General features: G+C 65.6%; 59 protein-coding genes and 2 pseudogenes (1 of these 61 running past the window's edge). 29 read left to right on the forward strand and 32 right to left on the reverse strand.

Annotated features, from left to right (window positions below; genetic code table 11):
- The 14 genes and pseudogenes from IM25_RS22790 to IM25_RS22845 all read right to left on the reverse strand — a co-directional run.
- Positions 1–912: pseudogene (locus IM25_RS22790) on the reverse strand (ATP/GTP-binding protein); the annotation flags it as partial.
- The gene (locus IM25_RS27085; RefSeq protein WP_232333479.1) at positions 909–1,178 is read right to left on the reverse strand and encodes a hypothetical protein; all 270 of its coding nucleotides are present in this window, start codon (positions 1,176–1,178) and stop codon (positions 909–911) included. The pseudogene IM25_RS22790 and the gene IM25_RS27085, both read right to left, overlap by 4 nt.
- Before the next feature lie 247 nt (positions 1,179–1,425).
- Positions 1,426–2,202 (reverse strand): hypothetical protein, encoded by a 777-nt coding sequence (locus tag IM25_RS27090; RefSeq protein WP_232333480.1) that lies wholly within the window; start codon positions 2,200–2,202, stop codon positions 1,426–1,428.
- 65 nt (positions 2,203–2,267) lie between these two features.
- Entirely contained in the window at positions 2,268–3,017 is a 750-nt protein-coding gene (locus tag IM25_RS27095; protein ID WP_232333481.1) for a hypothetical protein, read from the reverse strand.
- Positions 3,018–3,108: 91 nt separating this feature from the next.
- Positions 3,109–5,142 carry a hypothetical protein gene (locus tag IM25_RS22800; protein WP_232333482.1) on the reverse strand — a complete coding sequence of 678 codons (2,034 nt, stop codon included), beginning with the start codon at positions 5,140–5,142 and terminating at the stop codon, positions 3,109–3,111.
- A gap of 2 nt (positions 5,143–5,144) precedes the next feature.
- Positions 5,145–5,897: a hypothetical protein gene (locus IM25_RS22805; protein ID WP_033098663.1), complete on the reverse strand. Its 753-nt coding sequence runs from the start codon at positions 5,895–5,897 to the stop codon at positions 5,145–5,147.
- A 33-nt stretch (positions 5,898–5,930) separates the two neighbouring features.
- Positions 5,931–6,248: a hypothetical protein gene (locus IM25_RS22810; protein WP_225623901.1), complete on the reverse strand. Its 318-nt coding sequence runs from the start codon at positions 6,246–6,248 to the stop codon at positions 5,931–5,933.
- 106 nt (positions 6,249–6,354) lie between these two features.
- Positions 6,355–7,869, reverse strand: a complete 1,515-nt coding sequence (locus IM25_RS27415) for a MinD/ParA family ATP-binding protein (protein WP_033098677.1) — start codon at positions 7,867–7,869, stop codon at positions 6,355–6,357.
- A gap of 10 nt (positions 7,870–7,879) precedes the next feature.
- Positions 7,880–8,479, reverse strand: coding sequence for a hypothetical protein (locus IM25_RS22820; protein WP_033098662.1), 600 nt, complete (start codon positions 8,477–8,479; stop codon positions 7,880–7,882).
- On the reverse strand, positions 8,476–9,120 hold the full coding sequence (locus IM25_RS22825; protein ID WP_033098661.1) for a hypothetical protein: 645 nt from the start codon (positions 9,118–9,120) through the stop codon (positions 8,476–8,478). Before IM25_RS22825 ends, IM25_RS22820 begins: the two co-directional genes overlap by 4 nt.
- Positions 9,121–9,186: 66 nt before the next feature.
- A complete protein-coding gene (locus tag IM25_RS22830) occupies positions 9,187–10,791 on the reverse strand; it encodes a peptidoglycan DD-metalloendopeptidase family protein (protein ID WP_232333483.1) in 1,605 nt (534 codons plus the stop codon).
- Between the two features lie 154 nt (positions 10,792–10,945).
- A complete protein-coding gene (locus IM25_RS22835; protein WP_232333484.1) occupies positions 10,946–12,889 on the reverse strand; it encodes a cutinase family protein in 1,944 nt (647 codons plus the stop codon).
- A 32-nt stretch (positions 12,890–12,921) separates the two neighbouring features.
- Positions 12,922–13,455 carry a hypothetical protein gene (locus tag IM25_RS22840; RefSeq protein WP_232333485.1) on the reverse strand — a complete coding sequence of 178 codons (534 nt, stop codon included), beginning with the start codon at positions 13,453–13,455 and terminating at the stop codon, positions 12,922–12,924.
- A gap of 233 nt (positions 13,456–13,688) precedes the next feature.
- Entirely contained in the window at positions 13,689–14,963 is a 1,275-nt protein-coding gene (locus IM25_RS22845) for a hypothetical protein (protein WP_033098658.1), read from the reverse strand.
- Positions 14,964–15,502: 539 nt separating this feature from the next.
- On the opposite strand from IM25_RS22845, the gene IM25_RS27510 reads away from it, so the two are divergent.
- The gene (locus IM25_RS27510) at positions 15,503–15,763 is read left to right on the forward strand and encodes a helix-turn-helix domain-containing protein (protein ID WP_335739994.1); all 261 of its coding nucleotides are present in this window, start codon (positions 15,503–15,505) and stop codon (positions 15,761–15,763) included.
- A 17-nt stretch (positions 15,764–15,780) separates the two neighbouring features.
- On the forward strand, positions 15,781–15,948 hold the full coding sequence (locus IM25_RS27515; RefSeq protein WP_335739997.1) for a helix-turn-helix domain-containing protein: 168 nt from the start codon (positions 15,781–15,783) through the stop codon (positions 15,946–15,948).
- Between the two features lie 217 nt (positions 15,949–16,165).
- Here the strand turns inward: IM25_RS27515 and IM25_RS22855 are convergent, their stop codons facing one another.
- Complete coding sequence (locus IM25_RS22855; protein WP_232333486.1) at positions 16,166–17,218, reverse strand: GAF domain-containing protein; 1,053 nt, start codon at positions 17,216–17,218, stop codon at positions 16,166–16,168.
- Between the two features lie 318 nt (positions 17,219–17,536).
- On the opposite strand from IM25_RS22855, the gene IM25_RS22860 reads away from it, so the two are divergent.
- Complete coding sequence (locus IM25_RS22860; RefSeq protein WP_033098656.1) at positions 17,537–17,722, forward strand: toxin-antitoxin system HicB family antitoxin; 186 nt, start codon at positions 17,537–17,539, stop codon at positions 17,720–17,722.
- 372 nt (positions 17,723–18,094) lie between these two features.
- Complete coding sequence (locus IM25_RS22865; RefSeq protein WP_232333487.1) at positions 18,095–19,102, forward strand: replication protein; 1,008 nt, start codon at positions 18,095–18,097, stop codon at positions 19,100–19,102.
- Between the two features lie 69 nt (positions 19,103–19,171).
- On the opposite strand, the gene IM25_RS22870 is transcribed toward IM25_RS22865, so the two are convergent.
- Both IM25_RS22870 and IM25_RS22875 read right to left on the reverse strand, forming a co-directional pair.
- The gene (locus tag IM25_RS22870; RefSeq protein ID WP_033098655.1) at positions 19,172–19,435 is read right to left on the reverse strand and encodes a sigma factor-like helix-turn-helix DNA-binding protein; all 264 of its coding nucleotides are present in this window, start codon (positions 19,433–19,435) and stop codon (positions 19,172–19,174) included.
- Positions 19,432–20,268, reverse strand: a complete 837-nt coding sequence (locus IM25_RS22875; protein ID WP_033098654.1) for a replication initiation protein — start codon at positions 20,266–20,268, stop codon at positions 19,432–19,434. Before IM25_RS22875 ends, IM25_RS22870 begins: the two co-directional genes overlap by 4 nt.
- 237 nt (positions 20,269–20,505) lie before the next feature.
- Here IM25_RS22875 and IM25_RS22880 point away from each other — a divergent pair, with 237 nt between their 5' ends.
- Together IM25_RS22880 and IM25_RS22885 are read left to right on the forward strand one after the other, a co-directional pair.
- A complete protein-coding gene (locus tag IM25_RS22880) occupies positions 20,506–20,778 on the forward strand; it encodes a ParB family protein (RefSeq protein WP_033098653.1) in 273 nt (90 codons plus the stop codon).
- Positions 20,775–21,032, forward strand: a complete 258-nt coding sequence (locus IM25_RS22885; RefSeq protein ID WP_033098652.1) for a ParB family protein — start codon at positions 20,775–20,777, stop codon at positions 21,030–21,032. Before IM25_RS22880 ends, IM25_RS22885 begins: the two co-directional genes overlap by 4 nt.
- Before the next feature lie 86 nt (positions 21,033–21,118).
- Here IM25_RS22885 and IM25_RS22890 read toward each other — a convergent pair whose 3' ends face one another.
- A complete protein-coding gene (locus tag IM25_RS22890) occupies positions 21,119–21,799 on the reverse strand; it encodes a hypothetical protein (protein ID WP_033098651.1) in 681 nt (226 codons plus the stop codon).
- Positions 21,800–22,326: 527 nt separating this feature from the next.
- Between IM25_RS22890 and IM25_RS22895 the strand changes: the two genes are divergently transcribed.
- From IM25_RS22895 to IM25_RS27400, 13 genes are all read left to right on the forward strand, one after another.
- Positions 22,327–23,103 carry a DUF2637 domain-containing protein gene (locus IM25_RS22895; RefSeq protein ID WP_232333488.1) on the forward strand — a complete coding sequence of 259 codons (777 nt, stop codon included), beginning with the start codon at positions 22,327–22,329 and terminating at the stop codon, positions 23,101–23,103.
- 710 nt (positions 23,104–23,813) lie between these two features.
- A complete protein-coding gene (locus IM25_RS22900) occupies positions 23,814–24,005 on the forward strand; it encodes a hypothetical protein (RefSeq protein WP_033098861.1) in 192 nt (63 codons plus the stop codon).
- A gap of 24 nt (positions 24,006–24,029) precedes the next feature.
- Complete coding sequence (locus IM25_RS22905; protein ID WP_033098862.1) at positions 24,030–24,245, forward strand: hypothetical protein; 216 nt, start codon at positions 24,030–24,032, stop codon at positions 24,243–24,245.
- Between the two features lie 77 nt (positions 24,246–24,322).
- Entirely contained in the window at positions 24,323–25,264 is a 942-nt protein-coding gene (locus IM25_RS22910) for a DUF3560 domain-containing protein (protein WP_033098863.1), read from the forward strand.
- A 61-nt stretch (positions 25,265–25,325) separates the two neighbouring features.
- Entirely contained in the window at positions 25,326–25,721 is a 396-nt protein-coding gene (locus IM25_RS22915; RefSeq protein WP_033098864.1) for a hypothetical protein, read from the forward strand.
- A 480-nt stretch (positions 25,722–26,201) separates the two neighbouring features.
- Complete coding sequence (locus IM25_RS22920; RefSeq protein ID WP_033098865.1) at positions 26,202–27,002, forward strand: ParA family protein; 801 nt, start codon at positions 26,202–26,204, stop codon at positions 27,000–27,002.
- Positions 26,999–27,340 (forward strand): hypothetical protein, encoded by a 342-nt coding sequence (locus IM25_RS22925; RefSeq protein ID WP_033098866.1) that lies wholly within the window; start codon positions 26,999–27,001, stop codon positions 27,338–27,340. The genes IM25_RS22920 and IM25_RS22925 overlap by 4 nt, the downstream gene beginning before the upstream one ends.
- Before the next feature lie 451 nt (positions 27,341–27,791).
- Positions 27,792–28,259, forward strand: coding sequence for a hypothetical protein (locus tag IM25_RS22930; RefSeq protein WP_033098848.1), 468 nt, complete (start codon positions 27,792–27,794; stop codon positions 28,257–28,259).
- Between the two features lie 149 nt (positions 28,260–28,408).
- Positions 28,409–29,878, forward strand: a complete 1,470-nt coding sequence (locus IM25_RS22935) for a ParB/RepB/Spo0J family partition protein (RefSeq protein ID WP_065996571.1) — start codon at positions 28,409–28,411, stop codon at positions 29,876–29,878.
- Positions 29,879–30,143: 265 nt separating this feature from the next.
- Complete coding sequence (locus IM25_RS22940; protein ID WP_033098846.1) at positions 30,144–30,416, forward strand: hypothetical protein; 273 nt, start codon at positions 30,144–30,146, stop codon at positions 30,414–30,416.
- Positions 30,413–30,970: a DnaB-like helicase N-terminal domain-containing protein gene (locus IM25_RS22945; RefSeq protein WP_033098845.1), complete on the forward strand. Its 558-nt coding sequence runs from the start codon at positions 30,413–30,415 to the stop codon at positions 30,968–30,970. Before IM25_RS22940 ends, IM25_RS22945 begins: the two co-directional genes overlap by 4 nt.
- A 65-nt stretch (positions 30,971–31,035) precedes the next feature.
- A complete protein-coding gene (locus tag IM25_RS22950) occupies positions 31,036–31,260 on the forward strand; it encodes a hypothetical protein (RefSeq protein WP_006947241.1) in 225 nt (74 codons plus the stop codon).
- Positions 31,257–33,164 carry a Fic/DOC family protein gene (locus IM25_RS27400; protein ID WP_033098844.1) on the forward strand — a complete coding sequence of 636 codons (1,908 nt, stop codon included), beginning with the start codon at positions 31,257–31,259 and terminating at the stop codon, positions 33,162–33,164. The genes IM25_RS22950 and IM25_RS27400 overlap by 4 nt, the downstream gene beginning before the upstream one ends.
- Before the next feature lie 146 nt (positions 33,165–33,310).
- On the opposite strand, the gene IM25_RS22960 is transcribed toward IM25_RS27400, so the two are convergent.
- Both IM25_RS22960 and IM25_RS22965 read right to left on the reverse strand, forming a co-directional pair.
- Positions 33,311–33,499: a hypothetical protein gene (locus IM25_RS22960; protein WP_033098843.1), complete on the reverse strand. Its 189-nt coding sequence runs from the start codon at positions 33,497–33,499 to the stop codon at positions 33,311–33,313.
- 221 nt (positions 33,500–33,720) lie between these two features.
- Positions 33,721–33,912 carry a hypothetical protein gene (locus IM25_RS22965; RefSeq protein WP_052040240.1) on the reverse strand — a complete coding sequence of 64 codons (192 nt, stop codon included), beginning with the start codon at positions 33,910–33,912 and terminating at the stop codon, positions 33,721–33,723.
- Between the two features lie 773 nt (positions 33,913–34,685).
- Here IM25_RS22965 and IM25_RS22970 point away from each other — a divergent pair.
- From IM25_RS22970 to IM25_RS22980, 3 genes are all read left to right on the forward strand, one after another.
- A complete protein-coding gene (locus tag IM25_RS22970; protein WP_065996572.1) occupies positions 34,686–35,507 on the forward strand; it encodes a hypothetical protein in 822 nt (273 codons plus the stop codon).
- A gap of 446 nt (positions 35,508–35,953) precedes the next feature.
- Positions 35,954–36,289, forward strand: coding sequence for a hypothetical protein (locus IM25_RS22975; protein ID WP_065996573.1), 336 nt, complete (start codon positions 35,954–35,956; stop codon positions 36,287–36,289).
- Positions 36,286–36,954, forward strand: a complete 669-nt coding sequence (locus IM25_RS22980) for a DUF6308 family protein (protein WP_065996574.1) — start codon at positions 36,286–36,288, stop codon at positions 36,952–36,954. The genes IM25_RS22975 and IM25_RS22980 overlap by 4 nt, the downstream gene beginning before the upstream one ends.
- Before the next feature lie 114 nt (positions 36,955–37,068).
- On the opposite strand, the gene IM25_RS22985 is transcribed toward IM25_RS22980, so the two are convergent.
- The 3 genes from IM25_RS22985 to IM25_RS23000 all read right to left on the reverse strand — a co-directional run bounded on the left by IM25_RS22985 (position 37,069) and on the right by IM25_RS23000 (position 41,495).
- On the reverse strand, positions 37,069–39,069 hold the full coding sequence (locus IM25_RS22985; protein WP_084295138.1) for an ATP-dependent helicase: 2,001 nt from the start codon (positions 39,067–39,069) through the stop codon (positions 37,069–37,071).
- A protein-coding gene (locus IM25_RS22990; RefSeq protein ID WP_157126995.1) for an IS3 family transposase occupies positions 38,990–40,257 on the reverse strand; the annotation gives its coding sequence in 2 pieces (ribosomal slippage) (positions 38,990–39,954 and positions 39,954–40,257; 1,269 coding nt in all). The genes IM25_RS22985 and IM25_RS22990 overlap by 80 nt, the downstream gene beginning before the upstream one ends.
- Positions 40,258–40,739: 482 nt before the next feature.
- On the reverse strand, positions 40,740–41,495 hold the full coding sequence (locus IM25_RS23000) for an IclR family transcriptional regulator (RefSeq protein WP_065996575.1): 756 nt from the start codon (positions 41,493–41,495) through the stop codon (positions 40,740–40,742).
- Positions 41,496–41,563: 68 nt separating this feature from the next.
- Between IM25_RS23000 and pcaH the strand changes: the two genes are divergently transcribed.
- The 4 genes from pcaH to pcaDC are packed head-to-tail and all read left to right on the forward strand — an operon-like array spanning position 41,564 to position 45,337.
- Positions 41,564–42,325: a protocatechuate 3,4-dioxygenase subunit beta gene (pcaH, locus tag IM25_RS23005; protein ID WP_033098502.1), complete on the forward strand. Its 762-nt coding sequence runs from the start codon at positions 41,564–41,566 to the stop codon at positions 42,323–42,325.
- Positions 42,322–42,891, forward strand: a complete 570-nt coding sequence (gene pcaG, locus IM25_RS23010) for a protocatechuate 3,4-dioxygenase subunit alpha (RefSeq protein ID WP_033098503.1) — start codon at positions 42,322–42,324, stop codon at positions 42,889–42,891. The genes pcaH and pcaG overlap by 4 nt, the downstream gene beginning before the upstream one ends.
- Before the next feature lie 5 nt (positions 42,892–42,896).
- Positions 42,897–44,141: a lyase family protein gene (locus IM25_RS23015; RefSeq protein ID WP_033098504.1), complete on the forward strand. Its 1,245-nt coding sequence runs from the start codon at positions 42,897–42,899 to the stop codon at positions 44,139–44,141.
- Positions 44,138–45,337 (forward strand): bifunctional 3-oxoadipate enol-lactonase/4-carboxymuconolactone decarboxylase PcaDC, encoded by a 1,200-nt coding sequence (gene pcaDC, locus IM25_RS23020; RefSeq protein ID WP_033098505.1) that lies wholly within the window; start codon positions 44,138–44,140, stop codon positions 45,335–45,337. Before IM25_RS23015 ends, pcaDC begins: the two co-directional genes overlap by 4 nt.
- Positions 45,338–45,541: 204 nt before the next feature.
- Here the strand turns inward: pcaDC and IM25_RS23025 are convergent.
- From IM25_RS23025 to IM25_RS23065, 9 genes and pseudogenes are all read right to left on the reverse strand, one after another.
- Positions 45,542–45,835: pseudogene (locus tag IM25_RS23025) on the reverse strand (recombinase family protein); the annotation flags it as partial.
- A 194-nt stretch (positions 45,836–46,029) separates the two neighbouring features.
- Positions 46,030–46,626: a recombinase family protein gene (locus IM25_RS23030; protein WP_033098547.1), complete on the reverse strand. Its 597-nt coding sequence runs from the start codon at positions 46,624–46,626 to the stop codon at positions 46,030–46,032.
- Between the two features lie 346 nt (positions 46,627–46,972).
- The gene (locus IM25_RS23035) at positions 46,973–47,839 is read right to left on the reverse strand and encodes an NAD(P)H-binding protein (protein ID WP_033098507.1); all 867 of its coding nucleotides are present in this window, start codon (positions 47,837–47,839) and stop codon (positions 46,973–46,975) included.
- A gap of 105 nt (positions 47,840–47,944) precedes the next feature.
- Positions 47,945–48,457, reverse strand: a complete 513-nt coding sequence (locus IM25_RS23040) for a luciferase domain-containing protein (RefSeq protein ID WP_052040169.1) — start codon at positions 48,455–48,457, stop codon at positions 47,945–47,947.
- A complete protein-coding gene (locus tag IM25_RS23045; RefSeq protein WP_052040170.1) occupies positions 48,454–48,921 on the reverse strand; it encodes a MarR family winged helix-turn-helix transcriptional regulator in 468 nt (155 codons plus the stop codon). The genes IM25_RS23040 and IM25_RS23045 overlap by 4 nt, the downstream gene beginning before the upstream one ends.
- A gap of 326 nt (positions 48,922–49,247) precedes the next feature.
- Entirely contained in the window at positions 49,248–49,850 is a 603-nt protein-coding gene (locus IM25_RS23050) for a recombinase family protein (RefSeq protein WP_084117945.1), read from the reverse strand.
- 140 nt (positions 49,851–49,990) lie between these two features.
- On the reverse strand, positions 49,991–51,160 hold the full coding sequence (locus IM25_RS23055) for a TniQ family protein (protein WP_033098509.1): 1,170 nt from the start codon (positions 51,158–51,160) through the stop codon (positions 49,991–49,993).
- Positions 51,157–52,074: a TniB family NTP-binding protein gene (locus IM25_RS23060; RefSeq protein WP_033098510.1), complete on the reverse strand. Its 918-nt coding sequence runs from the start codon at positions 52,072–52,074 to the stop codon at positions 51,157–51,159. The genes IM25_RS23055 and IM25_RS23060 overlap by 4 nt, the downstream gene beginning before the upstream one ends.
- Positions 52,068–53,747, reverse strand: a complete 1,680-nt coding sequence (locus IM25_RS23065; RefSeq protein ID WP_033098511.1) for a Mu transposase C-terminal domain-containing protein — start codon at positions 53,745–53,747, stop codon at positions 52,068–52,070. The genes IM25_RS23060 and IM25_RS23065 overlap by 7 nt, the downstream gene beginning before the upstream one ends.
- Before the next feature lie 252 nt (positions 53,748–53,999).
- Between IM25_RS23065 and cmtR the strand changes: the two genes are divergently transcribed.
- The 3 genes from cmtR to IM25_RS23085 all read left to right on the forward strand — a co-directional run.
- Positions 54,000–54,359, forward strand: a complete 360-nt coding sequence (gene cmtR / locus IM25_RS23070; RefSeq protein WP_033098512.1) for a Cd(II)/Pb(II)-sensing metalloregulatory transcriptional regulator CmtR — start codon at positions 54,000–54,002, stop codon at positions 54,357–54,359.
- A complete protein-coding gene (locus tag IM25_RS23075; RefSeq protein WP_033098513.1) occupies positions 54,356–54,952 on the forward strand; it encodes a cadmium resistance transporter in 597 nt (198 codons plus the stop codon). Before cmtR ends, IM25_RS23075 begins: the two co-directional genes overlap by 4 nt.
- Before the next feature lie 484 nt (positions 54,953–55,436).
- Positions 55,437–57,110, forward strand: the 5' portion of a protein-coding gene (locus IM25_RS23085) for a hypothetical protein (RefSeq protein WP_157126996.1). Its footprint extends 897 nt past the window's final position; only the first 1,674 of its 2,571 coding nucleotides appear in the window; the start codon lies at positions 55,437–55,439; its stop codon lies off the right edge, out of view.

The following is a 57,110-nucleotide window of genomic DNA, read 5'->3' on the forward strand; positions in this document are numbered from 1 at the left end:
CAGCGTGCTCGCCTCCCCCCGAATGACCTCATCAGTGTCGGTGAGGGTGATCTCGAGCGGGGACCGCTCGTGCTTCATCAGCACCGGATCGGACTTGCCCATCACCACGAGACACTGCCCCTTGTGCATCGACATCAGCAGATCGACGCAGTATTCGGGCAGGTGGTACATGCGAACCGTCTGCTCGGCATCGTCCACCCGATCCTGTCCATACAGGAACACGATCCCAGCTTCCTGCATCAACGCCCTGGCCGGAGAATCCGCAGGTAGATCGGCGATATGGTGGAACGCCGAGACCGTGGACAGGCCCAGGCCGCGAGAGAGCTTCATATTGTCGCGGAAAACCCGCCCGGTCGAGCCTTCCGCGATGTGCCAGCCTTCCTCGACGATGAGAATGGTCTGCTTGTGCTCGGATGCGCGAGCGGCGAGAACATTCGACAGCCACGTATTGATGACCGTCATCACCACCCGCAGCGCCGGTCCCTTGTTGGGCAGTTCGGAGACGTCGAAGTGCACGAGCGGATGGTCGAGCGCATGACGGACATCGGCCGAGGTCGGCTGATCGACCAACCCTCGCAGATCTCCTTCGCAGAGCTGCCGCAGCGCCAAGCCCGGATCACGACCCCACCGGCACGCTTCCTTCTCCCACACCTCGCCGAAGGTGACTGTCGCTTCCTCCGGCGTGGATAGCAGCAGATCGGCGACATCACGCAGGATCGGCTCGGTGCCCTCGCTGCGGGCACGTTCGTTGACCAGTCTCAGCGCCAGGTTCAGCGCCGCGATCTCCGTCTGCACCAACGTCCGCTGCATGGTGTCCTCGAGTACCGCGGCAATCAGCACTTCTTGACCGGCCGGCACGATGCCACCAGAAGTGGTCACCGACGACGAAATCGCCGGGTCCATGATGTTCAACCGCGCACCGTCACCGCCGGTCTTGAACCTGATCGACGGCACCCCAGCGACTTGGCGAGCTCGGTGTACTCACCACCGCGATCACCCTGACGCTTCTTGTCGATCACCACGACCTGACGGCCGGCCGCGATCTGCCGCAGTCCCAGGGTGGTCTTGATCAGTGAGGACTTCGCCTTGCCGATGTCACCGACCACCGCGACGTTGATGTTCTCGATCTCACTTCCGTACAACGCGAACGGATCGGTGATGACCAGCGCATTCGACATCAGGTTCCGCCCGACACGAGTCCTTCGTGCCGCACGTTCTTGCGGGTGGTCGCCAGATTCAGTGCTTCGGCCTGGCGAGTCGTCGACCACACTCCTTCCGGGCGCGGTTCGTACCATCCCCACCGGTCGAGCCACTTGTTGCGCTTCGGTGGACGCCGACGAGGAACCACCGGCGTGTCCGCCTGATCTACCTCCGGAGCGGTCGGCGCAGGCGCAGCGTCCTTTTTGCAGTTCAGTAGTGACGGCATCAGACCCCCTTGGCCCGGGTGTACTTGGTGGCCGCGAGTCCGCGGCCGAGCGGCAGAGTGAGGAATTGCGCGACATCGTGGCTGTCGTCGAACCAGGTGAACTCTTTGATGGCGGCTTGGTCGGCGGCCTGCTCGAGCCGCGCACACGCTCGCATCACCGCATCCTCATCCGGTGCGGTGACCGACACTGCCATCGACCAGATCACCCCGTGGTGTCCCGATCCCGGCTTGAGGTCTTCGCGGCGACGCAGTGATGCCGACGCCATGACCTCCGATGCACCGTCGGTGACCTGGCCCTTCTTTCGCTCTTTGTACTGGCGTGCTGCATCCTCGGTCGCGTCCTTGCGTGCCACCTGGCGCGCTTTGACTGCATCGACGAAATCCATCCGCACCTTCACCGTGCGGATTGTTGGCTGGGCCGGAATCCCCTCAACAGGATCGCCGGGGTCCGGGTCGACGCCGGTCAACAGCGGCGAGAGCCATTCAGCGTGCAGCGGGATCGGTTCGATCGAACCGGGCCGGATCAACCCGACTCGGGTATCCCATCGGTCGGACACCCGTGTCGACAGGTCTCCGCCGACATACGACGGCCAGCAGTTGCCCCAGTTCGCGCCACGATGGGCATCGAGCGCATAGGACGGATCGAGCATCGAGCGGAACACCGCACAGGCACGCTGTTGGCCGAGCACTTGCACCTGCCCGAGACGAGCCGAGGTCAGCGCCCCGACCGCCCGCATGGTCTCCTCGACGATGACCTGGCCGATACCGGCCCTCACCTCTACGCCCTTACGCTTGGCGACCGCTCCGGCCGCCGACAGCAACTCGACCGACTTCGGGAAGATCAGCGTGGCGCAGCAACGATGCTCTTCCGACTCCGGGCCAGACCGTCGATGAGCTGGCCGTAGGACTCGACCGCAGGCATCACCCGGTGTGCATGAGGATTCGCACGCACCACCGATTCCATCCACGCCACGTGCGGAGTCAGATCGGCCGGCACCGAGCGATGCACCATCTCCAGCCCTCGAAGCAGCGAGGATCGGCGCGCGAATGAAGCCAGCGTGCGCGAGAACGCCTGCGAGGTCACCGCCCATTCCTCCGCACCGCGCAGTCCTTCGGCGAGCCCTTGAATCGACAGCACCACCGAGTAGTAGTTGTTGTCACCAGGCGTCCGGTGCTCGAGGATGAACATGTCATCGAGACCTGTATCGGTCAGATCCAGCGGAGCGACATCCCCGAGCGGCACCGGGAACTCCCAGCCCGGATCGGCTCCGAGCACCCCGTACAACTCATCACCGGGTGCCCGATAGACGTGTTCACCGTGCTTTCGCCGCCGCCGATCCCGGATCCGGTGTAGCTTCTCCCCCGCCCAAGACCGGCGACCGTTGATGTCGGTCGTCGCCCACAGCGTGCCGCCCACCACCGCGAGGACACCGGCGAGTGTCCAGATCGTCGATCCGAAGAAGACGAACAGGAACATCGAGACCATTAGCGCCGCTGAATAGGCGAACAGCACCGGTTCGGGAACGGGTATCAGTCCTCGGCGAGCGATTTCCGAGCCGAGGATCGAGGTGCGCTGCTCACTGTCACTCATCACTGATCTCCCATGTTGTCGGCTCGCTCGGGAGCGCTCTGCGCTGCCTGCGCCGCCTTGTTCAGTGCTGCACCGCCGACCGTTCCGGCTACTACCACCGCACCAACCCCGGCCGAGGCGGCCGTGCCGGAGACGCCCTTGGCTGCCCCCATGAGTTTGCGAGTGCTCGCCCCACCGTGCCCACCACCGCTATGACCTGCGGTAACACCCGAATGCTGGTGGGCGGTCGACCCGGCGGAACTATGGGACGTCGACCCGTTCGAGGTGGAAGCCACTCCCCCACCAACGCCCCCGCCGACAGGATGGGCGTGTGCCGCCCCTGCGGAGCGGGCCGCAGCGACCTCACCCCGCCACCACCGCCGCGGGCCATCATCGCCATCTGCGCGGTCTGCAAAGTGCCGCCAAGCCCTTGTCCGGTCGCCGATCCGGTATCTCCGAAGCCTTCCGAATCTTCACTGGACGGCATGAACGGGGCGTACTTGAGCAGCGACCACGGAGCGAGCCCGACCAGTCCGATGCACACCGCCGACATCGCCAAGGCACCAAGCGATGCGAGGTCACCGTCGACGTAAGCCCTGGCGCTGCTGTCGATCAGCACCGTGGCCAAGAACCCCAGACCGAGGAAGATCACCGGCTTGGAAAACACGATCGAGATGAATACGAAGATCGGGCGCATCGCCTTCTTCCGCAGGTTCGGATGCACCCACAATCCGAACGCGACACCTGTCAGGCCGGCGAGGATCGGCAAGGCAGCGGCGTGCATCAACATGCCGAAGAACAACGCCAGCGACCCGAGAAACAACAACCCGAAGAACACGATGCCGGTCAGAGAGCCACCGACGACGGTGTCGCTCGTGATGCCTCCGAGCATTGCCGATACCGACACCACCGCCTGCTCCAAGTCCTGCTTGAGCAGTCCGGACAGGGAGGTGGTCAGTGCGTGCGAGAGCTGGACCAGCATTTCGGCGGCGGCCGGGGCGAACATCATCGACAGCACACCCAACGGGGCGTATCCGATCAGGCTGTGCGCCAGTTCCATTCGTGTCGATTTCTGTGCGGAGGTTCGGTAGATCGTGAACAGTGCGGTGATCGACATGACGAACACCCCGATTCCGCAACTGACCGCGTACCACCGCAGGAAACTTTCATCCCGCGGGTTGAACTCGTGGATGTTCGCCAAGCCCTCAAGGACCGAGGTGGTCAGCGATACCGCGCTTTCCTTGGTGCTGTTGGCCCAGTCGTCGATTACGCTGCCCGGATCCGCGATGAACGCGACTACATCACTGGCCTTGTCGACGGCCGCCATACCGAGGCCGACGCCGAGCTGGATCTGAAGGGGCGTGGCGGCCTTGAGGACCACACCGCCGACTCTGGCGAGATCGAGGAACCGGTCGGCGAAGTCCGTGTTCTGCTCTTTCCAGTTCCAGACGCCGCCGAACATCGCCCCCACTCGCGTGTTCCAGGCGCGGCACTGTACGAGTTCATCCGGCCCTGAAGTCTTGTCGCAGTCGAGGAAATAGGCCCTGTTGCAAAGCATCTCGTGATCGCTACACGGATTCTCGAAGATGTCGTCCGGCAGGTTGTCGACCCACTTTTGTTGCTTCATCACTGCGATCGAACCGGCGTCGGGTGCTGCCGCCCAGGTAAAGCCCCAGTGGTTCCCGCCCGGTTCGGACCACTTCGCCAGATCCGCAGCGCACACCTTGGCCGAGGGCGAGAACTCCGGATCGCCACCGGGGAAGGATGCCGGCCAGGTGGTCGGAGCCTTGCCATCGAGCACCGCTTGCTTCGCTTCGTCCTCTGAAACACCCATCAGTTCGGCGTACTGCGCGATGCGCTGCGTCACAGGGGACGCCCAGTAGAGAATTTGCTGGTCGAAGCGGAGGTACTGCGCGAGGTACTGCCCGAAGTCGCCACCCTTGTCCGCACACGCCGGATCGGTCGACCACCCGGCCGCCTCGAACTCCGGGTGACCGGGAAAGAACTCCTTGAGCTCGTCTGGCATCCCAGCAGGCCACCCTTCGGCAGCGCCACTGAGCGGCTGCGCCCACGCGGGAATCGCACTCGAGGCCAACGCGAGCACCGCCAGCAGCACCACAAGAAAAGTACGGACAAGGGATCGCATGATTACTCCACGAAGAAGGTGTAGAGGCCGTTCGCGCCGAACTCGGCGAGAGTGGAATCCCCTTCGGGGAACGAGACCTCTTCGGGCTCGGGACCGGACCGGAACGCCCAATCGACGGCCTTCCAATCCCCGTTCTCCCACTCCAAGGTCACCGTGGTCGTGGACCAAACCGTGAGGACGCTGACCTTGCCCGTGCCACTCAGATCGCTCTGGCTCGCCGAGACTGCCCACACCGACACCACCGCACGGTCATCCGAGTAGTCCGTGACGTTGACCAGGACCGGGATGTTGTTCATCACGGTGTTTTCGGAGTGCGAGACGTTGTCCTCGACAATGGCAATCAAAGCATCGCTAGCGCCGTCCCCGACAAGGTTGTTTTTCAGGTCGGCGGCGGTCACCCGGCCGAGGGCGATCTGGCTCACTGCCTGCACGAAGTTGGCGGCCGCGGTCTGTGCTCCGGCCTCGGTGTGGTCGTAGCCATGCGGAACACCGTTGGTGATCGAGGTGGGACCGTGCCCGGTCCGCACCGTGTCGGACTCCGAGCTACCGCCGCTCAACCCCGCGAGAATGCTCCCGAGGATCGTCACCACGAGCAGGATCACCAGGCCGTACTTGAACCATGTGGGCAGTCTGCCGAACGCTGCCTTCCATCCTTTGGTCTCTGCCGTCTTCGCCGAGGATGTCGGCGTCGGTGCTGCTGTTGCCGAGGGCGATTGCTGGGAGCCCGGCTTGATCGAGCTGAAATCTGGTGCCATCTGATTCTCCTAACAGTGCTGGTAGATCGGCTATCAGCCGTTGACGACGAACAAGATGGCGCCGACGATGATCCCGGCTCCGGCCACGCAACCGAACGCCACACCAGCGGTCTTGGCCGAATCCATCGAATCGCTCAATTCGCTCTGGTAGCCCCCGGCGCGAGCCTTACGGATCTTGTAGAGCGAAATGATCAGGTTGACTGCGGATACCGCCAGGACCGCACCCCAGATACCGCCCGCAATCCGCGACCAGGTGCTCTGGAACGTAGGACCGAACACCCCCAGGTCAGGGGAGATTCCGTCGAGTGGATTGTCGGTCTGAGCCGAGGCGGTACCGGCGGTGAGCAACACCGTGCCGATCGTGGCCGACAGCAGGGACGCAGCACGGGCCACGCTACGAGGTAGCGACCGCATCGAGGTATTGCGAGACATCACAGGGGTCCTTTCACACAGAAGGTCAGGCGTAGGGATCGAAGCTCGACGGCTTCGGTGGTTGCGGCCGTCGGGCCGGGGCCGGCGGTTGGTGCACCTCAGCAGCGGATTCGCTTGAGGAGTCCGGTTCGGGGGCCGCTTCCGCCGCCTCGGCGGTGGGCCGGTAGTCCAGGGGCAGGTCCCTGGCCGGGTCCGTCTCAGGCACCCGGACAGCAGGAGCGGCAGCGGGTTCCACTACCGGGGCCGGGGGCGGCTCAACTGCGGGAACCGACTCGGGAGCCGGGGCCGGCTGGCGCGCTACGAAGCTCGGAACGTCCGCCGCGAACGTCGGCGGAGCCGGTTCCGGGGCGACCGCCGGAGCCGGTACCCCCTGCTGCCGGAGTCCGGCCTGCCGCTCGACGATGGCCTCGGCCAGCGCATCGGTCACCATCGCCGCGACATTCGTCCACGCGATGATCGAACTCTGCGACAACGCCTCGAGCGTGATCCGCTCACCGGTGGCGAAGACCGGCTCGAACGGGACCCGAACGTAGGTCTGCACACCGAGAGAGTCGAACTCGTCGACAATCGCAGTTTCGAGGTTCGGATCGGACCCCGGCGTCGCGCACAGCAGCACGATCGCAGAGCGCACCAGATGCTCGAACCCCCGCTTACGGAGGCCGTCGAGCATCGCGTAGGCGTGCTGCGCCATGTCCCGGCGCATCGGCAGCGGCACCACCAGCACGTCGGCGTGGCGCACCGCCCACTGCCATGCCCCGGCCTGCGGAGTGGTGGCTGTGTCGATAATCAATAGGTCGCGATGGCGACGAAGCACCGCGCCCAACGCCGCGCACTCGTCCTCGCCGAGCATGTCGTCGTAGGAAGAATCGGTGTCCCCGGCCAGGATCTCGTCGTGGGTGGGCTGGAGCCGCAGATACGCCGCCAGCTCCCCCGCCTCGACGTCGGCCGACATCAGCCGCGATGCGTTGTCAAGGACATCCCACACCGTGCGTTCGATGGGTGCGGTGCGCGCTGCGCGAATGCCGAGGGTGCCGCCGGCCTCGCTCATATCCACCGCCACAACCCCGCGGCCGCGATGCTTACCGAGCATCGCTGCCAGCGCAATCGACGTCGGAGTTTTGCCGGCTCCGCCCTTGGTGTTGACCACAGCGACCGTGCCCGAACCCGGCAGCGTTCGCTGGATCGCTTCGACCGCCGCCCGGTGGCCGGTCTCTGCCGAGGCCGCCTTCGGGGCCAGTTTCGTTCCCAGAGCTGCATTGATCCGACCCCGCCAACCCCACTGAGCAGGCTGAGAAAGTGCCGGTGAGGCGGCCTCGTCGAACAGTGCGCCGTGCCCGGTGGACGGCATTGCTGTCGGCGCGATCGGCTCGTTGACGGCCGCGAGAGCATCTACTCCGACCCCGTACGGATCGGCGATGTCCTCGGTTACAGGCTCAGGAGCCGGGGCCGGTTCGGGTTCGACAGCGGGACGGTTCGGGCGTAGCCGCAGCCGACGCGGGTCGATGGTCGGTTCGTGGTTGTAGTCAGCAATGTCAGCCATCACGCTCACCTCACAGGGTGGTGACGGACGAAACGCGCCATCCGTCGCCGTTGTCGGTCAGCACCACGGCGACGTACTGCACGTCTGTGCCGATCTCGGTGCCGCTGGAATCGGTGACCGTGCTGGTCACCTCGTACATGCCGTGATACTTCGTCGCGGTATTGGCCTGTCCCTGGTTGGGGACCTCCACCGCCACGGCGGTGACCGTCGCGCCCTGCGACGCCCACTGTGCCCACTCACCGCTGGCCTTGACCGGGATCTGGACATCGGCGCGGACCTGCGCGTCGAGTTCGCCGGTCAGCACGCCCAGATCGGCGGCCCGCACCGGCGCGTCGTTGCGATTGGTGTCGGTACGGGTGTCATAGGAGAACCAGGTCTCGACGACCGTGCGGCCGAGCTCGCCCGGATCGGAGGTGTCCACACTCGGTGCCGTCGGAGCGGGGGTGGACTGCTCGGTGGGTGCAGCCGGTACGGTGGGAGGCCATGCCTCCGTCGACGACGGCTGTGCCGACGAGTTCGTAGTGCTCTGGTCCTGGTCGGTCTCGGAGCTGCATCCGGCCACCGTTAGGGCTCCGGCGAGGACACCGATCAGTGCCAGTCGGCGGATCATTCGGCCACCACCAGATCCGACAGGCGGATCGCCCGCCATTCGCCGTAGCCCGGTTCGAGGCACCACTGCTCGGCCGGATTCCCGGTCGGCGTCACCTCAAGATCGAGGATGACCTGCTTTTTTGCCGCGAGATCGGCCAGTTTTACCCCGTCGATGCGTTCACTGCTCACCCGCAGACGCAACCGAACCGCCTCGACCTCAAGGTGGTCGCGGACTTTCGCAGCGAGGAACACGGCTTTACCGGCGCTGGCTTCATCCGCCGAGTCCTGATCGCCGGGCCGGAAGATCCGATCGTCCTTGTGGAACGATCCGTACCAGGCGACATCGCTGGTGTCGGCATCGCCGACGACGGCGAACGAGCCACGTTCGTCGCCGGCCGAGGCCAAGGACACCACCGGAGCCGATGCGGCGGCCGCGGCCAGCTTTTCGGCCCGTTCACGCTGCTCGCGTTCTCGCAGGGCGTCGTAGTCCACATCGAACTGCTTGTAGAGCTCGCGCTTGATCTTCGGCCACTGGGTGCGCGTCATCAGGTTGTTCTCCGCAGCCCAAGCCCGCAGGTCCGAGGCCGTCATCGCCCGGACTGTCCGGGTCGATCCGAGGGTGCGGACGGCCGATTCCGCCTTGTCCCACTCTTCGCTCACGGTGTGGTGTTTCCTTCCTGGTGTGTCATCGTTTCCGATGTTCTGGCGTATGAAATCCGTTGTGCATCAGGTGAATCTGATGGCTCTGACATGTTTCGGGGGCGTCCATTCGGTGATCCGGACTTTCTCTCCGGACTGGGGTGCTTCGACAACTTTGTTGTCCCCCATCCAGATCCACACGTGGCCGGGGTAGGGCTGCACGATGTCTCCGGGTTGCAAGTCCGTCGCCTCGGTTACAGGCGTCCCTCGAGGATCGTTGACCTGAGCGGAGTCCTGGTGTGGCAGAACGATTCTTCCGTCCGTCGCCTGCGCCACCGCGTACACGACCAGGCCCGAGCAGTCGAAGCCGACCTTGTTGTGGTCGCCGTGCTCATCAGCGACACCGCCATCGGCGATGCCGCGAGTCGGTCCGGTGGCATCCCCGCCGCCCCAGGCGTAATCGGTGCCCAGCCATCCAAGTGCTGCATCGACCACCCGCGAACCACTCACCGACGGCGGCCGAGGCTGGTCGACACCGGCGAAGTCAGCGCGGCCGGCCAGGATATTGCGGACGTAGCTCGTGGTCTCCGCGTTGCCGCACACCCCGCCGGAAGCGAGTGTGTTGCCCGGCCCGCAGTTGTAGGCCGAGAGCATCAACTCGGTGCCGTCACCTGAGACTTTTCCCTCGCGGAGCCACTGCTGCGTCTGCTCCCACATCTGGCAGTCGTAGGCGGCCATCGCCATCACCGAGTCACCGATGGAATTCACGTCGGCCACGCCGTCACCGTCGTAGTCCTGGCCGATCGAGGCCCAGGTTGCGGGCATGAACTGCCCCGGTCCGCGTGCCCCCGCCGGAGACACCGGCGAGGAGGGACCGTAGCGGAACTGGTTCTCGGCGTAGAGCTGGGAGGCCAGCAAAGGAGCGTCGATCGCCTCGCAGGTCTGAGCCGCCTTGACGATCCACTCCCGGAACTCCTCGGGGACCGATCCCGGCGCGAGGGAGCGTCCGCCGGGGCGCGTCAGGCCGGTGCAACCGGCACCGAGCGGAGTCTCGGCCGCGACCAGCTGCACATTCGGCGAGGTCGGACGCTGTTGCGGGGCGTCGAGTTCAGCCGCATCGGCCAGCCACGGCATCGGGTCGATCGCAGATCCACCGTCGAGTCGGCCCCCGGGCCAGACCTCGAAATGCAGGTGCGGTCCGGTCGAACCTCCGGCGTTGCCGACCAGACCGATCAGATCCCCGGCGCGCACCTCGTCACCGACGGAGACGAGAACACCGTCCGGGAACATGTGCCCGTAGACCGTCGAAATGGTCGACCCGTCCGCGGTGGCCGAGTCGACGATGATCCAGTTGTCGAAACCGTTCTCATCGCTCGCGCCGGAATCTCCTGCTGCAACAACGATTCCGTCGATCGGTGCAGAGAAGGGTGTACCGATCGGCGCCGCCAGGTCGATGCCGTTGTGCGAGGTACCCCAGCGCGGGCCGAAACCGGAGGTGAACGTGTAGGTGCCGGTGACCATCGGCTGCACCTTCTTGCCGGTGGCAGCACGCAGACTGTTCGGTGACCGGGACACACCCTGCGTCGGCAGGCAGTTGTCCGGATCGGGATTGTCGCTGCCGCACATCACCAGCGCACCCATCAGGGCCACGACGCTGGCTGCCAGCGTAATTTTCGTCGTCGAAGAAGCCACGTTCTCACCCCCTTTGCATGAGTGCTTGTCGCTAGCCCGCCCAGGCCATGCACGTGAGTGACTTCGCATCCGCCCGCCCGAGGTCGGATGCCGCGTTAGTGGAAGGCTCCCGGTCCTGGCAGCGGCACCACCCGCTGACCAGGACCGCCCGGCCTCAGCCGATCGCCTTGGCGAAAACCTTCACCATCGTGTCGATCGCGTTGTCCCTCCCATCCGGGGACCAGCTCGGATACGCAATGTGCGAATTCGAGGCGTAGAAACTCGCCGCGGTGAATCCTTCGGCCACCAGCTGCCCCAGCTCGGCCGCACTGTCACTGCTCGCCAGCGTCATCACCGACTGGCCCAGGCCGGCCAGATCACTGTCCTGTGCCTGCACCGCCATCAGCGAGCCGATCGGATCGCCCGGATCGTGCAGTTGATCGGGACTCATCTTCTGGCCCGGGGTGAGCACGCCGAGAGCCACCTGCGCCAGCTCCACCGCCACCGGCATCAGCCGAGACAGCTCGAGCACGTTCCCGCTTTCGGCCACCGACCAGGCGATTTCCTGAATCTCACCGACATTGCGGGCCAAGCGGATCACATCGACGTTGCCGAGCAGATCAAGCACCAACGCGGCGATTGCGGCCGTGCCGGACGGGTCCGGAACCATCGCCACCAGCCGTGAGAGTGTCTTGAAATCCACCCCGGCAGCCATCTTCACCAGCGGGGAGAGCTGATTGTTCAGATCGCCCGCGACCGCGTGCGCCCCGTGCACATCGCCGGTGGCAATCTTGATCGGAAGCTGCTGCAACCCGGCCGCCACCGCCGGATAGTCGACCGAGGTCACGCCGGAGACGACGCCCAGCAGTTGATTGATGATCGTCGTCGGCTTGGCCACCGAAAGCACCTGCGTTGCCGTCCGCAACTCCACCGGACCCGAGGCCGCCAACGGCGACAGACCCGCGACCAGCGCATCTGCCGACCCTGCCAGCGTCGACACATCGACCGACTCACCCGAGGCCCGGGACTTGAGCAAGGCCGTGCTCACCCCGGTCACCGCTTCGGCGGCCGACAACACTGCCGGGACATCGACCTGCTCGAGCATGTCGAGCACGCCCGCCGTCGTCGCCTCCGGCGATCCCTCGGGAGCCGAGGTGAACGTCTCACGCGCGCCCGGATTGCTGTCGATCCACTCTCGCGCCTGGTCGACCGGCGTCAAAGTCTCCGACACCAGCCGCGCCTGCTGCGTCATGCGGGCGATGTTCGCCGCCGAGGTGATCGACGTCGGACCAGCGGCATCGAGCGACGACACCGACTGGGCCAGTTGCGAGGCTGCCCCGAACACCGCCGACAGATCCGCGTTGCGCCAGGTCCCCGGCGAGGACAGCTCATCGACCAAGGAGGATTGCGCCACTGTCGACGTGCCGGTGATCGTCGGAGTCTGGGGTGATGCAGTCGAGGCGAGTTCGGCAGAGACATCGACCGCTCCCGGCGGATTGGCGATGATCCGGCCCAGAGACGCCAGGAACGGCGTCGACTGACCATCGGTGTTGCAGTACGCATCGTCCGGGTGGCAGATGTCGAACACCTTGCCCGCGAGCTTGCCGAACCCTTCTGGGGCCGGCCCAGCGATGCCCTGACCGCTCAGGGGCGGGCCGATCAACGTTGCACCCTCGGTGCCCCGCTTCGGATTGGCGAGCAGAATCACCGCCTTGACCTGCTGCGGAGTGACGGGGCCGAGACCGTGGCCGATGTTGACGGCCAGATCGTTGCCGATCTGCGCGCCCTGGCTGTACCCGGCGATGAGGTACGTCGACGACGGGCACCGCTCCATCAACTCCGCTGCCGCTTTGTCGCCCCGCGACTTCGATTCGGCATAGGACGTGCCGTTGAAGAACGCCTCGCCCGGATACGGCACGTACACCACGTCGAGGTTCTTGCCGAACCGTTGCTCGAGTGCGTCACCGACCGCCGCGAGCATGCCCGTCGGCACGGTCGGATCAGCATGAGCGGACGTTTCCGTCGTGCCGGGAATCATCAGCGCGATCGTGCGCGCACACCCGTTCGTTTCCGCTGCATGAGCAACCGTCGGTGTGCTTACCGCGGCCGCGGTGGTCACTGCTGCCGCTGCCAGAGCGAGACTTGCTTTCCTCATGACCCGACCTCTTCGATGGAGCGGATCATCACTCGGCCGTCCTCTGCCGTGGTCGTTGTGATGCGCTGTTTGAACTCGTTGCGCCGATCCGGGCGGACCTCGGTGATCTGCGCGCTGTAGGTGTTCGGCCCGATGGCCGTGACTTCGAGGCAGTGCGTGGTCCCCAGCGGCACGGTGTCGATGCCCTGCTGGATCATTGCCGCGTCGGGCAACGGCGCATCAGGGGCCATCAACTCACGCACCGACTCACCCGAACGCAGCAGGTAATAGCGGTGTTCGAGCGCCGCGATCACCCCTTCGCCGGAGAGTTGGTCACCCTCGCCCGGTGAGCACGGGTCATCTGCCGCTGCCGCTGCCGCTGTCGGCGCCGCGGTTGCGGTGTCCGGGACCAGGCCACCGAAGTCCGTGTCGTCGTCACCGCCGCCGACGAGAGCGGTGATGCCCCAGCCGGCCAGTCCCACGACGCCCACGGCCACGAGACCGAGACCGGCGTAGGTCAGTCCCTTCCCGACAGGGCGACGCGTGCTCACCTGCGTGGTCGGGTGAGTGGCGCGGCGACCGGCATCGGCCGCCGCGACCACTCGAGACGCCGACTCACGGGCGGACGCGGTTCTCCCGGAGGAAAAGCGCTCTTCGGCCGCCGGTACCGACACCGGCACCGACTCCCGAACCATGCGGGTGCGAGGTGCGGTCGCATCGAGCACCCGAGGTGAGCCCGTTCGGTCGTTCCGCTTCATCGGTTCGTCTCCCTCTTCGACTGGACTCAGGCGTCGACTGCCGGAGCGGGCGCGCCGAGACCCAGACCGACCGCCTCGCTGACCAGGCGCGATGCCAGTCCCGGCGTCGCGTCGGTGAAGAACGAGTCGAGTGCCTGGTCGACCTGCTCGATGACCTGCTCACCGCCGGGCTGTGCCTGAACGAAGTTGCGGACCTGCTCATCGATCGCAGGTGCGGTCTCGGTGGCGAAGGTCTGCACAGCGTCGACCGCAGCCGCACCGATGGGATCCTCCGACCACTGCGCGAGCGTGGTGTCGACCTGTTCGGTGACCTGTTCGGCCTCGATGTCGGGCACCTCGGTTTCGATCGGCGTGGCATCCTCGCCCGCGCCGTAAGCCGTGCCGACCCCGTACCCGGCCAGACCGCCGCCGAGTGCGCCCAATCCACCACCGACCGCGCATCCGAGTCCGAATCCGGCCGCCGCACCAGCGGCGGTAGCGGCAACGCCCGAGGTCACGGGAGCAACCCCCGGAATCGGCAGAGGCACCATCGTGCCTGCTCCAGCCCCGACGATGCCCGCGACCGTGCTCACTGCCAGTGCGGTCGGGACACCAGCCGCGAGGCAGCCGGTGCCGAAGCCGGTCGCTGCACCTACGGCCGTGCCTGCGACCTGGGCCGAGGCGATCTTTTCGGCCTCTTCGGTCTCCATGCCGGTCGACCGGTGGTAGTCGGTGACCATCGCCTCGACCACTGCGGTCGTGCGGTTGGTCTTGTCGGCATCGACGTCCGAGACCCAGTTCGGCTGGTCGAAGATCACCCGGCCGAAACGCATCTTGTTGACCGGAGCCTCGATCGGCAGGGTCGGGCCTTCCACCACGACCGGCGCCTGCGGAGCAGGAACGCTGTAACCGGAGTAGCCGGAGTTGTCGCCGCCCGAATAGCCGTTGTACTGCGCCATCGACACACCGCCGCCGGTCTGCGGGTTGTAGGCGCGGGTGCCGCGGTTGTACTCGGCCGGAGGCGCTACCCAGAAGTTCTCGGCGGGCTGCGGATCAGGAGTCGAGGGTGCAGGAGCAGAAGTCGAGGGTGGCGTGGAGGTGATGCCCGCCTGCCCCCCACCGGACTGCGGCGGGGACGTGATCCCTGCCTGCCCGCCGCCGGAGTCGCCGGTCGGCGCTGCTGCTGCCGTCGGCGCAAAGGCAATGAGCAACCCGGCTGCCGCCGGTGCCAGAGTCGCGGTGCTGAGCACCGCACTGGTCGTTCGGCGGCGCCGGTGTCTGCCGGTGCCGGAAACCAGCTGATCTTCGTTGGATACGGACATGTGCCTCGCCTTTCCTGCGAATGAATCGAGTCCCGAATGCGTGAAGGACCTGAGCGAGACAGGGATCCGTCAGGGCCGAGAAGATCGGGTGGTCACCACAGGGAGGTAGTCCGCTTGTGCACGTGTCGGCAGCGCCGGCTAGGTGCGGGAACGCTGCCGTTGGCGCGCACAGTCGAGTAACGCCAGAACAGCAGCGCCCGACAAGGAAGTGGGCTCTCGTCCGCAGTGACCTGGTGCCCGAGCTTGCGTAGTCAGCCCGGACGGGTTGGTACGTAGGTGGTTCAACCCCGGATACGTGACACCGACGCCAATCACTGACACGTGTCCGGGGTTTCCCCTTTTTGCCGGTGGCTTCACCGTTTGCTCGCGCTGGTTGCCGGCCAGACGCTTCCCCTCGGCTCAGCCGATCGCTACCCCCTTCGCCACAAGATCCGTCGATGAAACTCTATTCCAGAAGACTACATCAAAATCTATTCCAGTGGAAGATGACGCAAGCCATTCTGTAGGGCACTGTTATGCCTCGTGGAAAGGTTTCGGGCATGACGAGACGGCCTCTTCGGGGATTCGACCGGGAGAGGCTGATCGAGCTGCGGACGAAGAAGGGTTACACCCGTGGCGACCTGGCGAGGTTCGCCGAAGTGAGCGTGGCCGCCGTGCGCGCCTGGGAATCCGGGCAAGCCACCCCGCAGGTGGACCGTCTGGCCCGTGTCACTGCCGCCCTCGACGTTCCGATGTCCGAGCTGGTGCGCATCCCCCGCACGAGCGGTACCTGGGCGATCTGCGCGTCCAGGCCGGCCTGACCCAGCCCCAGCTGGCGCTGCAAGTCGGCATCTCCACGGCCTCGCTCAGCAGCCTCGAGCTGGGGGAAACATCGCTGCGCGAGCCGGTAGCCGACGGGCTCGCTCGAGCACTGGGAGTGGACACAGCAGAGATCCGTGCCGCCTACGAACGGACCCGAACCCGACCGCCGGGCGCACCCGTCTGACACGCGCCACACACCTTGTGCCGACGCACGACAAATACGGATCACCACGTCTGAACTCCCCCCGCGGAGATAGCAGCCCACCTCACGCAGGCCATGCGGAAGCGGCCGAAACCGGCTGTGCTACATCCGAGGCCGAGTGAACAGGCCCCGGGAAATCCCCACGGGCGGGGACGCGGAAGACAAATTACCAGATCACGCCCACGAGCCCGGGACCAACCTACCCGCCCGACGACCCCTGATCGGAGCCCTGAAAATTCTCTGTGAGCAAATCGAATTCGTCCGGAATCATTGAAACTCGAACGAGTACGAGACGGTCACTGAGTGGACCGGGATACGGGCTGATCGACAAATGCGCTGCTTGCCAACCTGATTCCGAACGCAGACGGGCGCGGACGCACCGAGAAGCGGTATTTCCCGAGCGGAACGTTGCCAGCGCGTCGGCCAGTACATGCCGGTCGTCGGGATGCACGATCTCGTTTCCGCTCTTGATATTTCGCCAGGACACCCATGGCGGAGCATCCGGTAGCCACATCGTCAGAACCGCGAGGTCGGCGACAAAGACACCGGTGTAGACCCCCGCAGACCGCAGCATCTCCTGCATTCCCAGCTCGCTCAGTGTCGGCAACTCCGGTGACGTCGTATCGGAGACGTCGTGCCACAGCAGCCGCAATCCCACGTTGCCCGGATCAGTGCGACCCTTGCCCCAGCAGTACCAACGCATCACCCGACCGTCAGCGTGCAGAACCGATACGGGAGCCGCCCACCGACGACCATGCACCGGGTCGATGCCCAGCTCGAACAACGACGCCGAATCATCGAATTTCACCGCCTTGGCGATGTACTCCGCAGGAGTTCGCTCCGGAACGTGCTCTTCAGGCAGCACCCCAGACATCATCGATGCTTCGACCGTCTGGCCGATCACCATCCGCTCGAGACTCCACGCAATCCCCGCTGCGATCCGAGGCGGGCCGGGGACCCGGCCGGGCTCCCCCACCCACACCTGGACACCGTGCGCCTCCCCACTCGGGCCGAGAACGGGCAGCGCTTTGATGTGAAACGCCTTCTGCGCTCCCTTACGTGAGCACAGATCGATCGTGACCGGACGACGAGTGCGAACCACTTCGTCGACGATCGGCGTGACCGGAAGGTCTGGAGCCGGCTGAACATGCCGGGTCACCGACGCCCAATCCTTGACTACGCCACCGCAGCTGACCACGGACACCTCGCCGTCGACCAACGTCTCGACCAGATGCCACTCGTTGAGAATCACGATTAACTTATAACCTCCCGAGCCGTAGGCACAGTGCAGCTGCCCCAGGGAACATACCTGCCAGCTACGCCTTTCTTCGACGCGAGAGCCTGACCTCTCAACCCGTGGCTCGCCCCAATAACCCGGACGGAGCGCCCACGCCGCAGCGTCCACCATCCGCAGTACACAACGCAGCGGGGGCCCCGGCTCAGGCTTGTGCTGTCGCCCCACGAGTCGACACGCGCCACGCCGATGTACGGGGGTAACTGACATCCGCGCTCGCAGCCGCTAACCTGAGTCAGATTCAACGGGCCGATCTTGAAGAACGGGGGTTTACGCATGGCACAGCCGCATAAAGGCGACCGCGCCGCGATGACTCTACGCATCCCCGCTGAGCTGCACGAACAGCTCCGCAACGATGCCAAAGACGCCAAGGTCGCGCTATCCCAATATGTCGCCGACCTGCTCGCACTGCAAGCCGGTCGACCGGACCTTGCCCGCGAGATCAAGGCGGTAACCGTGTAAACGCCACCAGCGAGGGCCTCTAGTCGCCAACTAGCCCGCCCTCAGATGCAGAAGCCCCCCCGCCTGCCAAGCGAGGGGTCTTCCAAACCGAATATGTGACCGAGCCAGTCGCCAAACTCTCTCGGGCCACTCGAACTTTCTCACCAGAAAGTCTTCGTTATGCATATTAGCGAGCGCTGCTCGTTTGGGCCAACTTCCGTCTTAAATCACACTCCCGCGTGTCGCCCTCAACGGAGCGCACATACCGCCCGGGACAACCGTCGAGGTCCCGGCCGCGCCGCTCCCCAGACCCGCCGTGGTCGCCGTCGCGGCAGCTACAACCTGCATGTTTCCGATGGTGCCTACTCCCCCATCCCCGTCTGGGACTCCCGCATGGGGTGGATGCGCCAGATCATCACCTTCGCCCGCAGCGAGACCGGCATCAAGATCTGCCACGAGCACCGCATCGCCCCGGACAAGTTCATCGCCGCCGCCAACGCTCACGCCGCTTACGCCGACGAATCCACCGGCCGCAGCCTCACCGCCGCCCGCGACACCCTCGCCGAGTACGCCGGCATCAGCACCGACGTCCTCGATCGTGCCCGCCAGATCCTTCGCCGCATCGGAGCCGCCGTCGAGCTCGTCCGCGGCCGCTACCTCACCATCGCCGAACGCATCGAAGCCAGCCTCACCCACGGTGGAAAGCAACTTCGTGCAGCTTCCGTGTGGGCCTTGACCAGCAAGTTCACTGCCAACTCTTCTGTTTATCCCCAGTTTCCGAATCATGCGGATCTACCGGAGAACCCTTTGGGTTCTACAGGTATCTCTCGTTCTCAAGTAATCACCAACGCGCGCGCTACGCGCCGCGCCCGGGCTTCGACGACAGCCGAGGGCGAACCACGACCCCTGCACGCTCAGATCGCCGCAGCGCGCCTGGCCGACCGACTCGGTCCCACAATGCCCAAATACCGCGGCGTGGATCGGAATGGCCACTACGTCCCCGGAACCACCCATCACCACGTCGGAGCGATCGCCGATGCCCTGACCGCCGCAGGCATCGACACCACCCGATGGACCGGCGACGACGTAGCCGACCAGATCACCGAGTTCCGCCGCGACCGCAGCCTCCCACACCTAGCGTCCCCGACCGCTTTCCTGCGCTGGCAGCTCCGTGCCCTCGCCGATGTGTGGTCAGGGCCTACCCCCACAGAACGCCGCACTGAGATCCAGGACCGCCGCGCCGCCGAACGTCGCGCCGAACTCGACCGGCGTGCTGCTCATCCTCCGGCCAGCGACGACACCCGTGCCACCGCTCTCGCCGAGATCCGGCAGATACTGTTCCAGCGCTCGGGCATGCGCACCCGGACCCGCGGGGACCGCTTCGACCGGCACCGCTACTGAACGAGATTCTCGCTCCGGTCAGAACCACAGCGGCGAGGGGAATCGAATCGTTTCACGCGGAAGCCGCTCCTACCCCTCGAGCTTGCGGGCATCATGCAGTATCCGACCCACCGCTCCGGTCGACATCTCCAGTTTCTCGGCGATCTCGCGGTACTTCATCCCCTGCTGGCGCAGTTCGACCACCTGCTTGCGTCGGCGTTCTGCGCGTTCGAGGAATTGGCCTCGGGGTTCGGCAATCAGGCGACGTGCAGTGCGCTCCGACGAGCCGAGCCGGCGTGCCAGTTCCTTTGCAGTGATGGACCGACGTTGCTGTGCCTGCGCACTGCCGCTCATTGCGCGAACTCCAATGCTGTCGCCAAATCAAACTTGGTGGCCCGCTTCCTGTTTGCTTCCCGTTTTGCAGAGCTCATGACCTTGCCGCCCTTGCTGCCACGGGCTGCCTGACGAGCCCGGAACGTCCCCTCATCGAAGTTACGCCAGATCCACTTACCGATGGAGTACGCGGTGGCACGGACCTCGATGAAAGGGAGCGGGTCGGCAAACTCGCTGTTGATGCCATGACAACGCTGAAGAACCAGCTGAAGCCACTGGTCGACAGTGCCATGACGATGGTGCCACCACTGTGGGTACGCCCACTTGCGGGCAGTGTCGAACATCGTCACATTGCGACCCAGACCCACGGAGCGGTCGGGCCGGCGCGGGGCCTGACGAGGTGTGTAAATCGTCGCCAGATCTCGCAACGAGTACGGATCCCCTGGACCGTAAATGGTTTCCCACTCAGGGTGGATCGGGTTCTTGGTCAGCTGCCCACCGTAGGAGAAGTCCCCACCGACGGAGATACACAGACCTCGCTCGATGCGATGGGCATAGCGCAGCGGAGTCAACCGCGCCGAGTCGGTACGGCAGACTCGATGGTCGCCCAGCCACCAACCCAGGTGCGCCCGCCCGGAGGGAGACTGCGCGACCCAGCTCGGCGTCGGATGATCCGACGGTTTCTCGAACGCCCGCATCGCCGCATCGGGGTGGTCACAGTCGATGACGATCGATCCGAGCAACGCGTGTGGAGAGTGCTGGATGTAGCGCATCATCAATGCCTGGTCACGGCTCATTCGGTACTGACCGTGCTCGAGTTGGTTCGTCGCGAACGGCCGATGCGGCAGGAGCACCTCGTTTCCCCACTGCTCGTCCGTGAGAAGGCCCCCCCCCCGCCGTTTCCATGCCGAGTACTGTGCACTACCAAGATCGACTATTCGGATAGGACACGCCGAGCCATATACGGAAATTATTCGGGTAGGTCATGCCAAGCCATATCAGGTATCCGCCCCGGCAGCTCCCCTCTGCACCTCGAACCTCTCCCTCGTGGGAGAGTCGACGACACACCTACCGAAGTTACGATGAGAACCATGACCGGGAAGAAGCGCATGGCCTTCGACATCAGCGAAGCCGACGCCGACCGGATTCGCGCCGCCTACGTCGGCACCCGCGCCATCCTGCCCCCGGCCACCCTCAGCGAGTTCATCACCGACCTGCTGGTTGAGGCCACCGAACGCCTCGAAGCCGAACACAACGACGGCCGGCCCTGGCGCACCCCCAGCCGCAGCGAACTCAAATCCCTCTCCCAGACCGGCGTCGGACGCAACGCCCCCGGCCGCCCAGGAGAACAGGACCAGCAATGACCGAGGCGTCACGCACACCGCGGCCCAAACTGGGGTTCCACACCGACCAGGCCGAACGCATTCGCGCCGCCTATCTCGGCACCCGCGCCGTCCTCTCCCCGAGTACCTTCAGCGAATTCCTCGAAGCAGCTGTCCTTGAGGCGATCGAACGCCTAGAAACCGAATACCACAACGGCCGCCCCTGGGACGTCCCGTCCGCCGGAGAGATTAAATCCACTTCCCAGACCGGCGTCGGTCGATGGAGCCGTACCTGACCGAGACGGGACCGTAGTCTCCTGAATTTCAAGAGCTGCCCGTCAACGCAACGGAACGCAATTGATGCGTTGAACTGGGCCATGTTTCACCCCCAGGGGGTTCTGACACTGAATGCCCAGATGAGAAGGGTCACGGTCGCCAAGCAGCACATTGCAACAATCACGTACCCCCACCGGTCCGAAGCCTCGATACGGCCGTACCAGGTTGGCCTGGTGGTTTCGACCTCGGTTTTCCGCATCGATGTCTCCTGCACCGAAGGTCCCCGTACTTGCGTGGTCTGTGCCGAGGAGCCGAATGCCTCGGCGATCTGCGGGAGCAAACACAAGATAAGTCCCAGTAGCAACGCAACCGATCCAATGCACACCAGCCACAGGCCCCACCCAATCGAGGCAAACACGTCGCCGGTCTCGGCGAACATGGCGTTACCTCTGAACAAGTCGGTGAATCCGACCAGCGCGCATAAAGCTCCAGCGAGAAGCGCCATGATCAGTGGCACCGACGAGTTCCACGATGCACGCACCAGCAAGCCCGTACCAGCAATTCCCGCAGCGATGAGGGTGAGCTTTCCGTCCGAGCCGTCAGTACCACTGAAAGTGGCCGAGGCCAGCGGATTCTGCAATATCCCCCACGGCCCGAGACTTCCGACGATCACGGCGATGCTCGCCATTCCGGCCACGACATATGCGGGCGTGTTCAACGTGGACATCGGGGTTGGGGGCGATGCTGATTCAGTCATGTAATCCTCCGGTCGCTCTGCGGTGATCATCGCGCTTCCTTTGAATACCGTCTTCCGATTGCCGAGTGTTTCCGCCGCGACAAGACCTACCCACCGTCTTGCGGGACTACCTGACGTGAGACCAATCGGGCCACCCACCTAACCGACCCGTCGACATCAAAGAACGCCACATCGGTATCCGCGACGCATACCGATCGCTGTACGGACGGCACATCGGCCCCAAGCAGATCAACACCGACCGGCACACCCACCGCCGGACCCGGGACCCTCGCCACCATCGTGACGCAAGAGACAGGCCATCAGAGAAGGCCAGACCTGCTCGCTGTGTGAGTCTCGACTTGCTCCAATCGTGGCGGCCGCAATCAGTCATCTCAGCCCGCAATTCTCAAGACAAGAAATCACCGTGACCTGCAACTCTCACATGAGAAACCACTTCTCATTTCATAGTTCCCATTGTTATTATGGACACTATGATAGCGACGAAGCGCCATAAGAACGAGAAGAGCTCGGAGCCCGCCAACGCAACAGCCGTCAGCGGATCCATGTGGTTCGCAGGCGTGACCATCACCGTAGGAATCGGGGCGGCCGCGTTCATTCTCAGCTTCCTCGCACTGCGAGACCTGTGTATCCAGGCCGGCCAACCGAAAGAGATCGCCTTCCTGTTCCCCGTCATCGTCGACGGAACGATCCTGCAAGCAACGATGGGAGTCGTCTCCCGACGTCACGACCACCGGGCACGACGATTCTTCTGGAAGATTCTCATCGGAGCCGCCACCGTCTCGATCGCAGGAAACGCGATCCACGCCGTTCTCACCACGACCCCCGGCTTCAACTCCGTTCTCGCCGCCGTGATCGCCACACTCCCGCCGATCTCACTGCTCGCCTCCACCCACGCGCTGACCGTTCTCGGCCGTCGCACCGCCGCCCCCACCGAGAACCCCGCCGAGACTCACATTGAATCCGCGCCCGCGACACAGCCGCGCCGTGAGACCGCACACGAGAACGCGACCGCACCCAAGACTCACGTCACGACCATCACCGAGAACCGTGCCGCCGCCGAGACCGCGAGCGAGACTCCGGTCGCGCAGTCGACTCGCACCGCGACCGCTGACGCTCTCGCCCGACAGCTCGAGGTACCACTGCCCCACCTGCCCGGCACCCACCTCGACACCAACGCCATCCCGACCTTCCACTCCCACGAGGAACGTCGCGAATGGGCACTCGCCCGACGCCAGGCCGGAGTGGAGGTGCCCGTCATCGCCCAAGAAGTCGACCGCTCCGTCGCCACCGTCTACCGCTGGCTCTCCGAGGCCGACACCTCCGTCACCATCTGATCATCACAACGACATCGAAAAAGCAACTTTTCAGATTCAAATCTGAATCAATAAAAAATCAGACCGACATCAAAAAACGTCCACGTCTGATACCTGCCAGTCTCACCTCGGCGCATCGAACTCGGGAATCGTCCCCCGATTCGGTGCGCCGAGTCGCGCTAGCGGCGTTGACCAGAGGCGATTTGCCCCCGGACCCCCTTCGGGTCGTGTCGGGTGTCGACGTGCAGTGTGTTCGAGGGTCGGTTGTGGCAGTCGGATTTTTGCCTCGTTGGTCTCGGGCCGGCAAACGTAGGCTCCCGCGGCCGGCGGACGGTGCCCCCTCGCCCTGGCCAGGAGTGTGCCCCGGCTCGTCTGCCGTGTGTCGGCTCTACCGATCCCCGGGGGCTCCGCCCCCGGACCCCTGTCCCTCCCTCCCAAGGTTCCCGCTGCTCCGCGTGCACCGCGCCCGGTCGCCACACACGGCCCTACCGGACCCGCCGACCACCGGGCAAGGGAAAACCCGCCCTTGCCCGGCAGTCACCGCGCCCGGTTCACCAGGGCAGCACCGACCGACCGAGGTACCCGCTCCACCACCGCCACCGAACCACCCCGATACACCCGCAAAACCGCAGGTCAAAGCCTAAAAACGTGTGACCAGCATCACCAGAAAAGCACCGAAAAAGCATCAACGAAACATCGAAAAAGCATCAAAACAGATGTAAACTAGAGGCATGAACAAGGAAGAGATCACCGCGAAGCTCCACAACCTCGGCCGCGACATCGATGCCCTGCTCGAGAACATCTCGACCGGCAAGGACATCTCCGTAGTCCTGGCCGAGTCCTGCGACACCAAGGCCGCCGCCCGTGCCGCAGGCATGAACGAGGACGAAATCAGCGCCGCAATCGAATCCGGCCTCAGCTGACCGACCCCCGGAAGGAAAGACGCGATGACCACTCCCGCCCCCGTCCAGACACTCGAGCTTCTCGACCAGTGGTGCGACTACAACGGCTGCACCACCGAAGCCACCCACACCGACGGCGAGTGGGTCATGTGCCCCCACCACGAGGAACGCGCCTACCGGACCACCACCTACTGGCGGCCGATCCTCCGCTGGACCACCCGCCCAGACCCCCACTGGCCGGTCTTCATCGCCGAGTACTGATCCACCCTCCGCGCCGGTGGGAAGTCACCGCGACTCCCCACCGGCGCGCACTACCGACCCGAACAGGAAACGCGCACATGCTCACCATCACGCACACCCCCACAGAGGGCACGATCATCGACGGCACCAGCAAAGGCGACGGCACCGCCCCGATCCTCAAAACCTCAGGTTGGAAATGGGGACGCAGCATCACCGCCTGGTGCATCCCGCACAGCCGCGACCGCGCCCCCCACCTCGCCCGCATCGAACACACCGCCACCGCCCTACGCGCCGCCGGATACGACGTCGAAACCGACATCGACACCACCCTCCGCGACGGCACCGACGCCCACCACGACCGCAACGAGCGTCTGACCGACCGCGCCGCCGCCCTCGCAGCCATAGCCGAACGCAAGGCCACTGCCGCCGACGCCGCCCACGCACGCCACGACCACGCCTGTACCGCACTGCCCGAAGGCGGAGAACCCATCAAGGTGGGACATCACAGCGAACGACGCCACCGCCGCGCCCTCGACCGCGCCCACACCACCGCCCGCGCCGCGATCGAAGCCGACGCCGCCGCCCGCTCAGCCGCCGAATCTGCCCGCATCGCCGCCCGCAGCACCGATCACCGCTACACCCCCGCAGTGATCCACCGCCGCATCGAACGACAGAGCGCCGAACTACGCAGCATCGAACGCCATCTCACCAAGTACCGCGCTGCCGGACATACCGCCGAGACCAGCAACCACATGCACCAGCTCGAACTCAACAAAGCCGAACTCGAGCGCGACATCGAGTACTGGACCGCAGTACGCGCCGAACAGGACGCCACCGACGGCCCCAAGCTCTACAGCCGCGCCGACCTACGCCCCGGATGCTTCGTCAACTGCTCCGGCACCTGGCACAAGGTGATCCGAGTCAACGCAAAGTCGGTCACCGTCGCCACCGCCTACAGCTGGACCGACCGACTGCCCTACGACAAGATCACCGACGCCCGCGCCGAGGACGCCCACACCCCCATCCGCCCAGGTCAGTAACCCGCAATCCGGCGGCCGCGACCCCCTCGCGGCCGCCGGTCCCACTCGCCGCGAGGACGCCATGACCGCCGAATCCCTGTTCGCCGAGTGCATCATCCCCGGATGCACACAGCCCGTCACTGACGAACTCACCCCCTGCCAGACCTGCCGCACGATCTTCGGACCCATGCTGCAAGAAGCCGACCGACCCCCGAGCTACACCGCCGCCGACCTCGCAGAACGAGACGCGGGCACCGCCGCCGCCTACCGCATGATGCGCGTACTACCCACCGCGGCCCTGCACAGCGACCTGGGCACCGAGCGAGAACACCGCACAGCCGCACACGAAAAAGCCGCAGCGCAGGAACGCGGCGAAGCCGAAAAAGCCAACCAGACCTGCTGGCTCTGCGAAGAACGACGAACCTGCCTTCTCCGCCCTCAAGGGTGGGAATGCCGACAGTGCCGCGAGATCCGCTGACCACGGCCCGAGCCGGACGCCCCTCACGGCCCCGGCTCGGGCCGCCCGTCATATCCGCCACCACTACGGTCTGCCACCACCGCGAGGCCGGCCGAGAACCGAACCCGAAGGAGCGGCTGCGCCGCGCAGACCCCACCGCCGACCACGAGCCGGCGCGAATCCCAGCGGCCCCCTGTGCACGAGCGCCACCGATAGTGTTGGATGTTGGCTAGCGTCACGCACCAGCCGACAGGACTGGAAACCCCGCGAACGCAACCAGATTCAACCCACCACCCCACCCTCAGTGGCAGCGGTGGCCGACGGCCAGGGCATCGAGCCCTGGCCGTCGCCGTTCCATCCACCACTGACATGGAAACCGCACCTGAACAGATGCAACACCGCCCAGTCCGCAATAGTCACGAAACCGCCATCCGATAAGAACCAGAAAAGCACGTTTTATGAATCAGAAGTGATGTATTGTTGCATCAGGAAAGGGAGGCCATGAGTTCGAAAATCATTCTGATCGGCAACGAGAAGGGCGGGGTGGGCAAGACCACCACCGTGCTCAACGTCGGTGAAGCCCTCGCCCGTGCCGGCGAAAAGGTGCTCCTGGTCGACCTTGATCCCTCCGGCAACCTCACCCACACCCTCACCAAGTTGCAGCCCGACCTCCGAGCCGCAGCGAAGGTGACCGCCGATCACATCGTCGACATAGACCCAGAGACCCGAAAGCCTGCCGCCGAGGCGATCCTCGATGCAGTGCGCCCCGGCGTCGATCTCATTGCCGCCCCTGCGAATGCGGCCCACCTCATCGCTGCCGAGAAGAACATCACGAACGATCCCATCGAAGGCCCTCACGTCCTGCGGGAATCGCTTGAGCCGATCCGGGACCGCTACGACTACATCCTCATCGACTGCTCCCCCACGCGAAATGCCCTCGAGATGTGCGCGCTCGTGGCCGCTGACCAGCTCATCGTCCTCAACGAAGCGCATGACTTCAGCATCGCGGCCATGCAGGGCGTGACCTCGTACGCCCAGAGCATTAAGAAGCGGCACAACAGCAATCTGTGGGTCCGCGGCACCATCCTCAACAAGGTGCAGTCCGGAACGGTCCTCGCTCGTGCCTGGACTACCCAGTTCACCGAGGCCGGCATCCCCGTCCTTGGCAGCGTCCACTCCGCCGAGCCGATCAAGAGGGCCGTCAACGACGGGGTATCCCTCGCCGATACGAAGGACGGTTGGCGTCACGTCTGGGTCTATGACGACCTGGCCACCACCATTACTCAAAGGAAGAAGTCATGAGCGACATCCGCAGCATGTTCGACGCCGAAGCTCCCGACGAGAACGTCCCGGCACGGGCCGCAGCGCCGAAGAAGATCGTGCAGCAACCCACCTTGACCCGGCGCACATTCACCCTCGCCGAATCCGTCATCGACGCTGCGACCAACGCTCAAAAGGGTCTGCGCGGTGTCTACCCCGGCGCACACGGCAGTCTCAACAGCTTCATCGAAGCCGCCATCGCCGAGTACACCCACAAGCTCGAAGAGGAATACAACGGCGGCGAGCCCTTCCCCGACGTGGAGAAGGTGCGCCGGCGCAAAGCCCGAGGCAGCAAGAACGACAGCGCCGACGAGGACTGACCGCACCGGCAGTCCAACCGTTGAAGGCTCCGACCTCCTGGTCGGGGTCTTCGGTCTATACGGGGCACGCCTACGGGCACAGAAATTCCCGGCCCGACCCACATCGCTCTCCCGATCCCCGGGGGCGCCGCCCCCGGACCCCTGTCCCTCCCTCCCAAGGTTCCCGCTGTTCCGCGTGCACCGCGCCCGGTCGCCACACACGGCCCTACCGGACCCGCCGACCACCGGGCAAGGGAAAACCCGCCCTTGCCCGGCAGTCACCGCGCCCGGTTCACCAGGGCAGCACCGACCGACCGAGGTACCCGCTCCACCACCGCCACCGGACCACCCCGATACACCCGCAAAACCGCAGGTCAAAGCCAAAAAACGTGTGACCAGCATCACCAGAAAAGCACCGAAAAAGCACCAATGAAACATCGAAAAGTCATCAAAACAGATGTAAGCTAGAGTCATGAACAACAACGAGAATGACCATCGCCCCGCCGGTCTCCTGCTCGATGTCTACCGTGCCCCCGGCCTCGGCGACTGCACCAACGGCGGTATCAGCGCCGCCGCCGACACTCTTCTTCTGGTCGGCGTCCTCGACGAGCGCCGCGCCCGCGCGGGCCGCATCACGTCACTGCCGTCCGGCTGCACCCCCCACGGAGTGCGAAGCCACGTCGGCGGCCGTGAGCAGATCAGCCCCACCGTCGCCGTACGGATTCGACGCCACGCCTTCATCGAAGGCAGCTATGCCGCTCTGGTCAGAGTCGAATGGAACGCCGACCGTCGTCGGTACGAACTCACCGAGTCGGGACGAGTGGTGATGTTCGGAGGGAACTACGCCGGAACCTCCGACTCGAGACTGGGCGAGTTGTCCGAACGGTATCTCGGCCACCGATCCATGATCCTGCCCATCCATGACCGCATAGAAGACTGAACCAACGGCCCCGCCCTGGCGGGGCCGTCTGCGTTTCACGGAAACCCCCAGCTCAGAGGGCAGAAAGTGTGACAACAGTCACCAAACAATCATCGTACAAACACCAATAAAACATCGAAAAAGCATCAAAACAGATGTAAACTTGAGTCATGAACAACGGAAGCACCGCCGAATTCGCCACCGTCGACCCCGCTGACCTGCTCACCGACTCCAACATCCGCCATGACCTGCGCCTGACCGATGCCTTCCGCGAGTCGATCGCAGAGCAAGGGGTTCTGACCCCCATCACTGTGTGCCGCACCGCCGCCGGACCCCTGCGCGTGCTCACCGGCCACCGCCGCACCGCCGCAGCCCTCGAGGCCGGACTGACCCAGATCCCCGCCCTCATCGTCGGCGACGAAGGCGATGGCACCGACGCCGCCGTCGAACGGCTCGTCACCCAGTGGAGCGAGAACGAACACCGCGCCGCGATCACCAACGGCGAACGCCTGGCCCTGTTCGAGACCCTGGCCGACCACGGACTGACCTCCACCAAGATCGCCCGTCGCACCAAGGCGCCCCGCACCGAGATCGAGGCGGCCCTGACCTTGCGCGACACCGAGCAGCGCGACGCTGTGCAACGAGGCGAGCTGACCATCGAACAAGCCGCCGCCCTCGCCGAGTTCGGCGACGATCCCGCCGCCGTCCGCCGCATCGAGTGGGCCATCGCCAGCGGACGACTCGACCACGCACTCGCCGCCGAACGGTTGCGCCGCACCGAACGCAACGCCACACTGGCCCGCGCCAAGGCGTACCTCGCAGAACACTCCATCGCCGCCGTGCCGCTCGGTGCTCTTCACGAGAGAGTGGGGGAGGGGGCCAGCCAGCTGGTCGAGCGCGTCACCGACGAAGAAGGCAACACGCCCGCCATCGAAGAAGTCGCCGCCCTCGGACACCTCGGGCTGTACGTCTACAGCTGCACCACCTATTTCGACCGCGAGAGCGGCGACGAGATCGACGCGGACTACATCGTGGACGAGCTACCCGACGGCGATGCCCGCGAGGAATGGATGATTCCCCGCGAGAACGTCGTCGAAAACCACGAGACCACGCTGTACTGGCACGTCGTCAATATCGAAGACACCCCTTGGCGCACCTGGTGGGGACCCCCCCGCCCCGCCGAGTCCGAACAGGAACAAAGTGCCGAGGACCGCGCAGCTCAGCGGCGCGAAGTGATCGAGAACAACCGCGAATGGCGAGCCGCCACCGAGGTCCGCCGCAACTGGATCGCCCAGCAGACCACCCGCAAGACCGCCCCCAAGGGCACCGCCTCATTCGTGGCAACAGTGCTGATGAAGTGGCCCCAGATCCCCGCCGCCTATCACGCCCGCACCCTGGCCGAACAGATGCTCCCCACGTCCGACACTGTCGCGAAGCTCGCCAGCGCCACCGACCCCCGCGCCCTGGTCCTGCTGCGCGCCCACATCCTCATCGCCCTCGAGTCCCAGGTCGGCGTCGAGCACTGGCGCAAGCCCACCGACCTGTCGCAGTTCTACCTGCGCGCCATCGAAGCCCAGGGCTACACCCTCGCCGACATCGAGCGCCGCGCCGCCGGACTCGACCCCCTCGACGAGCAGTAACGCCCCTTCCGGTGGGCGGTCGTATCGGCCGCCCACCGGACCAGACCACTCGCCGGGTGCCGGCCCCCGGCACGCATGGCCGTCGACCGGGGCATCGAACCCCGGTCGACAGCTCCGGCACGGCCCTCACCTACGCATCACAAAAGAATCAAAAAACAACCACACAATCATGTAAAACACATCGAAAAGTCTTCACAAAGCATGACAATTAAGCGACAATGGACGAGTACCTGGGGAAACCCCGTCAAGCCGAAGGAGCGCCGCAATGATCGTCTGGACCGTCACGCTGACCGCACCCACCGCTGCGCGCTCCGATTCTGGCTGCACCTTCACCCACGCGGCCGCCGCCTCCGACGCCGCCGAAGCAGCGCGCACGCTCGCGCTCGCCTACGGTGCGCCCGCCGGTAGCACAGTCACCATCACCATCGACGGAAGCGTCATCGCTCGCGCTGCCATCAGCCACTCGACCATCGGCCACCCCGACCCGACTCCCGTGCTCGACATCGCCGACGCCCTCGACGAACGGATCAGCGCATGACCGTCACCGACCAGACCGATCTCGACCGCTACCTCAGCGCCGACGAGTTCGCGCTCCCAGACGCCGACACCGAAACCCTGCTGCTGTGCGCTCTGCTGTTCGCCACCCGCGCCGCAGCCGCCGACATCGTGGACCTGCTCACCACCGACGACTTCCACCAGCCACTCCACGCCGAATTGTTCGACGCCATCGCCGCACTGATGAACACCGGCCAACCCCACGACCCCGCAATGGTCCTGGCCCACCTCGAGCGCCACGGTCGGCTCGCCGGTCACCACGGCCGCCGACTCGCCTACGCCCTGACCACCGCCACCGCCGCCGGCGCCGATCCCACCGCCGCGCCCTACTACGCCCATGCCGTCATCAGCGCCGCCTACCGCCGCAGCTTCCGCATTGCCGGAGCCGCCATCACCGAGGCAGCGGAAACTCTGCCCGAAGCCGACCTGTTCAAGCACATGGTCGCCATCGGCCGCGCTCAACGCACCGCCACCCGCCGACTCGAGCACGTTCGCGCCCGTATCGGCGCTGCGCCTAGCGTCGGGAACATCAAGTAGACATAGCGATGGGGGAGGGGAGCCTGCCTCCGCTCTGACAGACCGACGCTCGCGAGGGGGAAACCATGACAGACAAGGAAAACCACGATCAGACACTCCGAGAGATTTTCGCCCCGCACGGCGAAGAAGCTCTCAAGAACCACATCGCCCAGAACATCCGCGCTGCCAACGCAATGGCAGGCAAGTTCGACATCGAAGACCCCCGCACGATCATCGACAGGCTCGAGGCCGGGGAAACGCTCGACGATCTGATCAACGAGCTCCTTCCGCACAGCGAGGACGCGGAGTGACCGCATCGGCCGCCGAATCCGAGGGTTACATCCCCGGAACCGACGTCCGAGTCAACCTTCTCGGCATCACTGATGCTCGCCTACTCGAACGCATCGAGGACCGAGCCTTCGCGGTGGGGATGTACGAGTTCGCGCAGGTCCCGTCGCCCGAGAAGTTCACCGGCGATTTCCTGCGAGAGATCCACCGGCGCGGTTTGTATCGCGTGTACTCCTGGGCCGGCCAGTACAAGACCGTGGCCACCACGCAGGGGAACCTTCCGATCACGCACTCGAGCCCGGAGGACACCGCCACCGACGTCGAGGAACTGTTCGCCGACCTCGCCGCCGAGAACAACCTGACCGGACTCGATCACCGCACCTTCGTCACCCGCCTCGCCGACTACTGGGCACGCATGACGGAAATCCATCCCTTCCCCGACGGAAATTCTCGAAGCCAATTCGAGCTGTTCCGGCGCGTCGCGATCACAGCCGGGTGGGTGATCGACACCGATCGCGTCGATCTCGCTGCATTGTCCGCAGCCCGCTACGTCACCGCGGAGAGCGGAGATCCCAGACTGCTCGCCGATGTCCTCGCCCCCGCCGTCGTTTCGGCCACCGGCTACGCGCCCATCGAGCCTGCACCCGGACGACCCGTTTTTTCCCTGGTCAGCCACCTGGCGATGATGCGCGACTACGACCGCGACCGCAGTGGCCCCTACACCGCCACTGAGATATTCCGCGAGGTAACGCGGGAGCGAACCTTGAGCGGAGCCGAACTCGACAACGCTCACGGCCTGGTCCGCATCGGCCTGAACCTGGCCGAACGCACCGACTACGGCCCCAAACACGATGCCGCGGTGCGCCGGATCCTCGAGGGCACCTCCACTTTCGCCGCCGAACGCGCCGCCGCAGCACTTTCCGAGCCGAACCACCGCTACAAGGACCTGTTCGACCCGGCAGCAGGCAAGAACACCATGCGCTACGACACCGGAGCCCCGGTCAATGCCTTCGACGAGCGTGACCCCGCCCGGCTGCGTCGCCTCATCACCTGGGAGTTGGCACTGCGGACCGCCGACTATCTCGCCCACCGCGAAATAACCGGTGACGGCAGCGAACTACACGCAAGTGTCATCCACCGTGAGCTGCACACCGACTTCATGCCGATCGTCAGCGACACTCCCGCCTACACCAGCCCGGTGATCGCTGCCCCGGACGAGAACACTCTCACCGACCCCCACCAGCTCGGACGCCACATTGCCGCCATCCAGGAGGAAACCGAAGGCGTCCAGTCGGTCGCCGTCGTACTCATGACCGACCAGCTCGTCCACGACCGCACTGACCGCACGATCGACTGGCGCACCATCGACCCCGAAGCGCTCCGTGCCGCCACCCACGCAGCCAACTACCACGACGATCCCCCCGAAGGCATCGAACCGGACCCTGCCCTCGAGGACGCCATGCGAGTTGCCGGCAGGGAAGCCTTCGCCGCCGAACTCGCCCGTGCCACCACCACCGAGCTCCCCGCCGCCGCCCCGAACCTCGGCACGGTCGACGCCGCGCACCGGTACGAGAGGCACTGGGATGTGCTGGCCCACCGCAGCTACGCCCTGCTGGAGAATTCCCCGGAACGCAACGAGACCTACGAGCCGCTGACCACCACAATCCAGGTGGCCGAGGAACCCCGTCACGCCCCGTCGACCAGGAACGACGATGTCCCAGAGGCAGCGAAGCCGAATCCCGCCGACGGCGAGCCGCACCGGAATCTCACGCATGCCGACGAGGTAGGGGAGGAGCAGAGCTTGCTCTCAACAATGAAGGCCCTCCACGGACCACCGCAGGTCCACCACACACCACCACAACCGAATAGCCGACCTCCGGCCATGCAATCACCCACACACAACCTGCGCCTCGGGCCGCAGCTGTAGGGCCTACGAGGCGTGAAGGTGTCGGGCAGCCGAGAGGTATACGTCAGCCGCGCGCAGTGACCCTCTGCGAATCTGCTTCACAGACCGCTCAACGAATACCGCAACAGACAGAAATGAAGAAAAAGCCGAATCCGTACGAGATTCGGCTACCGCCGCCGACCTTCCAGCGTGGACAGCAGAACGAACTTCGTGCCCATCAGATCGAACGCTGCCTTGCTGTTCCCGGCGACGAGGAGTTCCCGTTCACGGGCGTGCAGTGCCGCAATCGCGGTCTCGAGCTCATCGTCGGTCATCGCATCGGTGGCATCGCCGATGGCTCGCGTCCTGTCCTCCACGCGCCGAGAGTAGCCACTGTGTCGTCCGCTGCACGCGCAGCCCAGCAGTGAAAAGGCGATGGTCCCCGGCGGGGTGGCGCCGGGGACCATCCTTCGACCCGTCAGGGAATCACTCACCTGTCGGGGAACTCGGGTGATTGCAGCGGTCACCGTATCGGACGGGCGGATCGCCCGCCAAACAGGTGAAGCGGAAGCGACCGCCAGGGAAGGAACTCTCGGAGTCAGTCCTCGACAGGCACGAGATCGGTGATGCGCGCCGGCCACGGATATGTGAGCGGGCTGTCGGCGTTGACCTCGATCCTCGCCATGCCGGTGTCCTTGTCGATGTCTTTGACGGTGAACACGAACGCGCCGCGTGCGCTGACCTTCACCTGATCGCCAGGCTTCATGGTGGTGCTGTCTCCGATCGACACGACAGAACGGGACGTGTCGTTTTCCCAGTTCACACCGCAATTTTAGCGAAACTAATTTTCTGGGCCCTGGCGGGTCGCCCCGTCTGCGATCCCGCCCGCTCGCTCACCTTCCGAGTCGCGCCTTGGTTGCTCCTGCGTCGGTCTCGGCGGCCACTGCACTCCGGAGAACGGCGGCCCCGTATGCGGCGGAATGGCGATCTCCGCCTCGCAGACGATGCATAAATAGGTGCGGTGTCCGCTGGCTCCGGAGGGGTGCAGGGCCGTCGCGCAGGTGCACGGTGTCCATCCCACGACCACCCGGTGCGGTCCCAGTCGGTGCCCGTTCGGGCACCGTTTCGGTGCGCGTTCGTAGGACACCACACCACCAATTTTCGCACACGCGTTCGACTCAACGTTTATAGTCAATGGGCGGCAGGTCGATGGAGGGACGCGAGAGCGGACTTCGGGAAGCATCGGCCTGTCGCATCGTTTCCGCAGGACCCCCGACATCGGTATCGGAAGAACCTTCCGATACCGGGCACCCCCGCACCGGCCTCCAGGCCGTCTCGGTACGGTCACTCCCCTCCACGAGCCGGCGCGAACCGGGGGACGTGGGTTCCGCCGGCACCGTCATACCCCTCGAGCGATCCCCGGGGCTGCCCCGCCATCGCACCCCTCGCAGCAAGGCATGGCACCGATCCTCGCCATTCGTAACGTACGTATCATGATACGTACGTTACGAATGGTGTTACGATGCCGGATACGGAACGTCATCGGGTCGGGAGGGCGGGGTCATGGCCGAGGAAGCCAGAGGGGGACGGCGCCGCGAATACGCCACCGACGCCGATCGGGTCCGGGCCTGGCGGCAGCGCCAGAAAGACAAGGCCCGCGCCCAGCAACAACAGGATGCGCTGCCGAGCGATCCGGTCGAGGCGATCGGCACCCTCGCCGACGCGGTACCGCTGCTGCGCCGCGAAGCCCAGGCGATGCTCGAGACGCTGACGACGATTGCGTCGTCGATCACCACCGCGACCGATCTGCTCGCCGATCCGGCGGCGATCGATGCGCAGCTGCGGCGCGTGCAGGCCGAGGCCGACAAGGTCCGGGCCGACGCCGCAGCCGAGATCGCGGCACTGCGGGACGAACTCGACACCGCTCGTACCGAACGCGCCGATGCCGATGCGGCCGCCACGGCCGCCGACGCCGAGGCCACCGAGGTCCTCGCCCAGCTCACCGCAGCCCGGGCCGATCATGCCGCGGCACAGGACCGCTGGCAGCAGCAGCTCGATCAGGCCGCCTCGGCCCACCGCGAGCAGATCGTCGGCCTCGAGCACCGGATCGAGCTGCTCACCGGGCAGCTCGACGAGCACCGTGAGCGGCTGACCCGAGCGATCGCCGAGAAAGACGCCGCGGCGGCCACCGCAGCCGACCACATCCGGCGGCTCGAAGCCGAACTCACCGCCGCCCGCACCGCGGCGGCCGCCGAACGCGACCGCGCCTCCACCGCCCGCGCCGACGCCGCCGCCGCACACGCGCAAGCCGAAGCCGCCCGCGAACGTGTTGCCGAACTGCGCGCCGAACTCCAGGACCTGCGCACGCCCCCGGCCGGCTCGTGAACCCCCAGCCGGGGTCCTTGTACTGCCGACTGTCGCAGCTGCGGACCTCGAGGTTCGAAGGGGTCGACCTGTCATACTGGATTCGGCCACCCCCGCCGTACCCCTTGCGGCGGGGGTGGGTTCTGCGGTCAGGCACGCACTCATCGCCGACCAGGGCCGCGACGTCGTAGACAGCCCTCGGTGTCGTCTGCCCACCTGATCCCGGGGCCCTGCGTGATCGCCTCCGTCCAAAGTCGATGCGTGTCGAGTCGTCAAGCGGGCGTGCATGATGAGAGGCCACCGACACGTACCGAGGGGAACGATGTTCACCGCATTACGCGGGCTGATTCCGCACACGATCGGTCACAGCCCACGCGCCGACCACCGAAGCGCACCGGAGCGGCACACCCGCGCAGGCGAAGGCCGATGCGGCAGCACGCACCCACGCCCAGGCGCAGATCGAGACATTGGAGAAGTACCTCGGCTCGCTCACCGAACAGGACCGCGCCGAGTACATCGCCGCAGCACACGACCTCCACGATGCGATGAACGAGACCGGCACCGAGGATTTCCGCGCCTGCTCCCGAGATGGACGACCACCCGGCGACGACAGCGTCCCGGACGGAATCCGATCGCTGCAGCAGCTACGGGCACTCGCTCGTACGATCCGCACCTCGAGCCGGCCTGACCCGACGGAAATCCCCACCGCGCCGAATGCAGGCACGTCCGCCGCGACTCCACACACCGACCCGGGAAGCGGCGACGACACCGACCCGGACCCAGCCGGACAGCAGAAGCTGTGAACCGCGCCGGCGGCGCGGCCGCGGCCACCGTGTTGGTGATCGCCGGCCGCAGCATCGACATCGACACTGCGGTCGCCAAGGCCCACGGCTATCCGGCAGTGACCGTGGCCCGCTACGACCTGCCTGGCCCCGGACCCGCCGCGGTGATCACCGCCGACGAGATCGCCCGCACCCACAAGGTGCGCTCCCGCATCAGCCACGCCCACCGCGACTGGTTCATCCGCAGCGCCGTCGACGCCCCGTGGGCGGCGGTGCCGATCGCGGCACAGCTGGTCGACGCCGACCCGAACATCAGCGGTGGACTTTACGACCGTGCCGAAGCTCTCTACGACCATTTCCGCACCGCCGCGCCCCGGCAGGTGGGGGTCGCCGAGATCAGCAAGGTGCTCCACCTCAAACGCCCCGGCTTGTTCCCCATCCTCGACTCGAAAGTCATGGCGTTCTACCGGCTCCACGCTCGTGCCGCCGCGGCCCGCTATCCCCATCGCGGCAGGCGTGCGATGTTCTGGGCAGCCATCCGCGACGACGTGTGCGCCAACCTCGACAGCGGTGCCCTCCTGATGCTCCGCCACCGTCTGGCGCAGTCCGAGAGCGAGCAGGCTCGCCGGGTCGCGAGCCTGACCGACGTGCGCTTGCTCGACCTGCTGACCTGGGCTATCGCCTGAAACCCAACACCGACATCATCCTGACACCGATTCCGGTAGGACGTCCCCGTTCACTCGGACACGCCCCGCGACTTTGGGCTGTCCTGGTCAGTATCTGCTCTTATATCAACCCTGCTAACTCACGCGGGCAAGAACGTATTCCAGGCCGTTTTGGGGTTTAAGTTCGACTCCTCTCAGGAATCGCGAACGTGTCCGTCCGGCCCCCGGGATCCCACCGCCGGTGCGTGCAGTTTGCCCGGTGCGTCTCGTCGCCATTGTGCAGTACAGATAAGAGCGCGCCCTGGTCATGGCGACATACAGAAGGCGGCGTTCTTCCTCGTAGTCGGTGCCTTCACGAGCAGGCGGAACGATCCCTTCCTCAACCCCCATGATGAACACTGCGGTACGCGTCAACCCTTTCGACCGGTTCATGCTCATGATCGCAACGCCAGGTTCTTCCAAAGCAAGTTCTTGGGCGACTTCGTCGAGAGAGGCAAGGAAGTGACCCACCCCGGGGTCGCTGGCGGTTCGGGTTGCGGCCTCGATCAATAGAGAGCGAAGGTCCTCGGCAATAGGAACGTGTGCCTGCTTGGCGAGTTCGAAGAGCCAATCCGCCCATGTGATCGAGGCTTTCGTATCCGGGGACTCGATGTCTTCGGCAATTTCACGCATGCGGAGTACGTGCTCGATCGTGGTGAGCGCCAAACGCTCAGCGTGTGCACTTGTTCCGTCGTGGGAATACAAGGGCTCGTCTGCGAGACGTAGGAGTCGGGTGTGGAATCGTTCCTGATTGGCCAACGCCTCGTCTGCGACCGCTGCTACGAAGCCACCGCCCACCCCGTTTGTCAACTTCAGTAGAGTCCACCATGCTAGATCGTCATCACTGCGGACGAGGCGAGCTGTGGCGATCAGTCGGCGAGCATCATCCGTCTTCAGCGGTGCGCGGAACTGCTCAGGATCGACCACAGGAATCCCTTTGCTCTCCAGATTCTGGCGTAAAGGGGTACTCCAGGCGCGGTTGTGATCGGCGCGGACGAGGATGATCACTTGGTTCGCTGGTACTTGTTCTGTGCGAATTAAGTGTTCTACCAATCTACTGACGCCATCGACCTCGGCGCCCTCTGAGGGGAAGCGCAGGTAAGCGATTTCTCCATCAGGATTACCTTCGGCTGCGTGAAGTGGTGGCTTCGGTGCCCGTAAGGGGCTGGTTTCGATGACTTCTCGAGCAGCGGCAAGAATCCGCGAACCGCAGCGGTAACTCGTCGACAACGAGTACTTCAGCGCTCCCGGGAAGGCGGAAGCGCTCGAAAAGTCTCGGATGCCCTGAGGCGCGGCGTGCCGGAAGCCGTAGATGGACTGGTCGTCATCACCAACTGCGAGCACAGCGACACCGTGCTGTGCGACGGCCGCGATCATGGAGATATCTGCCCGGTTGAGATCCTGATATTCGTCGACTATGAGGAATTCGAGACCATCGAGGTCCGGGGACGGCAGATCCTCCAGCAGGACCGCGGCCGCATAAGTCATTTCTGCGAACAGTGTGTAGCCGAATACTTGACGTTGACCTTGCCAGGCGGCGCGGAAGGCTGTACGAAGCGAAGGATCGAGGTCGGACAACAGAATCTTGTCCGGATCCATCGACTCCCATCCGGCCGACATCTCGTGGATCAGCTTTTCGACGCGGGTCGGTGTGGCTTCCTGGTAGCCATTTCGGCGCAGTCGCCGTGACAGGTCCGGCTGGATCAATTCCCTGGTCTCCCATGTGTCGGGAATCCGTAACGGGTGCGGGATCTGGCTCTGGCCGGGGTTACGCGTTAGCACTGACAGTGCGAACGAGTGCATGGTAGTCGGCTCGTCTACTTCGTGTCCCGCCTCACGGATCTTGCTGATCAGTTCCTGGGTGGCAGCCCGCGTAAACGAAATGATCTTGATTCCGAGATTTGGGGAGGACTTACGAAGCAACGTCGCTAAGTCAAGTACGGTCGTGCTCTTCCCAGTCCCGGGACCGGCGAGAACTACACCGTATGAATCGCACTGGGTTTGATGGAGGCTCGGGCTATTGGATTCCGACCAGGGTCTGGTCGGCCCGTTTCGTAGCGTAGAACGTCTCCTCGAACTCTGCTGGAGGCACGTCATTGAGATAGCCGTGCAGGCGGGCGTTGTTGTGCCAGTGGACCCAGCTCAAGGTGGCCAGCTCGATGTCTTCGACGGTCTTCCACGGCCGTCCCTCGCGGGCAGGGCCGCGGATGAGTTCGGCCTTGTAGTAGCCATTGACCGTCTCGGCGAGCGCATTATCGTAGGAATCTGCGACGGTGCCGATCGAGGGAGTTGCTCCGATTTCGGCTAGGCGCTCGCCGTAGCGAATCGACGTGAACTGCGACCCGGCATCGCTGTGACACCGCAGCCCGGTCAGCTGGGTGCCGCGTGACCAGCGGGCCATCTCGATCGCGTCGAGGACCATCGTGGTGCGCATGTGCGAGGCGACCCGCCACCCGACGATCGTGCGTGAGAAGGCGTCAATGATGAAGCAGACGTAGGCGACGCCAGTCCAGGTCGGCACGAATGTCAGGTCGGTGACCCACAACTGGTTCGGCGCGGTGGCAGTGAAGTCGCGACGCACCAGGTCAGGGTGGCGCGGCATCCCCGGGTCGGGTTTTGTGGTGCGCACCCGCTTGCTGCGCCGGACGCCCTCGATCCCGCCGGCCCGCATCAGCCGGGCGACCTGGTCCCGGCCGATGTCATGACCCGCACGCCGGGCCGCCTTCCATATCTTTCGTGCCCCGTAGACCCGGAAGTTGTCCTCCCACAGCTGCCGCACGACTGGACCCATGACCTCGTCACGCTTCGACCGCGTGGACGGTTTCCGCTTCTTGACCTCGTAGTAGCTGCTCGGGGCCACCTGCAGAACTGCGCAGATGCGCTCGACCCCCAGACGCCGACCCTCGACGACATCATCGCGGTTAGCGTCAATGAACGCGGCTACTTCTTGTGCTGGCGGTCGAGCTCCGCCCCGAAGAAACTCGCGGCCCTCTTCAAGATCTCGTTTGCCCGCTTGAGCTCGCGGTTCTCCTGCTCGAGGGCCTTCATCCTCGCCGACTCGCTCGTGCTGACCCCCGCCGCGTGGCCCTCGTCGATATCGGCCTGACGCACCCAGGACCGTACGGACTCGGCGCCGTAGCCAAGCTGAGCTGCCACCCGCTTCACCGTGCCGTGATCGGTGCCCAGCTCGGCCCGAAGGGTCCTGACCATCCGCACCGCGGCAGCCTTCTCTTCAGGGCTATAGCGACGCGTAGTCGGCTTGCCTGCGTTCGTGTCCTTTGGCATGAGTCCATCCTCGTTTCCAAACGATGGAGACTCCAACCAACCCAGTGCGATTCACGGATTGTTGCGGTGATCTCCGTGGCCAGCGCCCCAAGGAGAAATACCGGCATGTTTGTCAAAACGGTCACCAGCACGGCCACAGCCACAGCGGCGAAACCACGGCCCGGACGTCTCACGTGCTGCGACCTGCCAACGGGGCATCCGATGTCGCATCCATCTCCGGCGCCCTGCGCCTACGCACCCGGGGGCATGGCGGTAAACAGTTCATAGCTGGCTTTCCTGCCCTTCCAGGTCCTGGCTGTGGTGCGAGCAATGCCGCTTCTGAAGTGCCCCGGGATTGATGGAGACATTGATGTGTCCCGGATTTCGTCGGGTTCGGATTTCTTGGATTCTCATGCCTCAAGTACGACTTCGCCGGGTATCGGTCTAGATGGATCAGCGTCGGCCCCTGTCTCCCTTCTGGCCCGCGTCAGATCTCCTTCCCATCACCCGCCTGACGCCAGTTCCCGGCCGATACCGAACGCCGCGGCCTGGAGGACGCCGACGAGGCGGGGCCTGTCCCTCGTCAAGCGGGGAACCACAAGACCCAGGGATGCGACGACCGCGGTACCGCGCTGCACGGGGACGGCCACCGAGCACGCTCCGAGGGTCATCTCGTCGACCGTTGTCGCATACCCATGGCGCCGCACCTGAGCCAGCTGCTGGCGCAGGAGCCCGGGTTGGGTCAGCGTGTACGGCGTCATCCGGGTCAATGACCCGAGCGTCTCGGCGAGCACGTCGTCGGGCGCGTGCGCGAGCAGGACCTTGCCGACTGCCGTGCAGTGCAGCGGCAGGCGGGAGCCGACGGTGCTGACGATCGGGACGGACGCTGTGCCCGACAGCCGGTCGAGGTACAACACCTCGGCCCCCTCGCGTACCGCGAGGTGCACTGTGGCCAGCGTCGCGCCGTACACGTCGTGGAGGAACGGCTCGGCGATCTGACGCAGACCGGTCTGGGTCGGCGCCAGTAGCGCGAGCTCCCAGATTCGGCGACCCACCACGTACTCGCCGGTCGGCCGCCGCACCAAGCCGCCCCAGGTGGCCAGTTCGGCCACCAATCGGTGAGTGGTCGGCAGCGGTAGACCCGCCCGACGCGCAATCTGGCTCAGCGTCATCGCCCGGTGCTCATCGTCAAAGGCGCCGAGAACGGTCAGCAGGCGCGAGGCGACACTGGCTCCCGGGTCGGAGGTGTTGCCGGACATCGTCCCGCCTTTCACTCAGTGAACGACATGGGTCGAAGCGTACGCCCCGGCGGCCTAGTGTCGGACTGGTGAGCACACCCGAGCTATCGACCCAGGCCGAGGTCAGCGCCGAGATCGCCGACCTGTCCGCAGGCGCCGACCCCTCCGTCGTCCAGCCCCGCCTCGACTACGCCCCGTATCGCAGCAGCCTCCTGCGGCATCCGACCAAGGATCTGCACCAGGTCGATCCCGAGGGCGTCGAGCTGTGGGCTCCGTGCTTCAGCCACCAGGACGTCGATCCGCTCGAGGCCGATCTGACGATCCAGCACTCCGGCGAGCCCATCGGCGAGCGCATCTCGATCTCCGGCCGAGTCGTCGACGGCGACGGACGCCCGGTCGCGCACCAGCTGGTCGAGATCTGGCAGGCCAACGCCGGTGGCCGCTACATCCACCAGCGTGACCAGCATCCGGCGCCGCTCGACCCGAACTTCACCGGTGCCGGGCGGTGCCTGACTGATGCGGACGGCGGCTACTCCTTCCAGACCATCAAGCCGGGCCCGTACCCGTGGCGGAACCACCGCAACGCCTGGCGTCCCGCCCACGTGCACTTCTCCCTGTTCGGCACCGAGTTCACGCAGCGCATCGTCACGCAGATGTACTTCCCGGGCGATCCCCTGTTCGCTCTTGACCCGATCTACCAGTCGATCACCGACCAGGACGCCCGTGACCGCCTCGTCGCCAGCTACGACCACGACCTGACGCGGCCCGAGTGGTCGACCGGTTACCGGTGGGACATCGTGCTCACCGGCGCGCATCGCACCTGGACCGACAACGACGAGGACCACTCATGACCGCCCGCCTGCAGCCCACGCCCGGCCAGACCGTCGGGCCTTTCTTCCACTACGCGCTCCCCTATGACGGCGACTCCGAGCTCGTGCCTGCGGGCAGCCCGGGCTCGATCAGGTTCCACGGCCACGTGGTCGACGGTGCCGGCGCGCCGGTCCCTGACGCGCTGGTCGAGATCTGGCAGGCGGACGGGTCCGGCAGGATCGTCCGGCAGCCCGGCTCGTTGCGCCGCGACGGCTGGACGTTCACGGGCTGGGGCCGGGCCGCGACCGACAACGCCGGCCACTATTCGTTCTCGACGATCGCGCCCGGCGCAGTGGGCGGGAGCGCTCCGTTCTTCGCGCTGACGGTGTTCGCACGTGGCCTTCTCGACCGGCTCTTCACCCGTGCGTACCTGCCGGGCGACGAGGCCGCCCTCGCCGCGGACCCCTTCCTCAACAGCCTCGATCCGGACCGTCGCGCGACTCTGATCGCGGCGGTCGATGCGCAGGGACATACCTTCGACGTCCGTCTGCAGGGCGAGGGCGAGACCGTGTTCCTGACGTATCCGGGCCACGGACCGGCACACTGAGCGCCATGACTGACCTGTTCTGGCCCGGCGACGAGCGCGCCGGCGACCTCATGAGCGCCGAGGCGCTGCTGGCCGCCATGATCAGGGTGGAGTCCGCGTGGCTCGACGCCCTCGTGGCCTCCGGCCTCGCGCCGTCCGCCGCCACCGCCGACCTCGCCCCGCTCGTCACTGCCGACGACCTGCCGGACATCGCGGCGGCAGCCGAGGGCAGCGGCAACCCCGTCGTCCCCCTCGTCGGCCTGCTCCGCTCGCGGGCGCCGCAGCCCGCCGCCACCTGGCTGCACCGCGGACTCACCAGCCAGGACGTCCTCGATACCGCCCTCATGCTCGCGCTGCGCGATGCGCTCGATCGCCTGATCGACGAACTGCGCGCCCAGGTGACCGCGCTCTCGCACCTCGCCGCGCAGCACGCCGACACGCCGATGGTCGGCCGCACCCTGACCCAGCACGCCGTACCCACGACGTTCGGCGCCGTCGCCGCAGGCTGGCTCGACGGCCTGGTCGACGCCGCCGATCTGGTCCTGGACGCCCGCTCCCTCCTGCCGGTGCAGCTCGGCGGGGCGGTCGGCACTCTCTCGGCGACCACCGAGCTGGCGAACCTGCAGGGGCACGAGGATCCCCAGAGGACCAGCGCCGACCTGGTCGCCAGCACCGCTGCGGCCCTGGGGCTGCGGGAGCTCCGCCCGTGGCACACCTCGCGGGCAACGGTCACCCGGACGTCCGACGCGCTGGTCTCGTGCACGGACGCCTGGGGACACATCGCGACCGATGTCGCGACCCTGGCGCGGACCGAGATCGGCGAGCTGGCCGAGCCGGCGGCCGAGGGCCGCGGTGGCTCGTCGACGATGCCGCACAAGAACAACCCGGTCCTGTCCGTGCTGGTGCGCCGCGCAGCCCTGGGCTCCCCCGCTCTGGCCGCGACGATGCACCTCGCCTCGGCCACCGCGGGCGACCAGCGCCCGGACGGCTCGTGGCACGTCGAATGGTCGACCCTGCAGATGCTCGGTCGACGCAGCGTCGTCGCCGCGTCCCAGACCGCCGAGCTGCTGCAGGGTCTGTACGTGGACGCCGAGCGCATGCGCGCGACGCTCGACCGGTCGGCTGACAGCGTGCTGGCGGAGCGCCGCTCGATCGCCGGGCTGCTGGACAAGACCGCCGATTCCGACCCGACCACCTACCCCGGGTTCTCCGAGGACCTCATCGTGGGCGCCGTGGAGCGAGCCCAGACCTTCCTGGAGGAGAACGAGTGACCGTCCCTCGCATCACGGCCGTCCGGCTCGGCGGTTCACCCGCCATGCCCCTGCTCGTCCTCGGGCCCTCGTTGGGCACGTCGGCTCGGTCGCTGTGGTCCCGGTGCGCCGCCGGCCTCACCGATCGCTTCGAGGTCCTCGCGTGGGACCTGCCCGGGCATGGATCCAATGTCGGTTCGGCCGAGCCGTTCACGATGGCCGAGCTGGCCGCCGGTGTCCTCGAGATGGTCGACGACATGCTGGCTGAGCGCGACGCATCCACCAGCACCTTCACCTACGCAGGCGACTCGGTGGGCGGCGCCGTCGGGCTGCAGTTGCTGCTGGATGCACCTGCGCGCATCGACTCCGCCGTCTTGATGTCCACGGGCGCACGGATCGGCGAGCCGGACGCCTGGCGGACCCGGGCGGCGTCCGTGCGCGCATCGGGCACTCCGTCGATGATCGAGGGATCGGCCCAGCGCTGGTTCGCGCCCCGATTTCTCGAGCGGGAGCCGGAGGTCGGCGCGACCCTGCTGCGCGCCCTGCAGGACGCCGATGACGAAGGGTATGCGCTGGTGTGCGAGGCGCTGGCGGACTTCGACGTTCGTGAGCGCCTCGGTGAGATCCGACCCCGGGTGCTCGCGGCGGCGGGCTTGCTCGACGTCCCCACTCCGCCGGCCGATCTCGCCGCGATCGCCTCCGGAGTCCGGAACGGGCGGCTCGTCGTCCTCGACGGCGTCGCGCACCTGCCCCCGGCCGAGCAACCGGCCGAGGTCGCCCGACTCATCCGTGATCACGCGGACGCGGGGCAGCCGGTTGCCGCTCCCACGACCGTCGCCGGGGTGCGCGACGCCGGCATGGCGGTGCGCCGTGAGGTGCTGGGCGATGCCCACGTCGATCGCGCCACGGCGGCGATCACCGACCTGACCGCCGACTTCCAGCACTTCATCACGCAGTACGCGTGGGGATCGGTGTGGACTCGTCCGGGTCTTGACCGGCGCAGCCGCTCGCTCATCACGCTGACCGCCCTGGTGGCCCGCGGACATCACGAGGAGCTGGCCATGCACGTGCGGGCCGCGCGGACCAACGGGCTGACCAACGACGAGATCAAAGAGCTGCTGCTCCAGACGGCGATCTACTGCGGCGTGCCCGATGCCAACACGGCCTACCGCATCGCCCAGCGCATGCTCGACGAGCTGGACCACCCCGCTTCCTAGAAGACTGCTGAACAATCCTCGTGGCAGGAGCCTGGTGTGGTGGCTGGCGTGAAATCCTGTGGGTATGCAGGGTCGTGATTGTGACTTTCGCCGGTAAATGGCGGTGGTCTACGGACATTTGGCGGCGGTCTCACTGGCGAGTGGTGGTCAGCCAGGTCGCGCGGCGAGCTGCACGCGTCCCGTCCGGGACCGCCCGGACTCCTACTCGATGAACACCTGGTCGCATTCCCCCACCGCTTCAAGCTGGCGAGCCTCGTTCTGGTCGGCGGCAGACACTCGCACGCACGCCACACGCTGCCCACGCGGTCGGGTTGATCTGAGCGCCGGCTTCCTCTCCCCCTCGACGGCGTTTTCGGAATCCGTCGCCTCCACACGCAGGCTCCAGTCCAGCTCGTCCCGGCGACGGAACCGCGTCTTGATGTTCCCGCGGCTGACGATGAGCACCTCTTGCCCACCGTCACCCGCCCGGCCCAGCAGCGTGCCGATCCGATCAGCCATTTGAAGAGCCCCTCCCCCGCATCTATGTATCAATACACTCTAGACCCGACGAGATTACGTGTCATAAACGAACATACCCACCCTGTGGCACAGCGAAAACAGTTCGCCTTCAACCGTCCCGCACGGGTGTACTGGCAGATCGCGCTGCCCAGTGGCGGCGTTCTAGCGGTGATGCCTGGCGATGGCCGCTGCCATCAGTGGTCGAGTGCCTCGAGGGCTCGGGCGGCTTGCTGGTGGCGGTAGAGGGTGGCGCGGGACCATCCGACCAAGCTGGCCGCTTCGGCGGCGGTGCGCCCCTTTCTTCGAGCACTTTGGGCAATGTCGAGTTTTTCAGCGATCACTGCGGGGTCGACCGGGGGCCGGCCGAACCTGGTGCCGCTCTGCCTCGCCGCAGCGATCCCGGCATTGACTCGCTCGGTGATGAGCTCGCGTTCGTACTCGGCCAGGGTGGCGAGCATGCCCAGCATCAACCGGCCGGAGGTGGTCTCCGGGTCGATGCCGTCCGAGAGCGACCGGATCTTCACGCCCTTGTCGCGAAGCAGGTTCACGGTATTGAGGCAATCGATCAGGGAGCGACCGAGGCGGTCAATGCGCCACACCACGACGGTATCGCCGGGCTCGATGTAGTCCATCAGCCGCTTCATCCCCGGGCGCTCGATCGCGGTCCGGCTCCCCGAGGTGACGTCAGAGAAGACGTCGCGCTTCTGAACCCCGGAATCTACGAGTGCATCCAACTGCAACTGCGCGTCCTGACTCGCGGTACTGACGCGGGTGTACCCCAGATGCCTCATGGCCCGATTCTGCCCCATAAACCTCTACCGAGGCCGATCCTGAGACGAATGTCGACAAGATGACTTAATGAGACACCGGCGGGGGGCCGTAGAGCCAGGAAACTGTCAGATTCAGAAGTCGGCGGCACTGATGTCAGAAGCGGCCTTCACTGGTCGGCCAGGTGAAGACGATGCTGCGCCGCAAGGGGATCCCTCAGCGGGGCACGCCATAAGACAGCTCGGATGGTGAGGTACGGGCCGCTGGTGACAAAGCGTCGCACTATGCAGTTGTTTCTTGAAACGTTTTCGCGATTCCCCCGTAGGCGGACGACCATGGGCCCGCCTACGGGCGCGGCGGGGGGTTGGTTTAGCGTTCGACTGCGCTGGTGAGGGCGGTGTGCAGGTCGGTGGTGGGTCGGCCGAGCAGTTGCTGGAGGTCGGTGGAATCGCTGTCCAGGTCACCGTTGGCCATGCCGGCCTCGAGTGCGGTGACGAATCCGGCGGTGCCCTCGTCGAGTCCGGCGGCGAGCAGTCCGGTGCGGTAATCCTCGAGGGGGACGTTGCGGTACGGCAATTCCGTTCCCGTGGCCTTGCCCAGGGCGGCGGCCAGCTCGGGGAAGGTCACGGAGGGCCCGGCCAGTTCGTACTCGGCGGCCTCGACGGCGTCGTCCAGGAGGGCGCTGACGGCTGCCGCGGCCAGGTCGGCGCGCGATGCCGGGGCAATCCTGGCCTGCCCGGAGGCTCCGATGAGGGCGCCGAGGTGGCGGTAGGTGTCGAGCTGGTCGGTGAAGTTCTCGACGTACCAGCCGTTGCGCAGGATGACGGCGGGCACGCCGCTGTCCCTCAAGTGCTTCTCGGTGAGGCGGTGTTCCTCGCCCAGGGGCATGGTGTTGGTGTCGGCGCGCAGCAGGCTGGTGTAGACGATGCGGCCCACCCCGGCGGAGGCTGCGGCATCGATGGCGTTGGCGTGGTGGACCGCGCGTTGGCCGGGGATGAAGCTGTTGCTGCTGATCAGCAGCAACCGATCGATGCCCGCGAACGCGGACCGCAGGGCGGCGGGATCCTCATAGTCGGCGACGCGGACCTGCACGCCGGCGTCCTGAAGCGACGTCGCCTTGGCCTGGTCCCGGACGATCGCGGTGAGGTCGGCCGGGGCGATGCCGCGATCGAGCAGGTGGTCGATGGCGAGGCGGCCGAGCTGGCCGGTGGCCGCGGTGATGGCATAGGTGGTCATGAGGTTCTCCAATTTCGTGGGGGTCGTGGTTGACGGTGGCCCGTCGGCGGCCACCTAGTGGTGTCGGGCCTGCGGGCCGGGGTGGGCCGGGGCGGGGCGGGTCGTTCAGCGTTGGCCGAGGCCCAGGGTGCGTCCGTGCTGGTCGGTGCCGGATCCGCCGGCGGCCAGGTAGGCCTCCTCAACGATCGCCGTGCATACGGCGAACTCCTCGTCGTCGCGGGGCCCGTAGAGCATGACCACCATCGGCGGGATGAAACCGGGGGCCACCAGGCAGTGGTACTCGGCCCAGCCGGCCGCGATCAGTTGCTCGGCCAGGGCGGTGGGGACGTTCAGGTGCAGGCTGCCGTCGGAGTGCGGGTGGATGTGTCCCCACTCCCCGCCGAGGACGTCCGGCAGCGTCGGCGGATTGACCGGGGCGTCGAGGAAGAAGGCGATGGTGCCGGGCACGGAGACCTGGCTGGTTCCGCGACTGACGCCGGGCAGGGCCAGCGCGTGGTCGCGCAGCCGGTCCTGCAGTTCGACCGGGGCGTTCTGGTCGAGCTGCACGTGCGGGTTGGTCGTGGTGGCCTTCGGCCGTGGTCCGCGGCGCGCGGGCACGTTCAGTGCTGAGGTGCTCATGAGTGTTCCTCCTGTTCGGTGGGCCAGGTCTGGGGGGCCTGGTTGTCAATGACGATCGTCGACAGTGCCGTCGTCAGGTGGTTCCGTTCGGTGGCCGGCAGGGTCGCGATGATCTGCTCGATCCGTTCCCCCACCGTCGCGCGGAAGGCCGCGTTGGCGTGCCGGCCCTTCTCGGTGAGCAGGATCAAGGTGGATCGCCCGTCCTCCGGGTCGGGCGTGCGCTGGACGAGCCCGGCCTGCTCGGCTCGATGGACCAGGCCGGTCATGCTCGACTTGCCGACCCGCAGCAGCGCACCGAGGCGCACCATGCTCGAGGGCTCATCGCCCACCACGCACATCAGCTGCGACTGCTGGGCGGTGAGCCCGTGCTCGGCACTGGCGGCCGCGAGGATGTCCTGGACCAGCGCGGCACTGCGGATCAACCCCTCGTTGGGGTCCAGGCGCTGTGTCGCGGTGATGCCCATAACGGCCTCCTCCTTCGCCCTTCCAGCAGAATAGTTTGTATCGCGTACTAGATGGTACGTTACCCACACCATTTTTCGAAAGCAGTCCCACCCGCTCTTGTCAGAAGTCGACGGCACTGATATCAGAAGTGGTCTTCACTAATCGGCCGGGGGATGTCGACACTGCGCCGTAAGGGGACCCCCACTCGGGAACCCCCGCCGCTGACCTGCTCACACGCAAGCACGCCTCGTGGAGCATCCCATAGGACCCGTCCGGTGGCCCTTTCCGCGACGGGGCGCCATACGGGGCACGCGTAGACAGGTCTCTCGCCTGCGTTCCGCGGTGGTCATTGGCGTTGGGCCAGCACCTTGTTACCTGCCTCGCGGAGTTCACCGGTGGGTGAGACGTGGCGGTAGAGCGTCTGGCGGGTGATGCCTAATTCCTTGCACAGCGCGCTGACGTTGGTGTCCTTCTTGCCCATCGAGGCCATGGCCAGGCGGAGCTTCGCGGGGGTCACCTTGTAGGGCCTGCCGCCCTTGCGGCCACGGGCGCGGGCCGATGCCAGGCCGGCCTTGGTGCGTTCGGAGATCAGCTCGCGTTCGAACTCGGCCAGGGCCGCGAAGATCCCGAACACCAACTTGCCTGAGGCGGTAGTGGTGTCGATGGCCGCGCCCTGCCCGGTGAGCACCTTCAGCCCCACGCCCCGCTCGGTGAGGTCGTGCACGATGTTGACCAGGTGGCGCAGATCCCGACCGAGCCGGTCGAGTTTCCACACCAGCAGGGTGTCCCCCGCCCGGAGGGCTTTCAGGCAGGCAGCCAAGTGGGGTCGGTCGTCGGTCTTGCCGGAGGCCTTGTCCTCATACAGGGCCTCGGGATCCACACCGGCGGCGAGCAGCGCATCGCGCTGCAGGTCCGTGGCCTGGGACCCATCGGCCTTGGACACTCGCATGTACCCGACCAGCACCGTGCACCTCCACTGTCATTTATTCGTTCGTTTACGTGACACATGGGGCGCGCGAGCCGCCACGGCGAGATTTCGTCACTTAACCCGTCACTCATTCTACGTCGCACAGACGGTATCGGTTCGATCTATTGTGACAAGAAGTCGAGCGAGATTCCGAGCTCCTCGAAGTTCGCGCGGACTCGCTGGTTGTGCGTGGCGGCATCGCCTCGGGGATACATCGTCATCATGGCGAATAGTTGACGGGCGCTGTTGGGGTTCGTTTTCGCAACCTCGATGACAGCCTTCAGTGCGTCAGCGAGATCTTGCCAACGGTCTTCGAGAGATTTGTGTGTCTGTCGAGGCGGACCTGGGGTAATGGAGACGTCGGGTTCGGGGAGAAACAGCGGCGCGGCGTCGCCTCGTCCGGTGAGGTCGCCGCTTTCGAGCAGGTCCATGGCGATGGCTGCTGCCTCGAGGGTGCGCTGCTGTGTCTGCGGGGTCTGTGCTTCGAAGGGACGCCACATCGATTGGCCGGCCCGGACTGGGTGCCCGGCGAGTTGCCACACCTCGCGGCTGATTCGTTGGGCGGTGCCGCAGTCGCCCATGGTGGCTCCGAGTTCATCGACCACGGTGCGTAGTAGCCGGAACCAGATGCCGGCGTGGATGCGGCGGCGTGGGAGACCTACAAACCCGCTCGTGAGTGCCTGCCATGTCCGGGCGTCCATTCGTCGGATCGCGGAGGAGGCCTCCCGCGGTTCGGGCGGGTACCACGGCGGATGCCAGCTGTAGTAGGAGCCGGGCGGACCGTCGTGGTGTTCCAGCCAGCAGCCGTGGACGGGGCAAGAGAGCATCAGGGGTAGCGACCACGTCAGCAGGTAGGGATGCGGTGGTGTCGATTCCAGTACGCACTGTGGGCAGGCCCGGTGGCACCGGTCAGCATTGGTTGGGGTCCAGGCTCGCCATGTCTTGACAGTCCGGCGCCGACGTTTGCCCGCTGGCAAGAGCACCGCCAGTTGTTGTGTGTAGGTGAGGAACGTGCCGGTGCCGGGTACGAGGTCGTCTAGTAGCCACGGGGTGTATCCGCTGATGCTCATGCCGTGGAGCCGGTCGGTGCCCACTCCGGTCCTGATTGACAGCTGCTCGACAAATCCCGGCGGAGCAGTCATGTCGAGATCGGCATCGCGGTCGAGGGAGTGGCCGAGGTCGAATGCGAGCTCATCGACGGTGATCCCGTATCTGTCGGCGATCCGGTGAAGCCATGAGGTGAGGGCTTCACCGGGGATGGGCCGCGGATGGACCGGCCAACGGTGCGTCACATCAGCTCGCGTTCAAACAGTCGTCGCCGCTCGGTTGGTCCGACGTAGTCGGCCATCGTCAGTGTTCGATGATCGATCGTCTCGAGACCGGACTCGACGGCGACAACCGCGGCCATAGTCAGCAGGTGGGCGAGTTCCCCGATCGTGCCCTCACTGCGGGCAAGGAGGTAGCTGGCCACGTCCTCGGTATCGATGATTGACGGTTTGCGCAGCGGGAAGGACGCGGCGAAGCTGGCCAGCAGTGACCTGGCGTGCTCATCTGTTTTCCACAGCGGTAGCACGAAGGGCTCGAAACGGTTCTCCAGCTGATCGTCCGAGCGCACCGCCAGGTACGCCTCGCGGGTCCCGACTCCAACCAGCGGTATGCGCAGTTCGTTGCCCAAGAAGCGCAACAGATTCAGAAACTCTCGGCGGGTGTTGCTGTGGCCAGCGAGCACATTGTGCAGTTCGTCGATGACCAACATCCGCGTACCAACCTCGCGGAGCAGGGACAGTGCGAGGCGTTCGAGCTCGACCACACGGGGCCTCGGCCGCAGCGGCGCACCCAATGCGGCGAGAATGGCGGTGTAGAACCGCAACGGCGACGGATCGGACGGCATCTGCACGCACACCACAGGCACCTGCTCCCGATCCGGCTCGGTCCAGGGCGGGTGCCGACGTCGGAAGCGTTCGATGATCATCGACTTGCCGTTGTTCGTCGGCCCCACCAGCAGCAGGTTAGGCATTCGTTGTTTAGGCGGCCACGCGAACAACGTCTCGAGGCGCTCGACGGCCTGGACAGCTTTCGGATAGCCGATCCACCGGTCTGCCCGGATCCGATGGACCCGCTCGGCGGCAGGAAGCCGCGCCACCGGCTGTGCCGATGCGTGCAGGTGAGACAGATCCGGCACCGGATACTCCTGGTCCGTCACCATTGTTCGATCTCCTCGAATCGGACCGCCGGCTTGGGCTTTGCCTCAGGCTGAGGAGGAACTACAGGTGGCGTCCTTGCCTCCAGCGGAGTCGATTGCGTCGGGGTACCTGCGCGATGGCGTCGCACAGCTTCTCGGCGAGTTCGTTTGGTGGTCTTCTCGGCCGTCTCAGCGATATGCCGCATCTGATCGATCATTCGGAACAACGCTGCTTCATCGACCTGGGCGACCCCGCGTTCTCGCAGGCGATCCAGTGCTTGCCGGTGTTCCCACACGCTGACTGCGGGATTGGACATCGTCCGGTACGGGACCTCGACGTACTCGATCCCGTCAGGGTCGAGCACCCAGATCCGGCTGATGTCGCGGGGGTCTCTGCGCAGGATGAACCGGCCGAGATTGTCACGGCGGCTGATCCACGGTTTGAGCGCATTGGAGAAGTAGTGCACGTGATCGATGACGAACCCAGTCCGGGTCAACTTCCGCCGGATCACGGGTAGAAAGTCCACCAGAAACGCCGTCGGATTCGAGGTCATCATCGGACGGCCACTCGCGGCGACTCCGTCCGTCCATTGTCCGGCCGGGGTCTGGTGCAGTGTGCTGTGTACCGTGCCGTGATACGTCGCGGCCGCCAACGCCAGCCACGTCTCCAGTTCGGCCATCGTCAGCGCCGCTAGCTTCTCGGAGTCGTACCGGCCACGCTCGACGGGGTTCGAGAACGTAGTTCCCGGAAGCTCGTGGATCTGATGCATGGCCGTGCCGATGATGCGTTCGACGATGCCGCCGTAATGCGGTCGCCCCAGCGGGCGATAGTCCAGTTCAATGCCGTGCTGCTCACAGCCGCGCCGTAGCGCCTCACTCTTGAACTCGGTCGCATTGTCCAGGTACAGCTTCTTGGGCTTGCCGCTCATCGGCCACTGTGCCTCCACTCCGAGAGTCTCTAGCCAGGGGCGTTTATCTCCGGCTGCGTGGGCTAAGCACAATCCGACCGAGACCGCCGACGGCGGTTCCAACGTCACGACCATGCCAACAAGACAGCGGCTGAACACGTCGATCGCGACTGTCAAGTACGGGCGACCAATCGGCTGGCGCTCTCGCTCATCGACCACGATCAGATCGATGACGGTGTGATCGATCTGGACCTGCTCCAAGATTCCGGTGATCAAGGGCACCTGCCCACCCGCCGACTGCAATGAGCGAACGCTCTCGCGGCCCTCGCGTCGCTGGCCCACCTCGACAGGACTCAGGCGGGCAATCCTGGCGGCCACCGTGTTTCGAGCCGGAGCCGGCAAGCCCCGCACAGCACACGCGCGAGTCACCTCGCGATGCACCGAGGCCACGCTTCGCTTCTGCCTCGTCAGGAACCGCTTCCGGACGATCTCGCGAATGACCTGTTCCACCGGCTCCGGCAGCCGCTGACCGCCCTTGCCGCCATCCGAGCGTCTGCTGGCCAGGTCCGTGACCAAACCCGATCCCTGACGGTAGAGCTGCAACAGCACATAGACGCGTCGCCGCGAGATCCCGAGCTCGATAGCAACTCGATCAGCGGCATCCAATCCGACCGGATCGCGCTCGGCCAGCTCGCTGATCAGACGGGTCCGCAACCGGGCCTGCTCCCACGCGACATCAGGCATCGTCAGATGACCCGTCGCCGGAGTGCCTCTGCCGTCGCCGACCATCCCTGTCACCTTCGTGAGAACAGGACTACTGAGCAGAAACGACGCTAGCGCACAGGAGTGTTGACGACCAGAGCTCAGAAGCTGACAGCACTATGCCTGGTGAGATCTATGCTGACGTGCCGCCCACTTCGGAAAATGACAGAAACCTGCTCAAAAGTGGTCGCGGTCCTTGACGGTGTCTAGTGTCTTGAAAACCTTTAGGTTTTTAATGCGTTGTCCCAACAGTTCAGCAGACGCTGCATAGTTCAGCAAGTGCTGACTATTGTTTCCCGTATGGATGTGATGAACCGGTTAGGGCGGGCGATGGCCGACCCGACACGGTCCCGGATACTGCTGACCTTGCTACAGCAGCCGACCTACCCGGCGGAGCTGGCCCGCGATTTGGAGCTGACACGGTCGAACGTGTCGAACCATCTGGCATGCCTGCGCGACTGCGGGATCGTTGTCGCCGTGCCCGAAGGCCGCCAGACCCGGTACGAGATCGCAGACCCGCACTTGGCGCGGTCGCTGTCCTCCTTGGTCGAGGTCACCCTCGCGGTCAACGAAAACGCCCCCTGCTTGGAGCCCGACTGCTCAGTGCCGGGTTGTCACGCCACGGAGGTGCAGGCGTGATCCTGTCCTCGGCCCTGCAGGCGATCGGCCTGTTCATTGCCACCAATATCGACGACATCATCGTTCTGTCGCTGTTCTTCGCCCGCGGAGCAGGCCAACGCGGCACCACCGCACGCATCCTGGTCGGCCAGTACCTCGGCTTCATCGGCATCCTCGGCGCCGCAGTGCTCGTCTCCCTGGGCGCGGGAGCCTTCCTGCCCCCGCAGGCCATCCCTTACTTCGGGCTGATCCCACTCGGCTTGGGACTGTGGGCCGCGTGGCAGGCCTGGCGCGGGGACGATGATGACGACGACGCAAAGATCGAGGGCAAGAACGTCGCCGTGTGGACCGTGGCCGGCGTAACCTTCGCCAACGGCGGCGACAACATCGGCGTCTACGTCCCCGTCTTTCTCAACGTGGGCACGGAAGCCGTAGTCGCCTACTGCATCGTGTTCCTAGTGCTGGTGGCAGGACTGGTGGGCCTGGCCAAGTTCGTCGCCACCCGCCGACCGATCGCCGAAGTCCTAGAGCGCTGGGAACACATCCTGTTCCCGACAGTCCTGATCGGCCTGGGCGCCTTCATCCTGATCAGCGGCGGAGCATTCGGACTCTGACAAAACCGACGCAAACCCCACCGCACACCCGAGAGCCGCCCGACTCGCCTTAATCCCTCCGGGCAGAACGCCCGATTTAGTACGCCGCCGCCAAGAAGTAGCCACAGAAGACCGCCACAGAGCGATCAAGTCCACACGAACTGGACCCTGTGACACAGCAGCGATGGTGGGCGGCATCTCGTCCCGTACGGGTGTACCCCACTGAAGCTCAGAGGCAGCGCACGAGAAGGCCCCAGCCCACCGGACGGGGCCTTCCTCAGTTTCGGCTCAGAGGCAAAGAGCATGACGGCCTCCAGCGTGCCTTCGAAGAGGAAACAGACGAACCACCGCGGCACGCACAGATGCGTGGCGATGTACGCCCTGCCTCCGAACCCACAGCTGACCTCGGGCAGTACTTGCGCCGCGTCCTGCACCTGATCAGACCAGTACATGAAACGCCGACCCCCTGATGGCGGCACTTAGTCGGGGTCGGCGAGAATAGACCGTGTCCATTCCGGTGTCCGAGCAGCGCAAGCTGCATCAGCGCTCTGGTAACCGCTGCGCATTCCCAGGTTGCCGACGGGTGCTGACCGCCGCAGCGACCCCGCACAATCGGTTGGCAGTACTCTGCGAAGACGCGCACATCGTGGCCGAAAAGCCCACCGGACCTCGCGGTGATTCACCGATGACGCTGGTGGAGCGAAATCGGTACGAAAACCTGATCCTGCTGTGCAACTATCACCATCAGCAGATCGATTCACAGCCCGAGTCATTTCCCGTAGAGCTGCTCCACCAGTGGAAGTCCCAGCACGAGGAGTGGGTCGAGACGGTTCTGGACGGTGAAGCTGCGCCGCCTGCGCCGACTGCCGCCACCCCATATGCAGTGTTCGGACACGAAAAATACATCGACATCGCTACCGAGGCGTCGGAACAACGCCGGCGCCAACGGCGCCTTGGGGCGGGCCTAGAAGAGGCCCAGGCTGAGCGGTCGCTTGGCCAGCACGTTGTAGTTCCGGACTATCTGCGAGTTCTAAACGCTGGCGATGCTTGTGTCTTGGTCGGCGCACTGGGGTCAGGCAAGTCGGATATGGCAGAAGAATGGCATCGATCCAACCTGGTCACAGCACAAGCGGATTCGGCGGGCCCGATACCGGTGTGGCTCAGCTCGGGGACGCTGAATAAGGCAATCGAAGACTTCCTGGTGGGGGAAATCGGCATCCAGTCGCTGGCGAGTCAGGGGGTCGATGTGGTCGTTGATGGCCTCGACGAGCACACCGAGGATGCGACCAGAACGCTCGCCGAGGCTAGGAATCTCGTTAACCGTTGGCCGAAATCGCGAGTAGTGCTCACCGCACGGGCTGTCGACCCAGCTTCACCCGTTCGCGAAGTAGCCGCACCACTCCTGGACGACGGGCATGCCGGTCGGTTGATGACGACCGTTGCTGGACGGCAACTGCCACCCCTGAGTGACCAGCTCACCGAGGCCGCTCGGCGACCTCTGTTCGCGCTGCTCATCGCGCGCCACGCCTCGGCGGCCGAAGGTGCCAACGGCATCCCCGAACTTGTCGACCGCGTCGTCGACGACATCGTCGAACGCGAAGGTTTCGATCTCTACGCCGAGCTAAAACGATTAGCGGTCGAGACCATCCGCGACGGCAAGCCAATCGATCCCGCGCGATTCACCACGGCGCAGATTGCCGCCCGTGTGCGGGGGTCGTCGCTAGTGACCCGGACAGGACGGACTTGCGCGTTCTCGCTCGCGACCTTCGAGCAGTGGTTCGCCGCCAAAGCGATCCTTGAGGAGGAAGTCGACCTCAATGAGGAAATGACCTCTCTCGAGTCGTTCGATCGGTGGAAGTACGTTCTGGCTATCGTGCTGGCCGCCGGCGAGCCCGGCCGAGCAGACCTGGTGATGGACAGGCTCGTCCGATGGAACCCCGGTGCTGCAGCGTGGGTCATTAAGGAGACACACGCTGGAGGACTCGCGCGCACGAATCCCGACTACAACTCTGCTGACTGGGCAAAAATTGGTGCCCGTCTTCGATTCGCAGCAGAAGCCTGGATCGCAGGACTGGGACCGCTCGCCCTCGCGACATTCCCGGCGCAAATGACCGGAACGGCCAGTCTTGAGCGGATCGCCCTCGCAGTCGATGTGGAGGCATGGTCTCTACGGATTTCG

The sequence above is a fragment of the Rhodococcus sp. p52 genome (genome assembly GCF_000763325.2).
Lineage (GTDB): Bacteria > Actinomycetota > Actinomycetes > Mycobacteriales > Mycobacteriaceae > Rhodococcus > Rhodococcus pyridinivorans.

Bases quoted from the DNA above. Each gene is read 5' to 3' on its own strand.
- IM25_RS27085 (WP_232333479.1), bottom strand. From the start codon at position 1,178: ATGTCGAATGCGCTGGTCATCACCGATCCGTTCGCGTTGTACGGAAGT.
- IM25_RS27095 (WP_232333481.1), bottom strand. From the start codon at position 3,017: ATGAGTGACAGTGAGCAGCGCACCTCGATCCTCGGCTCGGAAATCGCT.
- IM25_RS22800 (WP_232333482.1), bottom strand. From the start codon at position 5,142: ATGCGATCCCTTGTCCGTACTTTTCTTGTGGTGCTGCTGGCGGTGCTC.
- IM25_RS22805 (WP_033098663.1), bottom strand. From the start codon at position 5,897: ATGGCACCAGATTTCAGCTCGATCAAGCCGGGCTCCCAGCAATCGCCC.
- IM25_RS27415 (WP_033098677.1), bottom strand. From the start codon at position 7,869: ATGGCTGACATTGCTGACTACAACCACGAACCGACCATCGACCCGCGT.
- IM25_RS22820 (WP_033098662.1), bottom strand. From the start codon at position 8,479: ATGATCCGCCGACTGGCACTGATCGGTGTCCTCGCCGGAGCCCTAACG.
- IM25_RS22845 (WP_033098658.1), bottom strand. From the start codon at position 14,963: ATGTCCGTATCCAACGAAGATCAGCTGGTTTCCGGCACCGGCAGACAC.
- IM25_RS27510 (WP_335739994.1), top strand. From the start codon at position 15,503: ATGACGAGACGGCCTCTTCGGGGATTCGACCGGGAGAGGCTGATCGAG.
- IM25_RS22860 (WP_033098656.1), top strand. From the start codon at position 17,537: ATGGCACAGCCGCATAAAGGCGACCGCGCCGCGATGACTCTACGCATC.
- IM25_RS22865 (WP_232333487.1), top strand. From the start codon at position 18,095: ATGGGGTGGATGCGCCAGATCATCACCTTCGCCCGCAGCGAGACCGGC.
- IM25_RS22870 (WP_033098655.1), bottom strand. From the start codon at position 19,435: ATGAGCGGCAGTGCGCAGGCACAGCAACGTCGGTCCATCACTGCAAAG.
- IM25_RS22880 (WP_033098653.1), top strand. From the start codon at position 20,506: ATGACCGGGAAGAAGCGCATGGCCTTCGACATCAGCGAAGCCGACGCC.
- IM25_RS22885 (WP_033098652.1), top strand. From the start codon at position 20,775: ATGACCGAGGCGTCACGCACACCGCGGCCCAAACTGGGGTTCCACACC.
- IM25_RS22890 (WP_033098651.1), bottom strand. From the start codon at position 21,799: ATGATCACCGCAGAGCGACCGGAGGATTACATGACTGAATCAGCATCG.
- IM25_RS22900 (WP_033098861.1), top strand. From the start codon at position 23,814: ATGAACAAGGAAGAGATCACCGCGAAGCTCCACAACCTCGGCCGCGAC.
- IM25_RS22905 (WP_033098862.1), top strand. From the start codon at position 24,030: ATGACCACTCCCGCCCCCGTCCAGACACTCGAGCTTCTCGACCAGTGG.
- IM25_RS22910 (WP_033098863.1), top strand. From the start codon at position 24,323: ATGCTCACCATCACGCACACCCCCACAGAGGGCACGATCATCGACGGC.
- IM25_RS22915 (WP_033098864.1), top strand. From the start codon at position 25,326: ATGACCGCCGAATCCCTGTTCGCCGAGTGCATCATCCCCGGATGCACA.
- IM25_RS22920 (WP_033098865.1), top strand. From the start codon at position 26,202: ATGAGTTCGAAAATCATTCTGATCGGCAACGAGAAGGGCGGGGTGGGC.
- IM25_RS22925 (WP_033098866.1), top strand. From the start codon at position 26,999: ATGAGCGACATCCGCAGCATGTTCGACGCCGAAGCTCCCGACGAGAAC.
- IM25_RS22930 (WP_033098848.1), top strand. From the start codon at position 27,792: ATGAACAACAACGAGAATGACCATCGCCCCGCCGGTCTCCTGCTCGAT.
- IM25_RS22935 (WP_065996571.1), top strand. From the start codon at position 28,409: ATGAACAACGGAAGCACCGCCGAATTCGCCACCGTCGACCCCGCTGAC.
- IM25_RS22940 (WP_033098846.1), top strand. From the start codon at position 30,144: ATGATCGTCTGGACCGTCACGCTGACCGCACCCACCGCTGCGCGCTCC.
- IM25_RS22945 (WP_033098845.1), top strand. From the start codon at position 30,413: ATGACCGTCACCGACCAGACCGATCTCGACCGCTACCTCAGCGCCGAC.
- IM25_RS22950 (WP_006947241.1), top strand. From the start codon at position 31,036: ATGACAGACAAGGAAAACCACGATCAGACACTCCGAGAGATTTTCGCC.
- IM25_RS22970 (WP_065996572.1), top strand. From the start codon at position 34,686: ATGGCCGAGGAAGCCAGAGGGGGACGGCGCCGCGAATACGCCACCGAC.
- IM25_RS22985 (WP_084295138.1), bottom strand. From the start codon at position 39,069: ATGACGTGCCTCCAGCAGAGTTCGAGGAGACGTTCTACGCTACGAAAC.
- IM25_RS23000 (WP_065996575.1), bottom strand. From the start codon at position 41,495: ATGTCCGGCAACACCTCCGACCCGGGAGCCAGTGTCGCCTCGCGCCTG.
- pcaG (WP_033098503.1), top strand. From the start codon at position 42,322: ATGACCGCCCGCCTGCAGCCCACGCCCGGCCAGACCGTCGGGCCTTTC.
- IM25_RS23015 (WP_033098504.1), top strand. From the start codon at position 42,897: ATGACTGACCTGTTCTGGCCCGGCGACGAGCGCGCCGGCGACCTCATG.
- IM25_RS23030 (WP_033098547.1), bottom strand. From the start codon at position 46,626: ATGAGGCATCTGGGGTACACCCGCGTCAGTACCGCGAGTCAGGACGCG.
- IM25_RS23035 (WP_033098507.1), bottom strand. From the start codon at position 47,839: ATGACCACCTATGCCATCACCGCGGCCACCGGCCAGCTCGGCCGCCTC.
- IM25_RS23040 (WP_052040169.1), bottom strand. From the start codon at position 48,457: ATGAGCACCTCAGCACTGAACGTGCCCGCGCGCCGCGGACCACGGCCG.
- IM25_RS23045 (WP_052040170.1), bottom strand. From the start codon at position 48,921: ATGGGCATCACCGCGACACAGCGCCTGGACCCCAACGAGGGGTTGATC.
- IM25_RS23050 (WP_084117945.1), bottom strand. From the start codon at position 49,850: ATGCGAGTGTCCAAGGCCGATGGGTCCCAGGCCACGGACCTGCAGCGC.
- IM25_RS23060 (WP_033098510.1), bottom strand. From the start codon at position 52,074: ATGGTGACGGACCAGGAGTATCCGGTGCCGGATCTGTCTCACCTGCAC.
- IM25_RS23065 (WP_033098511.1), bottom strand. From the start codon at position 53,747: ATGGTCGGCGACGGCAGAGGCACTCCGGCGACGGGTCATCTGACGATG.